Annotated in this window: 49 protein-coding genes; 24 read left to right on the top strand and 25 right to left on the bottom strand. The window is 65.0% G+C overall.

Annotated features, from left to right (window positions below; all coding sequences use genetic code 11):
* Positions 1 to 96 precede the first annotated feature (96 nt).
* Together ACTJKX_RS23080 and ACTJKX_RS23075 are read left to right on the top strand one after the other, a co-directional pair.
* Entirely contained in the window at positions 97 to 660 is a 564-nt protein-coding gene (locus tag ACTJKX_RS23080; RefSeq protein WP_394312366.1) for a hypothetical protein, read from the top strand.
* Between the two features lie 91 nt (positions 661 to 751).
* Positions 752 to 1,675 (top strand): MerR family transcriptional regulator, encoded by a 924-nt coding sequence (locus tag ACTJKX_RS23075; RefSeq protein WP_394312368.1) that lies wholly within the window; start codon positions 752 to 754, stop codon positions 1,673 to 1,675.
* A 129-nt stretch (positions 1,676 to 1,804) separates the two neighbouring features.
* Here the strand turns inward: ACTJKX_RS23075 and ACTJKX_RS23070 are convergent, their stop codons facing one another.
* Complete coding sequence (locus ACTJKX_RS23070) at positions 1,805 to 2,710, bottom strand: LysR substrate-binding domain-containing protein (protein WP_440726649.1); 906 nt, start codon at positions 2,708 to 2,710, stop codon at positions 1,805 to 1,807.
* 90 nt (positions 2,711 to 2,800) lie between these two features.
* Between ACTJKX_RS23070 and ACTJKX_RS23065 the strand changes: the two genes are divergently transcribed.
* Both ACTJKX_RS23065 and ACTJKX_RS23060 read left to right on the top strand, forming a co-directional pair.
* Positions 2,801 to 3,577, top strand: a complete 777-nt coding sequence (locus ACTJKX_RS23065; RefSeq protein WP_440726648.1) for an SDR family oxidoreductase — start codon at positions 2,801 to 2,803, stop codon at positions 3,575 to 3,577.
* On the top strand, positions 3,570 to 3,977 hold the full coding sequence (locus ACTJKX_RS23060) for a GlcG/HbpS family heme-binding protein (protein ID WP_440726647.1): 408 nt from the start codon (positions 3,570 to 3,572) through the stop codon (positions 3,975 to 3,977). Before ACTJKX_RS23065 ends, ACTJKX_RS23060 begins: the two co-directional genes overlap by 8 nt.
* Positions 3,978 to 4,080: 103 nt before the next feature.
* Here the strand turns inward: ACTJKX_RS23060 and ACTJKX_RS23055 are convergent, their stop codons facing one another.
* The gene (locus ACTJKX_RS23055) at positions 4,081 to 5,181 is read right to left on the bottom strand and encodes an FUSC family protein (RefSeq protein ID WP_440726646.1); all 1,101 of its coding nucleotides are present in this window, start codon (positions 5,179 to 5,181) and stop codon (positions 4,081 to 4,083) included.
* Positions 5,182 to 5,395: 214 nt separating this feature from the next.
* Here ACTJKX_RS23055 and ispG point away from each other — a divergent pair, with 214 nt between their 5' ends.
* A complete protein-coding gene (gene ispG, locus ACTJKX_RS23050) occupies positions 5,396 to 6,649 on the top strand; it encodes a flavodoxin-dependent (E)-4-hydroxy-3-methylbut-2-enyl-diphosphate synthase (protein WP_394312375.1) in 1,254 nt (417 codons plus the stop codon).
* 116 nt (positions 6,650 to 6,765) lie between these two features.
* Here ispG and ACTJKX_RS23045 read toward each other — a convergent pair whose 3' ends face one another.
* Positions 6,766 to 6,993 carry a hypothetical protein gene (locus ACTJKX_RS23045; RefSeq protein ID WP_440726645.1) on the bottom strand — a complete coding sequence of 76 codons (228 nt, stop codon included), beginning with the start codon at positions 6,991 to 6,993 and terminating at the stop codon, positions 6,766 to 6,768.
* A gap of 111 nt (positions 6,994 to 7,104) precedes the next feature.
* On the opposite strand from ACTJKX_RS23045, the gene ACTJKX_RS23040 reads away from it, so the two are divergent.
* Together ACTJKX_RS23040 and ACTJKX_RS23035 are read left to right on the top strand one after the other, a co-directional pair.
* Positions 7,105 to 8,103, top strand: coding sequence for a LysR substrate-binding domain-containing protein (locus ACTJKX_RS23040; RefSeq protein ID WP_440726644.1), 999 nt, complete (start codon positions 7,105 to 7,107; stop codon positions 8,101 to 8,103).
* Between the two features lie 376 nt (positions 8,104 to 8,479).
* The gene (locus ACTJKX_RS23035; protein ID WP_440726643.1) at positions 8,480 to 9,367 is read left to right on the top strand and encodes a LysR substrate-binding domain-containing protein; all 888 of its coding nucleotides are present in this window, start codon (positions 8,480 to 8,482) and stop codon (positions 9,365 to 9,367) included.
* A 167-nt stretch (positions 9,368 to 9,534) separates the two neighbouring features.
* On the opposite strand, the gene ACTJKX_RS23030 is transcribed toward ACTJKX_RS23035, so the two are convergent.
* Positions 9,535 to 10,290: an RluA family pseudouridine synthase gene (locus ACTJKX_RS23030; RefSeq protein WP_440726642.1), complete on the bottom strand. Its 756-nt coding sequence runs from the start codon at positions 10,288 to 10,290 to the stop codon at positions 9,535 to 9,537.
* Between the two features lie 203 nt (positions 10,291 to 10,493).
* On the opposite strand from ACTJKX_RS23030, the gene ftsY reads away from it, so the two are divergent.
* From ftsY to ACTJKX_RS23005, 5 genes are all read left to right on the top strand, one after another.
* The gene (gene ftsY / locus ACTJKX_RS23025) at positions 10,494 to 11,756 is read left to right on the top strand and encodes a signal recognition particle-docking protein FtsY (protein WP_440726641.1); all 1,263 of its coding nucleotides are present in this window, start codon (positions 10,494 to 10,496) and stop codon (positions 11,754 to 11,756) included.
* Between the two features lie 3 nt (positions 11,757 to 11,759).
* Positions 11,760 to 12,431: a septation protein A gene (locus ACTJKX_RS23020; RefSeq protein ID WP_440726640.1), complete on the top strand. Its 672-nt coding sequence runs from the start codon at positions 11,760 to 11,762 to the stop codon at positions 12,429 to 12,431.
* A gap of 7 nt (positions 12,432 to 12,438) precedes the next feature.
* Positions 12,439 to 13,125: a metallophosphoesterase gene (locus ACTJKX_RS23015; RefSeq protein ID WP_440726639.1), complete on the top strand. Its 687-nt coding sequence runs from the start codon at positions 12,439 to 12,441 to the stop codon at positions 13,123 to 13,125.
* A complete protein-coding gene (locus ACTJKX_RS23010) occupies positions 13,118 to 13,240 on the top strand; it encodes a hypothetical protein (RefSeq protein ID WP_440726638.1) in 123 nt (40 codons plus the stop codon). The genes ACTJKX_RS23015 and ACTJKX_RS23010 overlap by 8 nt, the downstream gene beginning before the upstream one ends.
* A gap of 198 nt (positions 13,241 to 13,438) precedes the next feature.
* Positions 13,439 to 14,191, top strand: a complete 753-nt coding sequence (locus ACTJKX_RS23005; RefSeq protein WP_394312383.1) for an arginase family protein — start codon at positions 13,439 to 13,441, stop codon at positions 14,189 to 14,191.
* A gap of 180 nt (positions 14,192 to 14,371) precedes the next feature.
* Here ACTJKX_RS23005 and ACTJKX_RS23000 read toward each other — a convergent pair whose 3' ends face one another.
* Positions 14,372 to 15,154 carry a transporter substrate-binding domain-containing protein gene (locus ACTJKX_RS23000; protein WP_311935825.1) on the bottom strand — a complete coding sequence of 261 codons (783 nt, stop codon included), beginning with the start codon at positions 15,152 to 15,154 and terminating at the stop codon, positions 14,372 to 14,374.
* 96 nt (positions 15,155 to 15,250) lie between these two features.
* A complete protein-coding gene (locus ACTJKX_RS22995; protein WP_440726637.1) occupies positions 15,251 to 16,330 on the bottom strand; it encodes a DUF2125 domain-containing protein in 1,080 nt (359 codons plus the stop codon).
* A 265-nt stretch (positions 16,331 to 16,595) separates the two neighbouring features.
* Here ACTJKX_RS22995 and ACTJKX_RS22990 point away from each other — a divergent pair, with 265 nt between their 5' ends.
* Positions 16,596 to 16,868 (top strand): BolA family protein, encoded by a 273-nt coding sequence (locus ACTJKX_RS22990; protein ID WP_311935940.1) that lies wholly within the window; start codon positions 16,596 to 16,598, stop codon positions 16,866 to 16,868.
* A gap of 10 nt (positions 16,869 to 16,878) precedes the next feature.
* Here the strand turns inward: ACTJKX_RS22990 and ACTJKX_RS22985 are convergent, their stop codons facing one another.
* From ACTJKX_RS22985 to ACTJKX_RS22975, 3 genes are all read right to left on the bottom strand, one after another.
* Positions 16,879 to 18,444, bottom strand: a complete 1,566-nt coding sequence (locus ACTJKX_RS22985; RefSeq protein WP_311935818.1) for a DUF882 domain-containing protein — start codon at positions 18,442 to 18,444, stop codon at positions 16,879 to 16,881.
* 345 nt (positions 18,445 to 18,789) lie between these two features.
* Complete coding sequence (locus tag ACTJKX_RS22980; protein ID WP_440726636.1) at positions 18,790 to 20,787, bottom strand: L,D-transpeptidase family protein; 1,998 nt, start codon at positions 20,785 to 20,787, stop codon at positions 18,790 to 18,792.
* A 165-nt stretch (positions 20,788 to 20,952) separates the two neighbouring features.
* Positions 20,953 to 22,470: a sigma-54-dependent transcriptional regulator gene (locus tag ACTJKX_RS22975; protein ID WP_394312390.1), complete on the bottom strand. Its 1,518-nt coding sequence runs from the start codon at positions 22,468 to 22,470 to the stop codon at positions 20,953 to 20,955.
* A 375-nt stretch (positions 22,471 to 22,845) separates the two neighbouring features.
* Here ACTJKX_RS22975 and ACTJKX_RS22970 point away from each other — a divergent pair, with 375 nt between their 5' ends.
* Positions 22,846 to 24,738, top strand: a complete 1,893-nt coding sequence (locus ACTJKX_RS22970; protein WP_394312392.1) for a M3 family oligoendopeptidase — start codon at positions 22,846 to 22,848, stop codon at positions 24,736 to 24,738.
* A gap of 167 nt (positions 24,739 to 24,905) precedes the next feature.
* Here the strand turns inward: ACTJKX_RS22970 and ACTJKX_RS22965 are convergent, their stop codons facing one another.
* The gene (locus tag ACTJKX_RS22965; RefSeq protein WP_311935805.1) at positions 24,906 to 25,292 is read right to left on the bottom strand and encodes a RidA family protein; all 387 of its coding nucleotides are present in this window, start codon (positions 25,290 to 25,292) and stop codon (positions 24,906 to 24,908) included.
* Between the two features lie 66 nt (positions 25,293 to 25,358).
* Here ACTJKX_RS22965 and ACTJKX_RS22960 point away from each other — a divergent pair, with 66 nt between their 5' ends.
* The 3 genes from ACTJKX_RS22960 (at position 25,359) to ACTJKX_RS22950 (ending at position 27,673) form a co-directional block, all read left to right on the top strand.
* Positions 25,359 to 25,889 (top strand): Lrp/AsnC family transcriptional regulator, encoded by a 531-nt coding sequence (locus ACTJKX_RS22960; RefSeq protein WP_394312394.1) that lies wholly within the window; start codon positions 25,359 to 25,361, stop codon positions 25,887 to 25,889.
* A 95-nt stretch (positions 25,890 to 25,984) separates the two neighbouring features.
* Positions 25,985 to 26,668 carry a lysophospholipid acyltransferase family protein gene (locus ACTJKX_RS22955; protein ID WP_440726635.1) on the top strand — a complete coding sequence of 228 codons (684 nt, stop codon included), beginning with the start codon at positions 25,985 to 25,987 and terminating at the stop codon, positions 26,666 to 26,668.
* Positions 26,669 to 26,797: 129 nt separating this feature from the next.
* The gene (locus tag ACTJKX_RS22950) at positions 26,798 to 27,673 is read left to right on the top strand and encodes an EamA family transporter (RefSeq protein ID WP_440726634.1); all 876 of its coding nucleotides are present in this window, start codon (positions 26,798 to 26,800) and stop codon (positions 27,671 to 27,673) included.
* On the opposite strand, the gene ACTJKX_RS22945 is transcribed toward ACTJKX_RS22950, so the two are convergent.
* Positions 27,657 to 28,565 (bottom strand): DMT family transporter, encoded by a 909-nt coding sequence (locus ACTJKX_RS22945; protein ID WP_440726633.1) that lies wholly within the window; start codon positions 28,563 to 28,565, stop codon positions 27,657 to 27,659. The genes ACTJKX_RS22950 and ACTJKX_RS22945 overlap by 17 nt on opposite strands.
* Positions 28,566 to 28,685: 120 nt before the next feature.
* Between ACTJKX_RS22945 and ACTJKX_RS22940 the strand changes: the two genes are divergently transcribed.
* Positions 28,686 to 29,120: an Lrp/AsnC family transcriptional regulator gene (locus ACTJKX_RS22940; RefSeq protein ID WP_068298273.1), complete on the top strand. Its 435-nt coding sequence runs from the start codon at positions 28,686 to 28,688 to the stop codon at positions 29,118 to 29,120.
* Positions 29,121 to 29,143: 23 nt separating this feature from the next.
* On the opposite strand, the gene ACTJKX_RS22935 is transcribed toward ACTJKX_RS22940, so the two are convergent.
* From ACTJKX_RS22935 to acnA, 3 genes are all read right to left on the bottom strand, one after another.
* Positions 29,144 to 29,416 carry a hypothetical protein gene (locus ACTJKX_RS22935; RefSeq protein ID WP_311935782.1) on the bottom strand — a complete coding sequence of 91 codons (273 nt, stop codon included), beginning with the start codon at positions 29,414 to 29,416 and terminating at the stop codon, positions 29,144 to 29,146.
* Between the two features lie 274 nt (positions 29,417 to 29,690).
* The gene (locus tag ACTJKX_RS22930) at positions 29,691 to 30,359 is read right to left on the bottom strand and encodes a carbonic anhydrase (protein ID WP_440726632.1); all 669 of its coding nucleotides are present in this window, start codon (positions 30,357 to 30,359) and stop codon (positions 29,691 to 29,693) included.
* A gap of 164 nt (positions 30,360 to 30,523) precedes the next feature.
* Complete coding sequence (acnA, locus tag ACTJKX_RS22925) at positions 30,524 to 33,205, bottom strand: aconitate hydratase AcnA (protein WP_440726631.1); 2,682 nt, start codon at positions 33,203 to 33,205, stop codon at positions 30,524 to 30,526.
* Between the two features lie 384 nt (positions 33,206 to 33,589).
* On the opposite strand from acnA, the gene ACTJKX_RS22920 reads away from it, so the two are divergent.
* Positions 33,590 to 33,877 (top strand): hypothetical protein, encoded by a 288-nt coding sequence (locus ACTJKX_RS22920; RefSeq protein ID WP_311935771.1) that lies wholly within the window; start codon positions 33,590 to 33,592, stop codon positions 33,875 to 33,877.
* A gap of 70 nt (positions 33,878 to 33,947) precedes the next feature.
* Here the strand turns inward: ACTJKX_RS22920 and ACTJKX_RS22915 are convergent, their stop codons facing one another.
* Positions 33,948 to 34,829: a LysR family transcriptional regulator gene (locus ACTJKX_RS22915; protein WP_394312405.1), complete on the bottom strand. Its 882-nt coding sequence runs from the start codon at positions 34,827 to 34,829 to the stop codon at positions 33,948 to 33,950.
* A gap of 123 nt (positions 34,830 to 34,952) precedes the next feature.
* On the opposite strand from ACTJKX_RS22915, the gene ACTJKX_RS22910 reads away from it, so the two are divergent.
* Complete coding sequence (locus tag ACTJKX_RS22910) at positions 34,953 to 36,182, top strand: YbfB/YjiJ family MFS transporter (RefSeq protein ID WP_440726630.1); 1,230 nt, start codon at positions 34,953 to 34,955, stop codon at positions 36,180 to 36,182.
* 119 nt (positions 36,183 to 36,301) lie between these two features.
* Entirely contained in the window at positions 36,302 to 37,969 is a 1,668-nt protein-coding gene (locus ACTJKX_RS22905; RefSeq protein WP_440726629.1) for an amidohydrolase, read from the top strand.
* Between the two features lie 53 nt (positions 37,970 to 38,022).
* Here ACTJKX_RS22905 and ACTJKX_RS22900 read toward each other — a convergent pair whose 3' ends face one another.
* The 7 genes from ACTJKX_RS22900 to ACTJKX_RS22870 form a co-directional block, all read right to left on the bottom strand.
* Positions 38,023 to 39,417, bottom strand: a complete 1,395-nt coding sequence (locus ACTJKX_RS22900; protein ID WP_440726628.1) for an amidohydrolase family protein — start codon at positions 39,415 to 39,417, stop codon at positions 38,023 to 38,025.
* Positions 39,418 to 39,591: 174 nt separating this feature from the next.
* Positions 39,592 to 40,449: a LysR family transcriptional regulator gene (locus tag ACTJKX_RS22895; protein WP_367625962.1), complete on the bottom strand. Its 858-nt coding sequence runs from the start codon at positions 40,447 to 40,449 to the stop codon at positions 39,592 to 39,594.
* Between the two features lie 136 nt (positions 40,450 to 40,585).
* Entirely contained in the window at positions 40,586 to 41,095 is a 510-nt protein-coding gene (gene irrA, locus ACTJKX_RS22890; protein WP_311935754.1) for an iron response transcriptional regulator IrrA, read from the bottom strand.
* A gap of 113 nt (positions 41,096 to 41,208) precedes the next feature.
* Positions 41,209 to 42,402, bottom strand: a complete 1,194-nt coding sequence (locus tag ACTJKX_RS22885; protein WP_376717661.1) for a lytic murein transglycosylase — start codon at positions 42,400 to 42,402, stop codon at positions 41,209 to 41,211.
* 138 nt (positions 42,403 to 42,540) lie between these two features.
* A complete protein-coding gene (locus tag ACTJKX_RS22880; RefSeq protein ID WP_311935749.1) occupies positions 42,541 to 43,125 on the bottom strand; it encodes a cob(I)yrinic acid a,c-diamide adenosyltransferase in 585 nt (194 codons plus the stop codon).
* A gap of 300 nt (positions 43,126 to 43,425) precedes the next feature.
* Entirely contained in the window at positions 43,426 to 43,755 is a 330-nt protein-coding gene (locus ACTJKX_RS22875; RefSeq protein WP_376717660.1) for a hypothetical protein, read from the bottom strand.
* 105 nt (positions 43,756 to 43,860) lie between these two features.
* Positions 43,861 to 44,052, bottom strand: coding sequence for a twin transmembrane helix small protein (locus ACTJKX_RS22870; RefSeq protein WP_068298234.1), 192 nt, complete (start codon positions 44,050 to 44,052; stop codon positions 43,861 to 43,863).
* 199 nt (positions 44,053 to 44,251) lie between these two features.
* Between ACTJKX_RS22870 and ACTJKX_RS22865 the strand changes: the two genes are divergently transcribed.
* Both ACTJKX_RS22865 and eda read left to right on the top strand, forming a co-directional pair.
* Positions 44,252 to 45,190: a PfkB family carbohydrate kinase gene (locus tag ACTJKX_RS22865; protein ID WP_440726627.1), complete on the top strand. Its 939-nt coding sequence runs from the start codon at positions 44,252 to 44,254 to the stop codon at positions 45,188 to 45,190.
* A 106-nt stretch (positions 45,191 to 45,296) separates the two neighbouring features.
* On the top strand, positions 45,297 to 45,926 hold the full coding sequence (gene eda / locus ACTJKX_RS22860; RefSeq protein WP_440726626.1) for a bifunctional 4-hydroxy-2-oxoglutarate aldolase/2-dehydro-3-deoxy-phosphogluconate aldolase: 630 nt from the start codon (positions 45,297 to 45,299) through the stop codon (positions 45,924 to 45,926).
* Positions 45,927 to 45,992: 66 nt separating this feature from the next.
* Here eda and ACTJKX_RS22855 read toward each other — a convergent pair whose 3' ends face one another.
* Complete coding sequence (locus ACTJKX_RS22855) at positions 45,993 to 46,766, bottom strand: transporter substrate-binding domain-containing protein (protein ID WP_440726625.1); 774 nt, start codon at positions 46,764 to 46,766, stop codon at positions 45,993 to 45,995.
* 240 nt (positions 46,767 to 47,006) lie between these two features.
* On the bottom strand, positions 47,007 to 50,057 hold the full coding sequence (locus ACTJKX_RS22850) for an aminotransferase class III-fold pyridoxal phosphate-dependent enzyme (RefSeq protein ID WP_440726624.1): 3,051 nt from the start codon (positions 50,055 to 50,057) through the stop codon (positions 47,007 to 47,009).
* 237 nt (positions 50,058 to 50,294) lie between these two features.
* Here ACTJKX_RS22850 and ACTJKX_RS22845 point away from each other — a divergent pair, with 237 nt between their 5' ends.
* Positions 50,295 to 50,732 (top strand): Lrp/AsnC family transcriptional regulator, encoded by a 438-nt coding sequence (locus ACTJKX_RS22845; protein ID WP_311935732.1) that lies wholly within the window; start codon positions 50,295 to 50,297, stop codon positions 50,730 to 50,732.
* A gap of 34 nt (positions 50,733 to 50,766) precedes the next feature.
* Here ACTJKX_RS22845 and ACTJKX_RS22840 read toward each other — a convergent pair whose 3' ends face one another.
* Positions 50,767 to 51,915, bottom strand: a complete 1,149-nt coding sequence (locus tag ACTJKX_RS22840; RefSeq protein ID WP_440726623.1) for a DUF4272 domain-containing protein — start codon at positions 51,913 to 51,915, stop codon at positions 50,767 to 50,769.
* Positions 51,916 to 52,094: the final 179 nt, after the last annotated feature.

Below are 52,094 nucleotides of genomic sequence, written 5' to 3'. Positions count from 1 at the left end.
CGCACCCGGGAATTTCAGTCGCTTGCTTCGCACCGCTCGCGATGACAATGTTCGCTTGCGATCGACGATCATACGACGACCTGATGGCTATCCCTGATGCGCTTTCTCTCAAGGTTGTTCATTCCAGCGGTACTTGTTTTCGCCACGCTGCCCGCTTTTGCCAAGGACAAAAACCCATCGTTCGGCAGCTTCGGCATTGTTGCCGATAATGCCTGGGGCAGATTTCGCCTCTGGCTGTCGGCGGATGGCGATAGCTATATTCAGAAGTATCTCCTCGGCTCTAAAGTTCCTGCCGGAAGTCCCAGCCCGCTCTACATTCGCTATCGTTTTCGCCTCTCTCCCGATGAAGTAGCGCATTTCACTGCTTTTCTACGGCAAAAATCCCCTTGGGGCGCGAATTGCCGTGAAAAAAGCATTGTATACGACGCCACCACCACGACGATCTGGCAGCAACAAGGTGGAAAACTACGCGCGGTCTGCCAACCTCCGGAGCCGCTGCATCGCAGTGTGGCCTTCTGGGCGGTGTACAAATTCGCCGACAAGCTCGACGGTACCGGCCCCTCCATCGAAATCTATCGGGGCGGATTCGATGAATGGTCTCCCCCCGGCTTCCCGACGGATGCCGAAATTAGCAAGGCCCTGCGGAATGCGGGCGGCTGAAGAGCCGCGTTGCAGCGGCTGACAAAGTGTCGGTCTCCCGCAAGTGCAGCCGCTTGACTCTCCACTTGGTGGAGCCCGTACAACGCGTCCCATGAGTGAGAAAACCTACACCATCGGCGAGCTTTCGAAGCTGAGCGGCATCGCCGTCAGGCGCATCCGCTTCTATTCCGACAAGGGCCTCCTGCCGCCAGCGGCGCGAGCCGAAAGCGGGTACCGCGTCTATTCGGAGGCGGACCGGGCCCGGCTCGATCTCATCCTCGCTCTGCGCGATGCCGGCGTGAAGCTCGGCGACATCGCGCGCCTGCTCGCCCGCCGCCTCGGCCTCACCGACGTCCTGGCCCTGCGTCTGGAAGCCATCGAGGCCGAGATATCAGCCAAGCGCCGCATCGCCGCCGCCTTGCGCGCCACGCTGAAACTCGCCGATCCCACCCCGCAAGATTTGAGGAGACTGTGGACCGTGACTGCCCTTTCCCAGAACCAGTTCCGCACCGCAATCGAGAATTTCTACGACGAGGTCGGCGCCGGCGCCAGAATGGACCCGGCCTGGCGCGCCAGGATGATCGAAGCCTCCACCCCGGACCTGCCCGACGATCCCAGCCCCGAACAGATCGACGCCTGGACCGAACTCACCGGTATTCTCACCAACAAGGCCTACATCACGGAGATGCGGGCCAGCATGCAGCAATTGTGGAACGATGGCTTCGACCCGGCCGCCTATCGCCAAGTCTCGGATGAGACTTTCGCCGAGGTGCGTGAGGCCATGGCCAGGGGCGTCGCGCCCAATTCGGACACCGGCAAGGCCATCGCGGAGACGTGGCTGCAAAAGTCGGCACAGGCGATGAAGAAGGAGCCGGACCGGGCTTTCCTCGACTGGCAGCTCGAACAATATCGCAAGCACCATGCCCGTTCCCGGCGCTATCTGGAGCTGATGGCGATCCTGCGCGGAGATCCCCCCGGCCAGCTCGCGGCCAGCGAATGGGGCTGGATCGTCGAGGCCCTGTCCAGCCGGCTGTGAGGCGGTTGGAGGAAGTGCGAACACTCCGAATCGCACTTCCTCTCTAACTTTTTGTTTTGACGTATTTTCTTAATCGAAAAGTCCATCGACCTTTCTGGAAAATACTTTGAAAACCGGCCGGACTCGCCGTCATCCCGCCCGGATGGCGGCGATCAGCGCGCGCAGCCCGGCTGAAACATGGCGGTGCCCGGGATAATAGAGGCAGAGGCCCGGAAAGGCCGGGCACCAGTCGTCGAGAATGCGTTCGAGGCGCCCGTCCGCCAGGGCGCCCACCACCAGATGATCGGGCACGAAGGCGATGCCGATGCCTTGGATCGCCGCCTCGACCATCAGGGGTTGGTCGGTCAGCGTGAGCGGCCCCGTGACGTTGATCGTCTCCGTCGTGCCGTGACGCTCGAATTCCCAGCGATAGATCGCGCCACTGTCGAAGCGAAAGCGGATGCAGGCGTGGCGATGCAGGTCCTGCGGCACCGCCGGCCGGCCATGGGCCGCGAAATAGCCCGGCGACGCTACCGCGGCAAAGCGTGCCGTCTCGGTGAGGCGGACCGTAATCATGTCCTGCGGCACCGCCTCGGCCAGCCTGATACCGGCATCGAAGCCATCGGCGACGACGTCGCTTAGCCGGCCGTCGCTGACGATATCGAGATGGACCTGCGGATAGTCCCTGGCAAAGCGTGCCAGCACCGGCAGCAGCACGAGGCGGATCGCGCCCTCGCTGGAATTGATCCGCACCGTCCCGCTGGGCGCCTCGCGGAAATCGTCGACCACCTGCAGCGCCTCGGCGATCGAGGACACCGCCGGCCTGAGCTTGGCGGCGAGACGTTCCCCCGCATCGGTGAGGGAGACGCTGCGGGTCGTGCGGTTGAACAGGCGAACGTCGAGGCGCTGTTCCAGGCTCTTGACCGAATGGCTGACCGCCGAAGGCGTGACGTCGAGCTCGATCGCCGCCGCTCGGAAACTGCGATGGGCGGCAACCGAGAGGAACACGGTGAGTGCGAAGAGATCGCCGCTCTTTAATTGATGAATATCTCTCATCTCAACATCAAGAATTGGCGAGATTGTTGCAGCAGTCAAGCTTCCTTAGGGTGATTCCCGGATCTCGATCATCGAGAACGGAGGAAGACCATGTCGAAGAAAATCCTGATCACCGGCGCCAGTTCCGGTTTCGGCCGCGGCGCTGCGATCGAGCTGGCCCGCCAGGGGCACCAAGTCGTCGCGACCGCCGAATCCTGGCCCCTGGTGCGCAGCCTGCGCGCCGACGCCGCGGCCGCGGGCGTCAAGCTCGAGGTCATCAAGCTCAACCTCCTCGACGACATCGATATCGCGCATGCCGCGGGTTATGATCCCGACATCCTCGTGCTCAATGCCGGCGTGATGGAAAGCGGCTCCGTCATCGACATCCCGATGCAACGCATGCGTGAATCGTTCGAAATCAATGTCTTCGGCCATATCAGGCTGGTTCAGGGCATCGTCCCGAAGATGGTGGCGCGCAAGGCCGGCAAGGTGGTGTGGACCTCCTCGATGGGCGGCATCCTCGTCATCCCCTTCGTCGGCGTCTATTGCGCCACCAAGCATGCCATCGAGGCCATCGCCGGCTCGATGAGGGCCGAGCTGGCGCCCTATGGCGTCAAGGTCGCGACCGTGAACCCGGGCGTGTTCGGCACCGGCTTCAACGACACCGGTGCGGAGAGCCATACCCAGTGGTATGACGCCGGCAGCGTGGTCGTGCCCATGCCGGACTTCGCCGGCGCCCTGGCGGACCAGAACGATCCGCAGGAGATGATCGATGCCATGGTCGAGATCATTCCGGCCGAGGAACATCTCTATCGCACCATGCGCCCCCTCGACACCATCAAGGCTGCCAGGCAATGGCAGGAAACCGAGTGGAGCCAGAATGCCTGAGATCACGCTCGAAGAAGCGCATGGCGTCGTCGCCAAGGCGCGCACCGCCGCGGAGAAGGCCGGCATGAAGGCGGTCTTCGCCGTGCTCGACAAGGGCGCCAACCTGGTGACCTTCTCCCGCATGGACGGCGCCTGGCTGGCATCGAACGAGCTTGCCATCGCCAAGGCCCGCACCTCCGTGATGTTCCAGGCCCCCACCGTCGCCCTGAGCGCACCGCTGAAGATCGGGGAACCGCTCCTGCATTTCGACCATATCCACCATGGCGGCCTGCTGCTGGTGGGGGGCGGCGAGCCCTTGTTCGACGTTGAGGGAGCCCTGATCGGCGGCCTGGGGGTTTCGGGCGGCAGCCCGGAGCAAGACGCGGCCATCGCCCGCTCGGCGATCGAGCAACAGAGCTGACGGCGCCTCCCGATCCGTCGGAAATCACGCTTCGGAGCGCGGACATCCTGTCCGCTCTTCTCACGCCCGGCATACGGCGGTTCCAAGAGCGNCCGCGCTCCAACTACTCCCGCGCCAAATCGGAGCTGCGCTCGACCAGGTCCTTGATGTCTTGGCCGAGCTGCTCGAAGCCGAAGCGCAGGGCGTAGAGGCGGCCGACCTCCTCGCTTTGCAGGTCCCGTAGCACGCCGGCGCCACGCAGCTTGTCCATGGCAGCGACATAGGCGGAAAGGCTGGTATCGAAACCCGCGGCATCCGGCCCGAGAAAGCCGCGCCGCAGGGCTTCGGCGATGCCGCGCAGCAAGCCGACGGTCGCGTCCCGCATCGCCTCCAGAGGCTCCGTGAGGGTCGGCGCCACCCGCTCCGGCAAAGCGCGCACGCAGACGCGGGCGATGATGACGAGATCGTGCCGGACACGGTAGAGCGTGCGGGCCATCGGCTCGGGATCGATGGCATGACTGAGATGGGCGCTGCGTTCGCGCACCGTCTCCTCGACAGCCGCATCGATCTGGCGCAGGCTCGCACGGATGCGCTTGTTGATGCCGGCAAGCTCCGGCCGGCCCTTGCCGTCGAGGAGGCTGCCGGTCAGGGCAAGCAGGAGCTCGGCATTGAGATCGGCCACGCGTGCGGCCGCGGCGGCAAGCGCGCCCTGCGCCCGCGCCGGCAGCACGAACAGGGCGACGCCGACACCGACGATGATGCCGAGCGCAATCTCCGCCACGCGCTCGGCGGCATAGGCATAGGGCGGCAGCAGCGTGCCGCCCGCCGGAATCAGCACGATCAGCGCCGTGATGGGTGCCACCCGGAAGCTCGGCCTGAGCGCCGAGGCCACCGCCATCGGCGCCACGGCGGTCAGTACCGCAAGGCCCAGCGCGACATTGCCCTCATGGTGCGGCAGCACCACCGACACCACCGCGCCCCACAGGGCCCCGAGCAGCGTGCCGGCCATCCGGTCCATCGCCGCCTTGACCGAGCCGCCAAGGCTTGCCTGCATGACGATGATGGAGGTGATCACCGCCCAGCTCGACTGGGAAAGGTCCACCAGCTTGACCGCAACGAAAGTCAGGCCTGCCGCCACCGTGACGCGTACGGCCAGGGCCAGTTCCATGCGCTTGGCCGCGAACCATTTGAACAGGCGAGCCGTGGCACCAGCGCCGATCATCATCAATCCATCACATCCTTTGCAAGATGCGATGGTAGAAAGGTTCAGGCGGAGCGCAAGGGCCGGCTCTCTGATCGTGGGGGGCGGGTCTTCAGACCCGCCGTCTCGGCTCTGCTGGCGGCGTGGTTCCAGGCCGGTCCGAAGACCGGCCCCCCAAGACCTTGACGTGCCAGCCGGTGAGGTCCATGTCATCCCCAAACGAAACCAGCGGTGCCCGATGATCCCGTCCTATGCGCGCTTTGGCCTGATGTCCCGTCGCCCTACCGTTCCCGTCGATGTCGGCGGCGTCCTGGTCGGCGGCGGCGCGCCCATCGTGGTGCAATCGATGACCAACACCGACACGGCCGATATCGACGGCACGGTACGGCAGGTCGCGGCATTGGCCCGTGCCGGCTCTGAAATGGTGCGCATCACGGTCGATCGCGACGAGGCCGCCGCTGCGGTGCCGCGCATCAAGGAAAGGCTGATGCGCATCGGCGTGACCACGCCGATCATCGGGGATTTCCACTATATCGGCCACAAGCTCCTGGCCGACCATCCCGCCTGTGCGCAGGCGCTCGACAAATACCGCATCAATCCTGGCAATGTCGGCTTCAAGGACAAGCGCGACCGCCAGTTCGGTGCCATCATCGAGATGGCGATGCGCCACGACAAGCCGGTGCGCATCGGCGCGAACTGGGGCTCACTCGACCAGGAGCTGCTCACCCATCTGATGGACGAGAACGCCAGAAGCGAGGCGCCCGTCGATGCCCGCACCGTGACCTGGGAGGCGCTGGTGCAGTCGGCCCTGCTCTCGGCCGATCGTGCGGTGGAGATGGGCCTGCCCAAGTCCCGCATCATCATCTCGGCCAAGGTCTCGGCGGTGCAGGATCTCATCGCGGTCTACAGCGAGATGGCCAGCCGTTCCGACTATGCCCTGCATCTCGGCCTCACCGAGGCCGGCATGGGCTCGAAAGGCATCGTCGCCTCGGCCGCCGCTCTCTCGCCGCTGCTGCAGGCCGGCATCGGCGACACCATCCGCGTCTCGCTCACGCCCGAGCCCGGCGGCGATCGCACCCAGGAAGTCAAGGTCTCCCAGGAGATCCTGCAGGTGATGGGCATCCGCACCTTCGTGCCGCTGGTGGCCGCCTGCCCCGGCTGCGGCCGCACCACCTCGACCGTGTTCCAGGAACTCGCCCAGAGCATCCAGGGCTTCATCGTCGAGTCCATGCCGGACTGGAAGACACGCTATCCGGGCGTCGAGACGCTGAAGGTCGCGGTGATGGGCTGCATCGTCAACGGCCCCGGCGAGAGCAAGCATGCCGATATCGGCATTTCCCTGCCCGGCACCGGCGAGACACCGACCGCACCGGTGTTCATCGACGGCCAGAAGGCCGCAACCCTGCGCGGCCCCGGCATCGCCGACGAATTCAAGCAGATGGTGATCGATTATATCGAGAACCGCTATAGCGTGAGGCCCGCCGCGGAATAGCCCCTGGGAGCGGTGATTTCTGGGTGCACGGGCATCTTGCCCGTCCTTGGAAATACTGCGCTTGCGGCAAGGAAGAACGGGCAAGATGCCCGTGCACCCTGAAGCTGTTTCCGCGCTTACCGATACCGGTCGATCAGGTCTCGCGCCGAGAAGGCGCCCTCATTTCCTTTGCTTCGCCCGGCATTGCCATCGAGCACGCCGATATCCCGCAGCAAATGATCCGAAAGATCATAGGGGCCGATGAAACGGGGCCGGATGAATGTCTCATTCGGCTTGACCACGCGTTCGCTGTCCGCGTGGCTGCAATAAGACTGCCCTATGCGATTGAATTGAACGGCCGTCATGACCAAATCTCCTGTGCGGCAATTAGCAATATCTGACAGGGATATTCACATTCCGCGCGGGATGTGGCTAATTGAAGCTCGATTTGGAGCCATAAAACAGGCTTATCACAAATGACCCTTCCGCTTCCTCCCCTCACCGCCATCCGGGTGTTCGAGGCCGTGGCACGGCACCAGAGCTTCACGCGCGCCGCCAACGAACTCGGCATGACCCAGGCCGCCGTGTCCTACCAGATCAAATTGCTCGAGGAACGTTTCGGAGGCCCGCTCTTCCTGCGCCGCCCCAAGCAGGTCGAGCTCACCGAGGCCGGCCAGCGCCTGGCGCCGGCGGTGAGCGAAGCCTTCTCCCTGCTCGCCCAGGCCTATGCCTCGGCGCGCGGTGATGCGGAGGGCGTGCTCACGGTCACGGCCTCGATCACCTTCGCCACGACCTGGCTGGCCCGCCATGTCGGCGCCTTCCAGATCCGCTACCCTTCCCTGGCCGTGCGGATCGACGCCATCAACCAAGCAGTCGACTTTGCACGCAGCGACATCGATCTCGCCATCCGCCATGGCGACGGCAACTGGCCGGGCCTGTGCAGCCATCGCCTGCTATCGGGTGAATACTCCCCCATGCTCAGCCCGAAGCTCGCCGCCACCATCGGCGGCGTGAAGCAGCCAGCCGATCTCCTGCGCCTGCCACTACTCGATCCCGGCGACACGTGGTGGGACGATTGGTTCGACCTCGTCAAAGTCGCCCGCCGCCCCAGGGGCCCTTCGCGCAGCGAAGTGCAGTCCGCACCGCCAATCACGCGCGGGCAGGATCGCTTCGGCGGTGTCCATCGCGGGCCCGTGGAGATTCCCTGCATCGGCTCACAGGCCTTCGTCGGAACCGCCGCACTCGACGGCCAGGGCGTCGCCATCCTCTCCTGCGCCCTCTGGGCCCAGGATCTGGCGGAAAGGCGGCTGATCCAGCCCTTTCATCAAGTCGCCGGCGAACATTCCTTCTACCTGGTCTATCCCGAAGCCCGCCGCAACCTGCCGAAGATTCGCGTCTTCCGCGACTGGATCCTGGAGGAGGTCGGCAGGACCGCCAGCCTCGGCAACCGGGGTGAAGAGGCCATGGCGTCTTAAGACGATCAAGAAGCCGCTTTCCTTCCGCCCCCCTCTCTATCGATAGCGATCGATCAGAGCGCGGGCGCTGGCGTCAGGCTCAGGCCGATCGTTCTTCGCGTGGCCATCGATAACACCGATGTCGCACAACAGGTGATCGGAGAGCTCACGCAGCGCCTCCCTCAATAAGGCTGGCCGACGGGCCGGCTGCGTTTCGCCATGCCCCGTATCGGCCCTATATGAATAAGCTTGCCCTATACGTTCTATCCGCGCCACTATCATGGCTAAATCTCCAGATCGGCCCTGCTTTTGGCCGTTTCATCCGGAGATTTTCCATGAATTTCGGGTTCTGACGAATTGAAGCTCAAGCAGTACCCATAAAGAGAGCTGATGCATCGTGAGCACTGTGCTGCCGCCGCTGGCCGCTATCCGAGTCTTCGAGGCCGTGGCGCGGCATCTGAGCTTCACCCGTGCGGCCGCCGAGCTCGGCATGACCCAGGCTGCCGTCTCCTACCAGATCAAGCTCTTGGAGGAACGTTTCGGCGGGCCGCTCTTCCTGCGCAAGCCGCGCCAGATCGAGCTCAGCGCAGCCGGCCAGCGCCTGGCGCCAGCGATCACCGACGCCTTCGCCCTGATGGCGGAGGCCTATGCGGCGGCCCGCGGCGGCGTCGAGGGTGTGCTGACCGTCTGCGCCAAGGTGAGTTTCGCCACCAGCTGGCTTGCCCGCCATATCGGCGCCTTCCAGCTCGCCCACCCCACTTTGGCAGTCCGTATCGAGGCGACCGACCGTGCTATCGACTTCACCCGTGAAGAAACCGATGTCGCCATCTTCTTTGGCACCGGGGACTGGCCCGGCCTGCAGGCCCACCGCCTGCTCCCGGGGGACTACACGCCCATGCTCAGCCGCAACCTCGTCGCTCGTCTCGGCCCGCATTACACGCCGGCCGATCTTTTGCGCATCCCCCTTCTCGATCCCGGCGATTACTGGTGGCGCGAATGGTTCGAAGCAGCCGGCGTCAGCTATGAAATGCCCAAGCTCGTCTACAATCTCAGCAGCCAGGCGGTGATCAACGCGGCGGCCAAGGCTGGACAGGGAGCTGCCATCCTCTCGACCGCCCTTTACGACGACGACCTCGCCGAGGGCCGGCTGATCCAGCCTTTCGAGCTGGTACTGCCGAGCGATCGGGCCTTCTACCTCGTCTATCCCGAAATGCGCCGCAACCAGCCCAAGATCCGCACTTTCCGCGACTGGATCCTGGCGGAGCTGGCTGATACAGCGGGGTAGAACGCTAGGCCTTCCCCCTTGCAGGCTATCGGCTGCACACATCTCAATATTGGCAGTATTGAGCGCGGGTAGTCCTTCCCCGAAGCCGGGGAAGGACTTCTTGCGCCTTTTCTTGCCACGTCGAGATGTGTGAATCCGGCGGCCCGCAAGGCGGAAGGTTCTCATGCCTATTTCGGCCTGAGCCCGCGGCGACGGACCGGCTCGGGCACCGGCTGCACCAGTTCCGGCGGCGTCGGGCTGAGAGGTCCCCGATAGCCGAGGGCCGCAAGGTGCTCGCCCATATGGTCCGGCGGCGCTGCTTCCGCCGTGACGGCCGGCTTCTTGGGCAGGATCGGCACGCTCACGCCTCGGGCATGCAGATGCAGCACCGGGCCGCCCTCGCGCGGCGCGCTGCCATAGATCGGATCGCCGACGATCGGAAAGCCGGAGGCGGCGCAATGCAGGCGCAGCTGATGGGTACGGCCGGTGCGCGGCTTCAGCTCCAGCCAGGTATGTTCCCCCGCCCGACCCAGCACACGGAAATCGGTCTGTGCCGGCAAGCCGTCCTCGGCCGGCTTCATCCACCAGCCGCGCTCGGGCGAGCGCCGGGCGATCGGCATGTCGATCAGGCCACTGTCCTCGGTCGGGCCGCCCTCGACCACCGCCCAATAGGTCTTCTCGACGCCGCCCTTGGCGAAGAGATCGTTGAGAGTGCGCAGGGGCCTGGCATGCCGCCCGAGCACCAGGCAGCCGGATGTATCCTTGTCGAGCCGATGCGCCAGCTCCGGATTGCGAGGCAGGCCGAAGCGCAGCTGCTCCAGCATGGCCGTGAGATTGGGCCCGCCTTTCGGCCCCGCATGCACGGGCAGGCCGGCAGGCTTGTCGAGGATCAGGATCAGGGCGTCGCGGTGAATGAGCCGCGTGGTCAAATCGAGCGATATCATCGCTTAGCGCTATCGTGATCGGGCATTGTCGGCTAGAGGTTCCTTCAACATGAGATCATTTTTCGGTGGCAGGTTGGCCACCCAAGAGCAAAACGCGTCGACGACCGAGCGCATTTTGCTCTAACTTCTTGTTTTGACGCGTCTTTGCGATTCTAGGCGATTCCGCCTGATCGCAAAACGCTTTTGGGATTCAGACCGTTTCGATGACTGAGAGCGACAAGCAAAAGCCCGGCTTCTTTTCACGGCTGTTCGGGCGAGGCGCCACGACGCCGGAAACCGAGACCAGGCCCGAGCCAGCCGCCGAGCAGGCGACGCCGGCTCCCGTCGAGGAATCCGGCACGGCGCCAGAACCGGCACAGGCGCCGCTCGAGGCCCTGATCGAACCCGTGCCCCTGGCCGCGGCCGAATTGATCGTTCCCCTAGAACCCGGGTCGCCTGCACCACCAACTCCTGCACCGCCAGCTCCTGCGCCGGCACCGCCTCCCGCACCGGAGCCGTCTCCAGCTCCGCGCGCCAGCGAGCCGGCCCCGCCGCCCGCGCCCGCCGAGAAGAAATCCTGGTGGCGCCGCCTGCGCGACGGCCTGTCGCGTTCGTCCAACGCCATCAGCCGCGGCATCACCGACATCGTGCTCAAGCGCAAGCTCGATGCCACCACGCTCGAGGAGCTGGAGGACGTCCTGATCCAGGCCGATCTCGGCGTCGACGTCTCCACCCGTATCGCCGCCGCGATCGGCAAGGGGCGCTTCGATCGCCAGATCTCGCCAGAGGAGGTTCACCAGGTCCTGGCCAGCGAGGTCGAGGCCATCCTCACCCCGGTGGCCAAGCCCCTGGAGATCGACCGGTCCCACAAGCCCTTCGTTCTCCTGATGGTCGGCGTCAACGGCTCGGGCAAGACCACCACCATCGGCAAGCTCGCCGCCAAGTTCAGCGCCGACGGCCTCAAGGTGACGCTGGCGGCCGGCGACACCTTCCGCGCCGCCGCCATCGAGCAGCTCAAGGTCTGGGCCGAGCGCACCCGCTCGCCCATCGTGGCTCGCGAGCAGGGTGCCGATTCCGCGGGTCTCGCCTTCGACGCCCTCAAGGCCGCGCAGGAAAACGGTTCCGACGTGCTGCTGATCGACACCGCCGGGCGGCTGCAGAACAAGGCGCAGTTGATGGACGAGCTCGCCAAGGTGGTGCGCGTGATCAGGAAGATCGACGCGAGCGCGCCCCATGCGGTGCTGCTGGTGCTCGACGCTACCGTCGGCCAGAACGCCATCTCGCAGACCGAGATCTTCGGCAAGACCGCTGGCGTCACCGGCCTGGTGATGACCAAGCTCGATGGCACGGCGCGCGGCGGCATCCTGGTGGCCTTGGCCGCCAAATTCGGCCTACCCGTGCATTACATCGGCGTCGGCGAGGGCATCGACGACCTCGAACCCTTCTCTGCCCGGGACTTCTCCCGCGCCATTGCCGGGATGGAGTGAGCCATGACCGCTGAAACCGCAGGCGCTCCGCGCCAGAAGGTCAATCCCGTCCTCAAGCTCGTGCTGGAAATGGGGCCGCTGGTCCTGTTCTTCCTCGCCAATTACAAGCCGGAATTGTTCAAGCCCCTGGTCGAGCGCTTCATGGCGCCGGCCCTGTTCGAGGGGCCGAGCGGCAACATCTTCACCGCCACCGCCGTGTTCATCCCGGCTACGGTGATCGCGCTCGTCGCCGGCCTCGTGCTCACCCGGCACATTCCGGTGATGCCGCTGGTCTCGGGTATCTTCGTGCTGGTCTTCGGCGTGCTGACGCTCTGGCTGCAGGACAAGACCTTCATCAAGCTCAAGCCGACCATCGTCAACACGCTGTTCGGCCTGATCCTGCTGGGAGGTCTCGCCTTCGGCAAGCCCCTGATCCGCATCGTCCTCGACGCCGCCTTCGACCTCAAGCCCGAGGGCTGGCGCAAGCTCACCCTGAACTGGGGCCTGTTCTTCCTGTTCCTGGCGGTGCTCAACGAGATCGTCTGGCGCAACTTCTCGGATGATTTCTGGACCAATTTCAAGGTCTTCGGCACCATGCCGATCACCCTGATCTTCGCCGCCACCCAGGTGCCGATCCTGATGAAATACGAGGTGAAGCCGGACAGCCCTGACGCTACCGAGCAAAGCAAGACCTAGGTCGATCATGCGTCTTTGGGTCTTGTCGGATCTCCACGTCGATAACAGCCCCTATACGCTTGCTCCAACACCTGCCGGGGCCGATGCCGTCGTCATTGCCGGCGATGTCTGCAACCGCCTGCATGACCGGGCTCTGCCTTGGCTCGCGCAGCATGTCCTGCCCCGCGGCCTGCCGCTGATCTATGTTCCCGGCAACCACGACTTCTATCGGGAGAACGTGGAAACGGAACTGCGCAAGGCCCGCGATCGGGCGCGGCTGGAAGGTATTCACCTGCTTGCCGAGGGAGAGACTCTCACCGCCAGCGGGGTGCGCTTCATCGGCGCCACGCTGTGGACCGACTACGCCGTGGCGGGCAGCCCCTTTCAGGGGCAGGTCGCCGCAGGCATGCAGATGAACGACCACAAGCTGATCCGGACCGGGCCCAACTATCGGCGCTGGCAAACCAGGGACGCTCTGCTCAGCCATGGCCGGCACCGGTCGGCAATCGCAAACACCCTTGCCCGGCCGTTCAACGGCCCCAGCGTGGTGATCAGCCATCACGCCCCGCACCCCCCATTCGCTCTGGCAGAATGCCGTCAGCGAGCCGATCGATGCGGCCTATGCCAGCGATCTGACCTCCCTGATTGCCGAATACCGGCCGCACCTTTGGATACATGGTCACATTCATGCCAGCCGCGACTATCGCGTGCATGACACCCGCATCGTCAGCAATCCGCGCGGCAACATCTATGCCTATCGAAGGGGCAAGCAATCCATCATCGAAGTGGAGAACCCGAACCACGATCCGAGCCTTGTCGTGGAGGTTTGAAGCCGGGCAAGGCGAGAAGCGGCCGGCAGGACGATCAACCTTGAAACCGGGCGAGTACTGCCGATACCATCAGGGGGTGCTATCGAGCCGTCTGTCGCCCCCGGGGTGACCGTGGCCAAATCTGAGGCGACAGCATTGACCAGGCAGTTTGCATATACGGTATTTCAGGGCCGGGCTGGCGATCACAACGATCTGGCCATGCCGGGAGCCCGGGCGATCGGCGAAGCCTTGGCACGGCGGACGGGCATCGCGCCTTTCGTGGTCGGCACGCCGGAACCTGCGCTGAATACCGGCTGGCGCGAGGAACTGGACGTCGCGCTGCCGGCGCTCAAACAGGTGCAGGCCCGCTTCGACGACGTGCTGGCGAAGGGAGACGTCTCCATTGCAGCCACCAGCCGCTGCGCGGTCTCGCTCGCGACACTGCCGGCCGTTGCCAGGCATCGTCCCGATGCCTGCATCGTCTGGTTCGACGCCCATGGCGATCTCAATACGCCGGAGGCCTCGGCTTCGGGCTTTCTTGGCGGTCTCGCCATTTCCGGTCCCGCCGGACTTTGGGACTCGGGTCTGGGAGCAGGCTTGGGCCTCGATCAGCTCGTTCTCGTGGGGCAGCGCGATCTCGACCCATTCGAGCAGGATTTGATCGACAGGCACGGCATTCCGCTGGTCGAGCCACGCGGCGACCTGGCCGCCGAATTGCGCAAGGCGATTGCCGGCCGTCCGGTCTATGTGCACCTGGATTGCGACGTGCTGAATCCGGGCGTCGTTCCGACCGACTATGCCTGCGAAGGCGGCCTGTCGCTCGCCGATCTCCGCGCTTGCTGCGAGGTGATCGCCGAGCAGGCCTTCGTGGGCATCGAGATCGCCGAGTTTCAATATGCCTGGGAACCGGGAGGGGAAGCCTTCTCCCCCGACCCGCTTCTCGATGCCCTGGCGCCGATCCTGGCGCCATAAGCACAATCGGTGCTATCGGTCTATATCAACTCGCCTTGGTGTCGGCTCTTCCTGGGATCGCAGGCGTCCTCGCCTGCTCTTGGAAGCGCTCCGACTGGTGGGTGGGCGGAAAGGCAGGCGAGGACGCCTGCGATCCCGGGAAGGCCATTCTCCGACAGATCCGTATTTCCGAGCTTGGTATCACTTGAACCACTTGTCGTAGATCTTCTGGTAGGCGCCCGTCTCGATCGACTGGTGCAGCCATTGATCGACGAACCCCTTCAGGCCGATGTCGCGCTGCAGCCAATAGGCTTTCTCGGCAAAATTGAAAGGCTTGTCGGGATGCACGGCGCACAGCACGCCCGGATGCAGCTTTTCCTGATAGAGGGTCTCGGAGGCGTCTGTCATCATCAGGTCGGCCCGCCCCGCCGCCACCTCGTCGAAGATCTTGGTGTTGTCGGGAAAGATCACGATCTTGGCCTGCTTCAGGCTGGCACGGGCGAATTTCTCGTTGGTGCCGCCCGGATTGGCAACGACCGTCACCCCTGGCTTGTCGATATCCTGAAGTGTCTCGAACTTGCCCTTGTCGGCGCAGCGGGCGATCGGCGTCTTGCCCTCGCGCATATAGGGGGTGGAGAACAGGCCCTTCTTCTGGCGATCGAAGGTCACCGACACGCCGCCCATGGCGACGTCGAATTTGCCGGCTTCGAAATCCGCCGACAGATTGGACCAGGTCGTCGGCACGATCTCGAGCTTCACGCCGAGTGTCTCGGCGAGGCTCTTGGCCTGATCGATGTCGAAACCGGAGAACTCGCCGCTCGCCGGATCCTTGTAGCTGAAGGGGCGGTAGTCGCCGGTGGATCCTACCTTGAGCACGCCGGATGCCAGCACGGCGTCGAGCCCCGGTGCCGACGGCGCCTCCCGTGCGATCGCGGCGGGCGCAAGGCAAAGCAGGCCGAGACAGACGACAAGCAAACGAAGCATGTGATTCCCCCAAATGGTTTGTTGCGGGCAGCATAAAGCTGCGAGCCCCTCGTTCAACCCATGAGAAGGATCCGTTGTCAGCGCGCGCCCTCGCCCCTATTCGGGCACGAACAGGCGCGGCAGCTTGAGGCCAGGCAGGAAGGCACCGGCGCGGATCTTGCCGTCGGCGATGGTCAGGGGCACTTCGACCGCTGCCTTGCCATCGATGTTGGTGGGCTTGCCCAGCACGGGCAGGCCGACGGTGAGGGTCGTCGCCACCATATCTGGCACCCGGCCCGATTGCTTGAGCGTCTGGGCGAGTTCCGGCACGCCGGCGAGGGCCACCGTCACGTCGCCGGAGGGAAAGCCGCTGGTTTCCAGCCCGACTGTGCCGGTTGCCTTGACGACGCTCGGGCCACGCTCGACCTGGGCCTGCGTGATGGTCAGCGTGCCACCGGCGGCGGCCCAATCGCGCAGGCGCTCGGGCATCGGCATGGGCCTGAGGTCGATCTTGGTGATCACCCCGCGGAAAGTCCCTTTCATCGGGGAAGGAGCGCCGAGGAAATCGTCGAGCGGCGCGATCGCCTTGGCGTCGACATCGGCGGCAAGATCATAGGCGCCCGGCGCGGCATTGGTGCCCTCGGCCAGGCGGATATGGACCTCGACATTGCCCTCCTCGACCAGATTGACGGCCTGGTCACCGCGCTTGACGGTACCGCTGAGGCCCTTGATCACCACCGCGGCATTCTGCGGCCCGGAAGTCCAGATCGACATGCTGGCCTCGGCGCTCTTCCAATCGGCGGTCAGCGTCGCGCCGGCATCGCTCTTGTCGACCAGCGTTACCGGTCCCTTGGCCTGGAGCAGCACCTTGTTGGGCTGGTAGACCTGGGCCACCGCATTCACCTCGGCGAGTGCGGCACTGAAGGGCCTATTGGCTCTGACGCTCTCCACCGTCGCCTGGCCGCAATGCATTTCCAAGCGGAAGGGATAGCCGCCGATGGTCTGCTCGCCGCATTTGATCTGGCGTCCGAGCTCGGCCTGCTTGGCCAGGAAGCGGCCCCATTCGGCCTCGAGCCGAGTGGAGGCGTACCACCAGAAGCCCGACCAGGCGATCGCGATCAGGGCGAACAGGATGGTCGGCAGATAGATGCGGCGGGAAGAACGGCGCGGCGCGGGATTGATCAGGTCAGTCGGCACGAAAGGGTCTCGCTAGAGCGTCTTGCGATTTGACGGGATCACCACGAATCGCAAAGACGCGTTGAAACAGGGAGTTAGAGAAAATAAGCGTTCGGTCACGAACGCGTTTTGCTCTAGGATTGGCCAGGTCGCGGATAGATATTTCGGCCTCTTGAATCAGCCTTGTTTTAGCGCAGGAATAACGTGATTCGAGACGAGGGCCCTCTATCGCGGAGAATTGGGCCAAAGTCAGGGCAATAGGAAACCTGCGAACGTGACGTCATCCATGCAAGATCTGATCGAAACCAGCCTGGAAGCGGCGCTTGCGCCCGAACGCCTGGTGGTACTGGACGAATCGGCTGCCCATGCCGGCCACGCCGGTCATCGCGAGGGCGGCGAAAGCCATTTCCGGGTGAGGATCGTCTCGCCGCATTTCAGCGGACGCAGCCGCGTCGAGCGCCATCGCCTGGTCAACGAAGCCCTGAAGCCTGCCTTTGCGCGCGGCGTTCATGCCCTGGCGATAGAAGCCAGCGCACCGGGCGAACCGGTGCGCTGGTAAAAACTCTGGCTTAGTTGGAGGCGATCGAGCCGGTGAAGATATCCGGCATCGGCGCGAAGCTGGCGACGCGCAGGGGCTTCACCGCGGCGCCGGTGAACTTGTCGGCCCGCAGGTCCTGATAGGCCGCCACGCCGAAGCGCACCACTACCGTCTTAGACGGCGCCGCGATCAGCGAAGCCGTGGTGCGCAGGTCCGGCTTGACCAGGGTCGCCTGCTGCTTGTTGCGGGCAGCGGAAACCGGTGCCGACAGCGAAGCGAAGTTCTGCTTCTCGAAGCGCGTCGCGATCAAAGCCGGCCGTGGCGGCCGGGCCGTGTTGGTCACGGGCGCCGGATCGGCGAAGCCGAGGGCGCGCTGCGACTGACGGTTGGCGCTACGCTTCATGAAGCCTTCGCTGCCCTGGGAAAGGTCTGCGAAGACCGGAGGCTTGGGATCGAGCACCGGCCGCGTCGCCGGCACCGCCGGCGGAGCATCCAGGGAAGCGAGCTGCACGGGGGCCGCCTGGCTCTCCTCGGCCGCCGTACCCGGACGCAGCGGCGGCAACGGCACATTGGCAGCCACCTCGCCACCTGCGCCATTCGCCCCGGTCTGCCAGATCATGCGCGGACCGGTATCGGCGGAGGCGAGCTGTGCTGTCGCAGCATCGGCAGCCTGTGCGGCGTCGATATCATTGGGACGGCGCTCGGGCAGCGGCACAGGCGCCATGCGACGCGGCGAGGTCGCCAATTCATCGGCCATCGCCATCTGCTGCATCGCCGGAGGAGCCACTTGAGCCGCCGGCTGCGGCGCCACGGCCGGTATGCGGGCACTGCTGCGCGTGGTCGGCGCATAGGCCTGGGCCACTTCGACCGGCGGGGCACTGGTGGTCGTATTGCTGCGCGAACCGAACAGGGCTGCGAAGAAGCCGCCGCCGCTGGTCTCGGCGACGTCATCCTCGCCGGCACCACCGCCAGCCGAGCCGCCATTGCGGCGAATTTCGTTCATCGCCAGCTGGTAGCCGGGCATCGGACGCCCGTCCGAAGGCACCAGCACCGTCTTGCCGTCGGGGAAGACGGAAGCGAGTTCGCTACGCGACATGCGCGGCCACATGCGTACGCCGCCGGAATCCATATGGACGAAGGGCGAGCCGGACGAAGGATAGTAACCCACGCCGCCACGCTGCAGGCGAAGACCGGCGACCCGCAGCTTCGACAGCGACACGCCGGGAATGAAATAATCGATCGCCTTGCCGAGCGTGTGCTGGCTGAATTTGGCGACGCCGCGCGAACGCCGGCGCAGCATGCCGTTGGTGCCGGGCGAGCGATAGCCGCAGACGATGTTGATCGGCTGGGAGGCGCCAACCTGGCGATAGACCAGCCACAGCGTATCGAGCGTGCGCGGATCCATGCGCACGGCCTGGTTCTGGCGCCAGTCGCGCATGAACCAGTCGATCTTCTTCAGCGCGGCGGAATCATAGGAGCCGTTGCGCTTGTAGGTGATGTTGATGGTCTCGCCCGTATGCAGGTGGCGCATATAGAGCGAGCGGGTATCGCCATTGGCAATCGCGTCCTGCGTCGGCCCGACCAGAACCGTCGTCATCACGGTGGATGCGAGGGAAATGGCCAGAATGCGACCGGTACGCGAAACTTTGATCCGGGGCAAAAGGCTGAGTGGGTTCTGCACGATTAGCACTCTCGGCAAATAGGCGAGGGAACCAGAGCCGAGCGTATTTCCACAAATGGGACGCTCGGCGCCAGGTCCGGATTGCCGGAGTCTTGCCGAGATTGGTTAAAGCACCGTTGATGCACCGTTCGACCCCTAATATCTAGCCGTTGAAACCGGCCTTGGGAGTGGCCTTTTGCTTGGGAAACGTGGCAAAAAGACGAACGCGGGTTGGCGAACGCCAACCCTTACCAAACATGGTAAATCGTTGCATAACAGATTTCAGCCGGGAAGGCCAAGCGCCGAAATCACCTTCCGGTCATATCCGTAGATGTCGTTGAGGCGCTGCAATTCGCCGTCACCGTCCACATAGGCGGTGAAATAAGCGATGTGGACCGGAATTTTCCTCTCCAAATCAATGCGCTGCTCTTCCCCGCCCTGCAGGCCGCGGACGCTGTCCTCGGTCCAGCCATTGCCCATCACGAGCTCGGCAAATTTATAGGGGTTATCCACACGCACGCAGCCATGGCTGAAGGCCCGTTCGTCACGCGAGAACAGGTTGCGCTGCGGCGTGTCGTGCAGATAGACCGAGAAATTGTTCGGGAACATGAACTTGATGAAGCCGAGCGCATTGCGCTCACCCGGCGGCTGGCGCACCTGCATCTGGCCGCCGACATAGCTCACTTCATAGCCCCGGCGCTCGAGATAGCCGGGATCCTGGGCGAGCTTGGGCATATATTCCTTCTTGATGATCGACTGCGGTACGTTCCAGGACGGATTGACCACCACGAAGCTCATCTGATCGGAGAAGATCGGCGTCGGCGTATTGGCCTTGCCGACCACCACCCGGGCCTCATAGCTCAGCACGCCGTCCTTGGTGAACCAGACCTTGTACTCGGGCACGTTCACGAAGACATTGGTCAGGCCCATGTCATGGGGCAACCAGCGCCAGCGCTCCATATTGGCGATGATCTCGCTCTCGGTATTGACGCGCGGCTGGCGCAGGGCCGCATTGAGGGCGACCACCGTGGCGGGACCCAGCGTGCCGCTGGCCTTGAGATTGCGGGTGGCCTGGAAGTCGCGCACCGCCGCCTGCAATGCCTCGTCATAGACATCGCTGTCGGCATCGCTGGCCGTCAGGCCGAGGCGCGTGCGCAGCACCGCAACCCGGGTGTCCGTCATGCCCACCTTCAGCGTGGGACCGGCAGGAACTTCCGGCAGAGTGGCTTCGGCGGCGGCGGCATTGGCGGCCCTGACGTCGGCCAGCTTCTGCTTCAGCGCCAGGTATTGCGGCGAGGCCGGATTGTAGCCGTCAAGCACCTTGACAGGATCGGAGGCGATCGCCACCGAAGCGAGCGCCGCCACCGGGTCGGGCATGTTGGGAGCCTTGGCGATGTCGCGGCTGATCTGCCGGGTGTCGACCCGGCCCGAGGAAGCCTGGCGGACATAGGTAAGGACAGCCGCGCTCAGCGCGATCTCGGCATCCGCCTGGGCATCGGCGCTCGCGCCGCTCAGGGCGTCGAGCCCGGCAACGCGGAAGGCCGAGGCGTCAAGGCCATCCTCGCCTGCGCGGTTCATGCGATCGACCAAGGCCTTGGCCGCGGGCGTGAGCGCACCATTGTCGATCCAGAGCGGCGTCGCGCCGCGCAGCGCGTAGAAATCGCTGATGGCCTGCGCGTCGGCGCCACGCTTGGCGACGTAATCGGCAAGCCTGGCGGCGAGATTCATGGTGACGGCGGCAGGAGCAACCGATGGCGCAGGAGCAGGCGTGCTGGCCTCAGCGGGCGGCACGGGCTCAGCCTTGGGCTCGACCTTGGGTGCCTGCGTCTCGGCCGGAACGGCAGCGGGGATTTCCGGGGTCGGTGCCATGCTGGGGGCGGGCTGCCCGGCCGGCGAAGCGGTAGCCACGGACTGGGAACCCGTCGGCGCGGCCTCGCCCTTGGGGGCCGTTGCGGAGATCGAGGACGGCGTGTCCGGGGCAACGGCCGTCTCGGCCGGCTTCGGTGCCATTTCGACGGGAGCCGGCACCGGAACGGGGCCGACCGGCGCGGGCGCAAGGGTCGCGGTCGAAGCCGGTGCGGCGTCCGGCTTGACATGCTGCACGCTCACCCGCTCCTGCGGCGAAGCGGCGGCCGGCGCGGTCTGCGGCACGGCCGGGGCGAAGGCGCTCTGCTTTTCGCCGGCACTCAGGCCGGGAACCGGCGGCGCGGCAGCATCGGGCTTATGGCTGGTGGGCGTACCGCTGTCTTGGGCATAGGCCGGGAGCAATGTGGCGCTCAAGCTCAAAGCCAGAGCGACCGAACTCAACAAATTAGCGCGGTAACTCATAAGATTCCTCAATCTCCGGCGCCCAATGTGCCAACGCCGCCTGCAATTGTGTCGATAGTGACAAGTACCATGCCAGATTCAAGACAAATTCTGGTGTGCAAACGATCACATAACCGTTCACGCCGCCTGGTGAGACTCGCCCGTTTCTCCGGCTCTCACGCCGATCGACGCTTCGTCAAGCCCAAGTTCCTTGAGCTTGCGATAAAGCGTGGATCGTCCGATGCCGAGCTTGCGCGCGACTTCGGTCATCTGCCCGCGATGATGGCGGATGGCAAATTTCAGCATGTCCGTTTCCAGCGATTCCAGCGTGCGGACGTCCCCTCGCGCATCGAGCATGGTCATGGTGTGGGGTTCGCGCACCGTGATGATCTCGCGCAGCGGTGTCCCGGTGATCATGGCCGGGCCGATGTGCACCGGCCTGGGCGGCAGCAGCGGCGCAGAAGGGATGCGCACGTCGAACCCATCCACGCGGGCGGCGATCTGCGGCAGGTCCGGCACTCCGATCTCGTCGCCTTCAGCGAGAATCACGGCGCGATACATCGCATTTTCGAGTTGGCGCACATTGCCGGGCCAGTCATAGGCCGTGAGCAGCGCCTGGGCCTCGGCGCTGATGCTGCGCACGGCCTTGCCCTCCTCGGCCCCGAAGCGTGCGAGAAAATGCCAGGCAAGGTCGGCGATATCCTCACGCCGCACCCGCAGCGCCGGCAGCATGATCGGGAAGACATGGAGGCGATAATAGAGGTCTTCGCGGAACAGCCCCGCCTTGACCAGATCGATAAGGTTGCGGCTGGTCGAGGAGATCAGGCGGAAATCCGTACGCACAGCCCGCCGAGCGCCGAGCGGTTCGATCTCGCCACTGCGCAGCGCGTCGAGCAGCTTGACCTGCAGGGCGGGCGACAATTCGCCGACATTGTCGAGAAAGAGCGTGCCGCCATGGGCCTCCGCCAGCTTGCCGGCCTGCTTGTCGACGGCACCGGCCGCGTTCTTGTCCTGGCCGAACAGGATGCGTTCGGCCTCGGCCTCCGGCAGGGTGCCGCAATTGACGGCCACGAACGGCCGGCCGCGGCGTTCGCCGCCGCCATGGATCGCCTGCGCCACCATCTGCTTGCCGGTGCCCGCTTCGCCCTCGATCAGCACGGGAATGGTCGACCCCGCCGCTTTCTCGGCCAGGCGCACCACCCGCTCCATCTCCGGACCGCGGGCAACCAGATCCTTGAGGCCGAGCTGACCCGTGACGCGCTTGGCGAGCACGGCCACTTCGCGTTCCAGCGCGCGGTGCTTGAGAGCATTGCGGATCGAGGCCTGCAGACGCTCCGCCCCCACGGGCTTGACCACGAAATCGGCCGCACCCGCCTTCATCGCCGAGATTACGGCATCGATCGAGCCGTGGGCCGTCTGCACGATCACCGGAACCTGCAGGCCGCGGGCCCGCATGCGGCCGAGCACGCCCATGCCGTCGAGGTCAGGCATCACCAGGTCCAGGACGAGAAGATCGATCTTGCCGCCTTCGAGTTCACGCAGCGCCGCTTCGCCACTGTCGACAAGGCAGGCATGATAGCCAAAACGCCTCACCATGGCCTCGAGAAGCCGGCATTGCACCGGATCGTCGTCGGCGATCAGAACAGTCGAGCCCATCAATCCCCCGTCCCATTTCATCCGGCGCAGCGATCGGATGCCGATCCCTGCGGAACCCGGCATCACCGCGCGCCAGCACGAGGCCACCCTCCGGAGAGGCGCCACGATTTCACCCGGGCGAAGCGCCCCGTGTGCCGTTTCGGATCATCTAGGAGGAGAAGCGTGAAGGACTGCTTAACGACGTTTCATCAAAGTCACATTCCGCTGAGATGGTTGAAACCGCGGCCGCGAACGGCGATATGTGGGATCATCACGGGGCCGTATCGCCGGCCCGGCTTTGTTGCAAACACGGAGTGTCAGCCTCCGGCTGGCATTCAGGAATGCCGTTCGAACGATAACCGCAATCGTAGTGCCAAGCGGTCTCAAGGAGTTTTCATGGCCGGCCAATCTTTTTCCGCATCCTCCGGTTCCTCTTCATCCGAGGCATCCAAGGCTGATTCGCCGGAGACCAGGGCCGACCGGAAGGGCAGCGAACTCGGCCGACTGCCTGAATGGAATCTCGCCGATCTCTACCCGGGCATCGATTCGCCCGAGATTGCCGCCGATCTCGACAGGGGCCTGGCCGACTGTCTTGCCTTCGAGGAGGCCCATAAGGGCAAGCTCGCCGAGATTCTGGCCGGCAAGGAGGGCGCCCGCCGTCTCGCCACCATCATCAAGACCTATGAGGGCCTCGAGGACAGGCTCGGGCGCATCGCCTCCTTCGCTGGCCTCGTCTATGCCGGCGACACCACCGATCCCGTCCGCGCCAAATTCTATGGCGACGTGCAGGACAAGCTGACCACCGCCTCCTCCCACCTCCTGTTCTTCACGCTGGAGCTCAACCGCATCGACGATGCGGCCTTGGCCGAGGCGGTCGAGCAGCAGACCGACGAAGACTTGGCGCTCGCCCATTGGAAGCCCTGGCTCGACGACATCCGCATCGAGAAGCCCTATCAGCTCGAGGATCGCGTCGAGCAACTGTTCCACGACAAGTCGGTCACCGGTCGCGGAGCCTGGAACCGCCTGTTCGACGAAACGATCTCGGGCCTGCGTTTCCGGGTGGAGGACAGTCAGGAACTGACGCTGGAGCCGACCCTGAACCTGCTGCAGGATCCCTCCCCGGCCAAGCGCGAGAAGGCGGCCCATGCCCTCGCCCGCACCTTCAAGGACAATCTCAGGCTGTTCACCCTGATCACCAACACGCTGGCCAAGGACAAGGAGATCTCCGACCGCTGGCGCGGCTTCGAGGATGTCGCCGATTCGCGCCATCTGTCGAACCGGGTCGAGCGCGAGGTGGTCGATGCGCTGGTCTCGGCGGTGCAGGAAGCCTATCCGCGCCTGTCGCATCGCTACTATCGCCTCAAGGCCAAGTGGTTCGGGCTCGACCAGCTCAACCACTGGGACCGCAATGCGCCGCTGCCCAAGGTCGAGAGCACGCCGATCAAGTGGGAAGATGCGCGCGGCACCGTGCTGGAGGCCTATGCCGGTTTCTCGCCGCGCATGGCCGGCATCGCCCAGCGCTTCTTCGACGAGAACTGGATCGATGCGCCCGTCCGCCCCGGCAAGGCGCCCGGCGCCTTCGCCCACCCGACCGTGCCTTCGGCCCATCCCTATGTGCTGCTCAACTACCAGGGCAAGACGCGCGACGTGATGACGCTGGCCCATGAGCTCGGCCACGGCGTCCACCAGGTACTGGCAGGCCACAACGGCGCGCTGATGGCGCCGACGCCGCTGACCTTGGCCGAGACCGCCTCGGTGTTCGGCGAGATGCTGACCTTCCGCGCCTTGCTGGCAGGGGCGGCCAGCCCGGCGCAGAAGAAGGCCATGCTCGCCGCCAAGGTGGAGGACATGATCAACACGGTGGTGCGCCAGATCGCCTTCTATTCCTTCGAGCGCAAGGTACATGTCGAGCGCCGCCAGGGCGAGTTGACCGCCGACCGCCTCGGCGAGATCTGGCTGTCCGTTCAAGAAGAAAGCCTCGGGCCGGCCATCAAGATCGGGCCGGGCTACGAGACCTTCTGGACCTATATCCCGCACTTCATCCACTCGCCCTTCTACGTCTATGCCTACGCCTTCGGCGACTGCCTGGTGAATTCGCTCTATGCCGTCTACGAAAAGGCGCATGACGGCTTTGCCGAACGCTATCTCGCCATGCTGGCGGCCGGCGGCACCAAACATCATTCCGAACTGCTCGCCCCCTTCGGCCTCGACGCGCGCGATCCTGCCTTCTGGCAGATCGGCCTCAACCTGATCGAGAGCATGATCATAGAGCTCGAAGGAATGGAGTGAGGCTGAAAGCGCTGCAGGCAGCGGCTTTACTGCCTCACCCTTCTCCTCTCCCCGCCGGGGGAGGCAATGACTGGTGCCGAGCGAGACGATGCCAGCCCCGACTTGATCGCAACACCGAAGTCTTCCTCTCCCGGGCCGGGAGAGGGTGTTGTGGACTGCGGCCATCCTCATCCCGCGGCAATCGCCTCCAGCTCCACCAGCCAGCCCGGTTCGAGCGTTTCAACCACGATGGCCGTGGTCGGGATGCGGCGGCGACCGAGAGCCTCGAGCCGCGCCGCCTGATTGGCTTCGACATAGGCGGCATCGCGCAAATAGCTGGTGACGCGCACCAGATTGTCCACGCCCATGCCGGCCTCGGCAAGGATGCGCCGGATATTGGACCATACGCAGTCGAGTTGCTCCGCCAAGCCGGCGGGCGCCCTCCCCGCCGGATCGAGGCCCATGGTACCGCTGAAGAAAAGCAGGCGCTGCGGCCTCACCACTTCCATGGCGTGGACGTAGTCCGGTGTCGCTTCATAGATGCCTTCAGCAGGATTTCGCACTATCATCTGCATGATCAGGGCTCCTTGGTTGGGTTATTCTGAGCAGAAAAATCTTCGATAAAAAGGGATTTTTGCCGAATGAAATCAAAAACGAAGGATCTTCAGCCGAATGAAAGGCCAGGCCGTATCCTCGACGATTTCGACCGAAAGATCTTAAGTGCGCTGAGCGCGGATGCGCGCCAGACCTATGCCGAGATCGGCCAGAATGTGGGACTTTCCGCTCCGGCCGTGCATGAACGCGTCAAGCGGCTGCGCGAATCCGGTGTGCTCAAGGGTACGACGGCCGTTCTCGACGCCCAGGCCATCGGCAAGCCCTTCCTCGCCTTCGTGCATGTCGACACCGAGGGCTGGGGCAAGAGCGAACGCATGATGACACTGCGCCGCTTTCCCGAGGTGGAGGAGATGCATTCGGTAGCCGGCGATACCGGCGTGGTCATGAAGGTCCGCACCCGACACGCGCGGGCCATGGAGCATTTCCTCTCCCAGCTCTATGTTCTGCCGGGCGTCAGGGGCACCAAGAGCTATGTGGTGCTCTCCACCTATCTGGAACGGGCAATCCAGCCCCTGGCCACCGAGGATTGGCCGGAAATCCCGCTGCCGCGGGATTAAGTTCAATATCCGGCTCTCCTGGGCGGCGTCCGCCTGCCCGCAATGCCCGTGCAATCCGCCCACCCTAGGTTGCGCCCGCATTCGGGAGCTGGACGATGATCCGCAGGAAGCAATGGGCCGCCAGGGCAGCCGGCTATGGGCTGCATGCCTATATCAGTGGCGTGATGCGCACCACGCGCTTCGCCCCTCTGCCGGGCGAGCAGCGGCCCTGGGAGAGGACGGACGGTTCCTTCATCGCACTGACCTGGCATGGCCAGCAGATGCTGAGCATCGCAGCCCTGCGCGGGGCGCCGCGCACCAGCGTGCTGGTCTCGCTGCATTTCGACGGCTCGGTGATTGCCACCGCACTGGCGTGGGCCGGCTACGGCACCATCCGCGGCTCGGGCACCCAGACCCGGGCCAAGATCCGGGGCAAATGCGGCATCCCCGCCTTCCTGGCGATGCGCCAGGCGCTGGAAACAGGCACCAATGTGCTGATGACGGCCGACGTGCCCAAGGTCGCGCGTGTCGCCGGCAAGGGCGCGGTGCAGCTCGCGCGGGCGACCGGACGGCCGATCTTCCTGTTCGCGGCGGTGACTAGCGCCCGCATCGACCTCGACAACTGGGACAAGGCCAGCCTGGTGCTGCCCTTCGGGCGCGGCTGCGTGCTGTGGTCGGAAGCCCTTACTGTGCCCGGTGATGCCGACGCAGCGGAGATCGACGCGATCAGCCATCGTATCACTACAGGGCTGGACAGCCTGCATGCCGAGGCCCATCGACGATTGCGTTCCCGGACCTGACGGCACTCCTTCCGCGTTTTGGCGAGATGTTGACGGGCTTTGGCGCGGCCATGCGTTCCGAGGAGACGGGGGACGAAGCTAAGAGGGGCGGAGCCTGGACGGAAGTACGCTCCCTCCCATGGCCGAACAGTGGACGCAAACATAGCAATTCTTCTCGGCCTGGCGGCAGCCCTGTGCTGGGGCGGCACGGATTTCCTCGGTGGCGCGGCGGCGCGGGCACTCGGCGTTCGCCGCGCTTTGTTCTTCAGCCAGGCGGTCGGCTTCATCACCCTGTCGTTGCTGCTCTTCTTCCTGCCGGCCGTGCGGGAACATATGGCGCGGGCTCCAATGTCGGCCTGGCTGTGGGGGATCGCCGCCGCCCTCGGCAATTTCCTGGCGATGCTCGCTTTGCTCTCGGCCCTGGCGCGCGGCAAGGCAGCCCTGATCGCACCGATCGCCGCCACCTACGGCGCGATCACCACTCTACTTTCCCTGGCCGCAGGCGAGGCCCTGGGCGGATGGGCGCTGGCAGGCCTCGGCCTGTGTTTCGTCGGCGTGCCCTGCACAGTCTACGCACCGGACGAGGCAAGCGCCTCCTCGGCATCGAAGGCCCCGCTCCGGCTGGCGATGGCTGCCGCCCTGTTCTTCGGTATCGGCTTCTGGCTGCAGGGGCATCTTGCCTTGCCCGGACTCGGGGCCACCGCGACGCTCTGGCTGCTCTACGCCACAAACCTGGCCTGCCTCGCCGGCCTGCTGGCGGCCAGGCCCACTGAATTCCGCCTGCCGCCCACCTCGCTCTGGCTCCTCATCACCGCGATCGGCCTGCTCAGCCTGTGCGGCTTCGGCACGCTGGCCCTCGGCGCGCTCACCGGGGCCGTCGCGGTGGTCACCGTGCTGAGCACGCTGTCCGGCGCCGTCACCGCCGCCCTCGGCGTGGTGCTGCGCGGCGAAAGGCTGTCGGCGTTGCAATGGTTCGGCATCGCCGCCGCCCTTCTTGGCGTCCTCCTGCTCAGGATCGGGGGCTAGCCGGCGTCCCCGGCACCGCTGCCTCGTTCCGGCGCAAGGGCGACCAGCCGAGCGTCATGCCGGCCGCCGCGACCAGGATGGCGCCGGCACCAACCATCTGCAGCCAGTCCAGACGGTGGCCGAAGGCGACAAGGTCGACCAGGATCGCCACCACCGGATAGATGAAGGAGAGCGCGCCGGTGAGGCTGGTCGGCAGCTTCTGGATGGCGCCGTAGAGCAGGATATACATCAGCCCGGTATGGACGATGCCGAGCGTGCCCAGGATGGCCCAGGTCTGTTCGCCGGCGGGTGGATGGGATAGGCTGGCGAGCGGGGCCAGCATCAGGGTGCCCACGATCACCTGGATCAACGCGATCAGGTGCGGCGGCACGCCCTTGAGCTTCTTGGCGACCAGAGCGGCGATGGCATAGAAGAAGGCGGCGCCGAGCGCCAGGCCGATGCCGACCAGATAATCGGTCCCCGCAGCCCCGCTTTTGGCCTGTACGATGCCGAGCATGCCGGCAAAGGCGAGGCCGAGCCAGAACAGCTTGGACGCCGTCAACTTCTCCGAAAAGAACAGCACGCCGAAACCCACCAGCATGAAGGGCTGGGTGTTGTAGACGGCGGTGGCGATCGAGATCGAGGCGCGCGGATAGGCGGCAAACAACATGAGCCAGTTCGCCACGATGGCGATGCCGCCGACCACGGCGAGGCCGATCTGACGCGCTGTGATAACGTCGCGCCTGAAAAGGCCGAGTCCCAGGCAGATCAGGGCGAGCGTGCCCGCCCCGAACAGGCAGCGCCAGAACACCACGTCGATGACCGGCTGGCCGGACAGGATGACGAACCAGCCGATCGTGCCGGATATGATCATGGCCGCCGTCATCTCGGCCGTTCCGCGGAGCTTGTCCATGGCATGCACCTCTCAAAGGAGGCTGAATTCTATTCGGGCACCGTGCAGTTTTATATGGATAGGATTAGGTACAATATGACATCCTCCTAAATCACGAAGGAAAAATCGTGGATTGGCATCATGCTTGATGAAGTGGACAAACGCATCGTCGACATTCTGGTCGAGAATGCCCGCATCTCGCTGAAGGAACTGGCGGGCCGGGTGAACCTGTCCTCCCCCTCGACCTCGGAACGTCTCAGACGCCTGGAGGAGCGCGGCGTGATCCGCGCCTTCACCGTGGACGTCGATCCGCAGGCCCTCGGCTATACGCTGCAGGCGATCGTGCGCATCCGCCCCCTGCCCGGCCAGTTGCCCCGGGTGCAGAGGCTGATCGAGGAAATCCCGGAATTCTCCGAATGCGACAAGGTCACCGGCGACGACTGCTTCGTCGCCCGGCTGCATCTGCGCTCGATCGAACAGCTCGACGAGATCCTCGACCGCCTCATCGACAAGGCCGAGACCAACACCGCCATCGTCAAGTCGCAGCCGGTGAAGCGCCGCCTGCCGCCGCTGTGAGGGCGCGCTTCGCCGAGACGAGATCAGCGCAGGAACAGCAGCGCCCCCGTCGCCACCAGCAGCAGCCAGGCGATGCCGTCCCATTCCGTCAGCGAGGAGGATGGTGCCCGGCGACGAGCCCCGAACGCCGCCATCGCCTGCAGCACGGCAAAGAGGGCGAGTAGCGCGGCGAAGGTCGCCGCAAAAGCCTTCGATCCACAGGCCGCCAGCAAGGCGGCGAAGAGGACTTCGGCAGCAAAGACGTGAATGGTTACCCTGGACACGATGTCCAGTTTTTTCGGGACTGAATGCGACATGGCGGAAGCGGTTCTGAAAATGCCTTGTTCTCACGCCGGCCCGCGAAAGCATTCGGTCGGACGAGGGAAAGATAAGGACGTTATCCTGCCCTGCCGCAATTGTTCGGCGGGCTGACATCGAAGGCATTTTACGAAATGGCAAATCCATTACACAAATAAATATTGTGTATTATTTTAAGCATGGTGCGTAAGCAAAATATAAGGACGCCGGCCCTGCTTTAGGCGGGCGGTGCAATATTCCGGGGTCGCAGGCGTCTCGCCTGCGACGTCCTCCTCAGTCGCAGCGCAGCAGGGAAGGCGGCGCGCCGATGTCGGCAACCACTGCCTCGAAGCGGCGGGTCTCGGGATCGCGCACCAAGAGATGGCCGGAAGCGATGCCGAAATAAGCGCCGTGGAGCTGCAATTCGCCGGCATCGACGCGGCGGCGCACGCTGCCGAAGGTCATCAAATTGGCGAGGCTCTGTTCCACGGCGGCCAAAGCAAGACGGGTGATATAGTCTTCCGACGGCGTCTCGCCGGGATCCTCGAGCGTATCAACCGCTGGGGCTATGATCGACATCCATTTGCCGATGAAGTCGCCGGAGGACAGCGGCGCCCGCTTCTCGGCGAAGGAGCGGATGCCGCCGCAGCTGGCATGGCCCATGATCACAATATGCTTGACCTTGAGCGCCTCGACCGCAAATTCCAGCGCGGCGCTGGTGCCGTGGAACTGGCCGCCCGCTTCATAGGGCGGCACGATATTGGCGACGTTGCGCACCACGAACAGCTCGCCGGGTCCGGCGTCGAAAATCACTTCGGGCGAGACCCGCGAATCACAACAGCCGATCACGAGCACTTCAGGGCTCTGCCCCGTGGTTCCCAACGTCTCGTAGCGCTGGCTTTCCCGGGAGAAGCGATCACCGAGGAAAGACTTGTAGCCGGCGATGAGACTGTCGGGGAACATGGGATCTCCTCGGAGCGCGGACATCCTGTCCGCTCTTGAAACGACAACGGTCGAGAAGAGAGCGAGGCGGTGATCTCAAGAGACACCGCCATGCATGGATACCGGAAGAGGGCGGATACCGCGACATGCAAACATGTCGTCGAGAGGCCCCCGCCCTCCCGGGATTATGCCGCCAGGTTGCGCAGCACGAACTGCAGGATACCGCCGTTCTTGAAGTAGTCGAGCTCATCCAGTGTGTCGATGCGGCAGAGCAGCGGCACCTTGACGACCTTGCCGTCGGCGAAGGTGATCTCGGCCTCGATGGTGGCGCGCGGCTTGATCGTCTCGATACCCTCGATCGTCACCGTCTCGTCGCCCTTCAGGCCCAGCGTCTGCCAGGAGGTGCCTTCGGCGAAGGTGAAGGGCACCACGCCCATGCCGACCAGGTTGGAGCGGTGGATACGCTCGAAGCTCTGGGCGATCACGGCGCGCACGCCGAGCAGCTTGGTGCCCTTGGCCGCCCAGTCACGCGAGGAACCGGTGCCGTATTCCTTGCCGGCGAACACGACCAGGGGCACGCCCTCGGCCTTGTAACGCATGGCCACGTCATAGATCGGGGCTTCCACGCCATCGGGATAATGGATGGACAGGCCGCCTTCGATGCCCGGCAGCATCTGGTTCTTGATGCGGATATTGGCGAAGGTACCGCGCATCATCACCTGATGGTTGCCGCGGCGGGTGCCGTACTGGTTGAAGTCCACCGGGCGGACCTGATGGTCGCGCAGATATTCGCCCGCCGGGCTCGCCGCCTTGATCGAACCGGCCGGGGAGATGTGGTCGGTGGTGATCGAGTCGAGGAAGAGGCCAAGGACACGGGCCTTGTGCACGTCGGTGGGCGGCACCGGCGTCTTGGTCATACCGTCGAAATAGGGTGGGTTCTGCACATAGGTCGAACGCTCGTCCCAGGCATAGGTCTGCCCGGCCGGGGCCGAGATCTTCTGCCAGTTCTCGTCGCCCTTGAAGACGTCCGCATATTTGGACTTGAACATCGCCTGGGTGACGAATTCGTCGATCACCGCCTGAATCTCGGCACCATCGGGCCAGATGTCGGCGAGGAAGACGGGCTTGCCGTCGCTGCCGATGCCGAGCGGCTCCAGCGTGAGATCGACCTGCAGGGAGCCGGCCAGCGCATAGGCGACCACCAGCGGGGGCGAGGCCAAATAGTTGGCCTTGACGTCCGGATTGACGCGGCCCTCGAAGTTGCGGTTGCCCGAGAGCACCGCGGCAGCGACGATGTCACCCTTGTTGACGGCCTCCGAGATCGGCTCGGGCAGCGGGCCCGAATTGCCGATGCAGGTGGTGCAGCCGAAGCCCACCAGGTTGAAGCCGAGGGCATCGAGGTCCTTCTGCAGGCCGGACTGGCTGAGATAGGCTTCCACCACCTGCGATCCCGGGGCGAGCGAGGTCTTGACCCAGGGCTTGGACTTCAGGCCCTTGGCCGCCGCCTTGCGGGCGAGCAGGCCGGCCGCGACCAGCACGGAGGGATTGGAGGTGTTGGTGCAGGAGGTGATGGCAGCGATCGTCACCGCGCCGTGGCCGATGCCATAGTCGGTGCCGGCGACGGCCTGGGTCTTGCCGGCCTCGCCTGGCTTCTTGAACTCGCCTTCCAGCGCGGCGAGGAAGCCGGCCTTGGCATCGGAGAGCAGCACGCGGTCCTGCGGGCGCTTGGGACCGGCCAGCGAAGGCAGCACGGTGGCGAGGTCGAGCTCGAGGATGTCGGTGAACACCGGATCGAAGCTCGCCGCGGTGCGGAACATACCCTGTTCCTTGGAATAGGCCTCGACCAGCGCGATGCGGTCGGCGTCGCGGCCCGATTTGTCGAGATAGCGCAGCGTCTCGGCATCGACAGGGAAGAAGCCGCAGGTCGCGCCATATTCCGGCGCCATGTTGGCGATGGTGGCCTTGTCCTCCAGCGTCATGGCGTCGAGGCCCTGGCCGAAGAACTCCACAAACTTGCCGACCACGCCCTTCTTGCGCAGCATCTGGGTGACGGTGAGCACGAGGTCGGTGGCGGTGACGCCGGCCGGCAGCTTGCCGGTGAGGCGGAAGCCGATGACTTCGGGGATCAGCATCGAATTGGGCTGGCCGAGCATGGAGGCCTCGGCCTCGATGCCGCCGACGCCCCAGCCGAGCACGCCCAGGCCGTTGACCATGGTGGTGTGGCTGTCGGTGCCCACCAGCGTGTCGGGATAGGCGACGGTGACACCGTCCTCTTCCTTGGTCCACACCGTCTGGGCCAGATATTCGAGATTGACCTGGTGGCAGATGCCGGTGCCCGGCGGCACCACGCGGAAATTGTCGAAGGCCGACTGGCCCCATTTCAGGAAGCGGTAGCGCTCCTGGTTCTGTTCATATTCGCGGGCGACATTGTTCTTGAAGGCGTCGTTGTTGCCGAAATAGTCGACGACGACGGAGTGGTCGATGACCAGGTCCACCGGCACCAGCGGGTTGATGCGGGTGGGATCGCCGCCCAGCGCCTTCATGGCGTCACGCATGGCGGCAAGGTCGACCACGGCCGGCACGCCGGTGAAGTCCTGCATCAGCACGCGGGCGGGGCGGAAGGCGATCTCGCGCTCGGCCTTGCCGCGATTGGTGAGGAAGGCGGCGATGGCTTCGATGTCGCCCTTGGAAACGCTGCGGCCATCCTCGAAGCGCAGGAGGTTCTCGAGCAGGACCTTCATGGAGACCGGCAAGGCAGAAATGCCGGGAAGACCGTTCGCTTCCGCTGCCTTCAAGGAATAATAGGTATAGGTCTTCGAGCCCACCTGAAGTGTCTTGCGGGCTTTGAAGCTGTCGAGAGAGGCCATGGCAGGTTCCCTGAAAAAGGCCGGGGAGCGTCCCCAAGCCTATGATAGGTCAGCGGAATTCGCGCTCGCGAGGCGATTTGTGCGGCGCGGGATGGTGCGTTTATAGAAGGATTCCAGTCAGGCCGCTACTGCCTATTTGGCGACGTCTGCCATGCCCGGATCGCGGGGTCTGCCACCGGACGGGTAGGAGGCGGGAGCGGCAGAAAAATCGATAGGATTTTTACGCTTTGTTAAGGCTGCCGGCCGATTCCGGGGCAGAACACCGCGTTTCCTCTCTATTTCCGCGGTGTGACCATCGACACGGCACGCTCGCGCCGCAATCGGCATCTACTCCGCCAGCTTCAGCTTTCAGAACGCGGCCGAACGTTTGCTCTTGAGGATATCATGCAGCCCTTTGCCCCCTTGCTCGCCAAGCTTCGCACCGAGTTCCGGCATGCCTGGTTCCCGACCCTGCTGATCTGCTCGATGGTGATCCTGCATGACCTGGCCACCGGCATCCAGCATGGCGGCCTGGTGGTGGCGTTGCTGATCGCCGCCTTCATTCTCGCGCGCCCCGCCTTGCTGCGCCAGCGCTCGCCGCTGCAGAGCTGGCGCCACAGCCTGATCTATGCCGGCACCATCCTGGTTGCTACCCTGGTCTCCCTGGGCACGCTCGACTGGCTGAAGCTCTAGGAACGGAGGACGACGGTCGAAGCGTTGCCGTATTCACGGTCGTTACGACATTGTCCATGGCTCGGCGCCTTCAGGTGCCGCTCGCGCCGAAGCTCGCTTGCGCCATGTCGAGAAAGGCCGACAGGGCGCTCGAAACATAGCCATCCGCCCGGCGCACGAACAGCGTATCGACCTCGGATCGCCCGGGCGGGAGGTCATGGATGGCGATCCTGCCCTCCTGCCAGGTGCCAGCCACGACGCTTCTCGGCAACAAGGTGACGCCGACGCCCGCCGAGACACAGCTGATGATCGCTTCCAGTGAGCCGAATTCCAGCGGCCTTGCGGTCACGATTCCTCTCTCGGCCAGCAAGGCTTCGAGCCGCTGGCGATAGGAGCAACCGATCTGGAACACGATCGTCTTCAGATCCGCGACCGCAGCCAGTTCGTCGATGCTGCGATGGTTGCGCGCGGTGACGAGGACGAGCTCTTCCCGGAAGACCACCTGCCAGCTCAGTTCCGGATGGCTGATGGGGCCGGCAACGAAGGCACCTTCGAGGCGGCATGCCAGCACCTCGTCCACGAGCTTGCGCGTAGTGCCGGTGGCGAGGATGAGCCGGACGGCGGGGTAGGCCTTGGCAAACCGGCTGAGCAGGCCGGACAGCCGCAGGGCCGCCGTCGTTTCCAGGCTGCCGAGCGACAGGGCGCCACTCGGCACGCCCTCGTCCTGCGCGGCCATTCGCGCATCCGCGAGCAGCCTGGCGATGCGGCTGACAAAGGGCAGCACCCGCTGCCCCGCCGGCGTGGTGGAGACACCGCGCGCATGGCGCTGGAACAGGCTGACGCCAAGGTCCTGTTCGAGTGTACGGATGCGAGCCGTCACATTGGATTGGACGGTGTTCAGCTCCTGGGCGGCCCGGTTCATGCTGCCGAGCCGGGATACGGCCTCGAAAACCTTCAGATCGGATATGTCCATGCCGGTCGCATCCGCCACCAATTGGCTAATCTCAAAAAGAGATAATTCATATCTTTTATATTCGTTTTTATAGATTGATACAGGCTCGTATGGTCGTCAAGCGTGACAATCGAGGGTCGACGAATGGCCGGCACCACCATCTTGGACCGTGGCGGGAATTCCCGGGAGGGCAGCCTCAATCTGTGGAGGGCCATTCTGTCCGCCTTCTGTGCCAGCCTGATCGGCATCGGCCTTGCCCGCTTCGCCTACACGCCGCTGCTGCCCGCGATCGTCGATGCACGCTGGTTCGAGGCCTCGACGGCCGCCTATCTCGGCGCCGCCAACCTGGCTGGCTATCTTGCCGGCGCCCTCATGGGCCGGCCGATGGCCGGGCGTTTCTCGACAGTGGCCACTCTCAGGGCCATGATGGCCCTGGCCACGCTCACCTTTTTCGCCTGCTCTTATCCGTTCGGCTTTGCCTGGTTCTTCGCCTGGCGCTTTGCCGCCGGGCTGGCGGGTGGCGTGCTGATGGTCCTGGCAGCTCCAACCGTCCTCACCCATATCGCACCGGCAAGACGGGGGCTTGCCGGCGGCGCCATCTTCATGGGGATCGGGGCGGGCATTGCCGCATCCGGCACGCTGGTGCCATTGCTCCTGCAGCAGGGACTGCGGCAGGCCTGGCTTGGCCTCGGTGCACTCTCGCTGCTGCTGATGGCCGCCGCCTGGAGCGGTTGGCCGCGCGGCGAGAATGCCACGGCCCGGCCCGCCGCGTCCGGCCATGCCCCGCGAACGGCAAGCCTGCGTGCCCTTTATGCCGAATACGCCCTCAATGCCGCCGGCTGGGTGCCGCACATGATCTTCCTGGTCGATTTCGTCGCGCGGGGATTGGGTGAAGGCGTCGAGGTCGGCGCTCTCTATTGGACCATCTTCGGCATCGGCGCCACCATCGGCCCTCTGCTGGCCGGTCACCTTGCCGATCGCATCGGCTTCGGCGCGGCCTTGCGCATGGCCTTCCTGCTCGAGGCCGTCGCGGTAGCGCTGCCTGCCGGTATGGCCGGGCAGGCATGGCTGATCGGCTCGAGCTTGATCGTGGGTGCCTTCGTCACCGGCACGGTGCCGCTGGTCATCGGCCGCATCCATGAACTCCTGCCGCACCACCCTGCCCAGCAAAAACGGGCCTGGAGCCTGGCGACGGTTTGGTTCGCCCTGTTCCAGGCCGGTGCCGCCTATGCCCTGTCCTTCCTCTTCGCCCAGAGCGGCGGCAATTACCGCCTGCTCTTCGTGATCGGCGCGGCCGCGATGATCCTCGCTTTGGCGATCGATCTCGTCGCCAACGGCATTGGCCGTCCTGGCAACGAAGGCAGGCAAGGCTGAGCGCCGTGGCATCGGGAACCGGCCGGGCACCGCCATATCCTTTCCCATCCGGAGCTTTACCTCCCACCGCTGCATGCCGATGATGCCCGCGAGGGGAATCGTACAGGGGGGAACTGGGTATGAGGAAGGTCGGATTCGCGACCCTCGTTGCGGCCGCCACCATGGTGGCCACGCCCGTGCTGGCTGAGCCGGTCCTGATCGAGAACGTCAAGGGCTATACCGTCCGCAACGGCGAGCTCGTCCGCTTCGACGCTCTGGTCTTCGGCGAAGACGGCAAAGTCATCGCCACCGGCACGAACAAGGAACTGGTCAAGGCCCATGCAGGTGCCGTCAAACGCGACGGCCGTGGCAAGGTGATGCTGCCAGGCCTGATCGATGCGCATGGCCATGTCGGCGGCCTCGGCGAAACGCTGACGACGATCGATCTGTCTTCGACCGCCAGTCTCAAGGCCGCCCTCAAGCAAGTGAGTACCTATGCCGCGGCCAATCCCAAGGCGGCCTGGATTCGCGGCAGCGGCTGGAACCAGGTGATCTGGAAGCTCGGGCGCTTTCCGAACGCCGCCGAGCTCGACGCCGTGGTGAAGGACAGGCCGGTCTGGCTCGAGCGGGTCGACGGCCATGCCGGCTGGGCCAACTCGAAGGCGCTCGCCTTGGCCGGTATCACCAGGGACACCAAGGATCCCGATGGCGGACGCCTCGAACGCGATCCGCAGGGCAATCCCACCGGGGTACTGGTCGACAAGGCCATGGACCTCGTCGTCAAGATGCTGCCGGCCAAGACCGAGGCCGATCGCTCCGCCAATCTCACCGCCGCCCTCGCTCATATGGCCAGGCTTGGCCTGACAGGGGCGCATGACGCCGGCGTCGAGGCCGCCGACATCGATGTCTACAGAAAGTTCGCCGACGAGGGCCGCCTCACCGCTCGGATCTACGCCATGGTTGGCGGCGTCGGCGAGGATTTCAAGAAAGTCTCGGCTGGAGGCCCGCTGCTCGGCTATGGCCAGGACCGGTTGACGGTACGCAGTGTCAAGCTCTATGCCGACGGCGCGCTGGGCAGCCGCGGCGCTGCGCTGATCGAGCCCTATAGCGACGATCCCGGCAATCGCGGCCTGCTTTTCAAGAAACCCGAGGCGATGCAGGCCGATATCGAGACGGCACTGAAGGCCGGCTTCCAGGTCAATGTTCACGCCATCGGCGATGCCGGCAATCGCGAAGTGCTCGACGCCTTCGAGGGCGCCTTCGCCAAAGTGGGCGGGCGCGATCTGCGCAACCGCATCGAGCACGCCCAGGTGCTGGCGCTCACCGACCTGCCCCGCCTCGAGAGCCTCGGCCTCGTCGCCTCGATGCAACCCACCCACGCCACTTCCGACATGAACATGGCGGAAGACAGGGTCGGCCATGAGCGCATCCGCGGCGCCTATGCCTGGCGAACCGTGCTCAACCAGGGCACGGTGATTGCCGGCGGTTCGGACTTTCCGGTGGAATCGGCCGATCCGTTCTTCGGCCTGCACGCGGCTATCAACCGCACCGATCACGAAGGCAAGCCCGTCGCCGGCTGGCACGCCGAGCAGGCGATGACGCGGGTTGAAGCGTTCTGCGCCTTCACCCTGGATGCCGCCTACGCCGCACACCAGGAGAAGAGCCTCGGCAGCCTCGAACCGGGCAAATGGGCCGATTTCATCCTGGTCGACCAGGACATCTTTGCCGTCGATCCCCAGTTGATCTGGAAGACCAAAGTCGCGGAGACCTGGGTCGGCGGCAGGCGTGTGTTTCCTGCCGGAAGATGAGGGACGAAATCGGGGCCCCGTCGGGCAGGAACGCTGCTTTCGGCTCAGGCCCTTCAGGCCTGGCCGACGCTGCCATAGACCATGCGGCCCTGCTGGAAGGTGGCCGTACGCGCAGGCATGCGGGCCACCGCCTCGGCCGAGCAACTGGCGGGAACCAGGGTGAAACCCGCCTCGTCGCCGGCCTTCGGCCAGGCGCGCTTGCCGCTGTCGTCCAGCGGCAGCACGCCGCCGGTAGCGATCGACAAGGCGCGCGAGAGGTGGAACTCGTCCGAGCCGTCATAGAGCTGGGCGTAGAGATTGGCCTTTTCCAGCATGTCGCCGCTGCCGAAGGGCGACCAATGATCGATCACGCTGTCCGTGCCGGTCATCACGAAGACGCCCTTCTCGCTGAGTTGCGGCAGCGGCATCACAAAGCTGCCGATCGGCACCGTCGAGGCGATGGCGATACCCTGCGCGGCAAAGCGGGTGGCGAGTTCGGACAATGCCTGTGGCGAGAGCGTGCTAAGCGCGAAGGCATGGCTGATGGTAACCTTGCCCTTGAGCGCTGCGTTCTTCTCCACCGTATCGACCATGTAGTTGATCGCCGCCACGCCGGCCGGGCTGGTCTCATGCAGGTGAATGTCCACACCCTTGCCGGCATCGAGGGCGATCTGGAACATGGCGTCGAGGGATTTTTCCATGGCGCCATCGACATTGGTCGGGTCGAGCCCACCGACATAGGCGGCACCCATTGTCATCGCCTCGCGCAACAGCCCCTCGACCCCGGAGTGCAACAGGCCGTGCTGGGGGAAGGCGACGATCTCGCAGGAGAAATCTCCTTGGTGGTTCTCCAGCGCCCGCTGCACATGCTCCAGGGCCTTCAAGCCGCTGATCGGGTCGATGTTGCAATGGCCACGCGCCACCGTGCTGCCCTTGGACTGCAACAGGGCGATCAGCCCCTCGGCACGCTGCTGCGCGACAGGCAACAGCGTGGGCAGTAATTTCTGCTCCCGCGCGATCATGTCCATGATGGTCTTGCCTTGGCGCGGGCGCGGCGCCTGCCAGGGGCCGCCATAGAAAGTCTTGTCGAGATGGATGTGCATGTCGCGCATCGCCGGCAGCAGGAGCTGGCCATGTGCCCCGTAACGGGGCAGGCCGTCGGCCAGCCCGGCGTTGGCCGCATGCAGGGCTGCGATCTTGCCGTCCTTGATCTCCAGCGTGTAGAGCGCGGTGCGGGTGCCGATCACCGTCTCGCCGTCATACTCGAAGCCTTCTTCGAGCCGCACGTCGCGGAGATAATAATGACGATCTCGCAGCGTGGTGGCACCGGATTCGCCGCCTGGGCGGCCGGTGTCGGCCATCGCAGCCACGGCGCTGCCACCGGCCATGCCCATGACTGCCGAGGCGGCGCTGCGGTTTTCGCTGTGGCTGAGAACCGCCCTGAGGCTTGGCTGCTGGTGGTTTTCCAAGGTGTTTTCCTGCCTTCGATCGGTTGTCTGGGCTCCCAATTTACGGGAGAGCCAATTTCGATGGCAGCGAGATTTGCCAATGCTGACCATTCGATTCGACAATGATGGAGGCTCTCCACGAAGCGCAAATGAATAGCCAATCTTCATGCAGAAGGGAGCGGCGATTTCCGCACCCTAGGCCTCCAGCCCGCAGAAGGTGATCAGCCGCTCTGCCAGGGTGACGACGGCATCGACAGCACCATCGCGGAAATACAGCGCCAGCTCGAAATCGGTCACCGGCTGCAATCCCTCGGCCTCCCCCAATATGCGATGGCTGGGCAGCCGGCAGCCGGCAGGCAGCAGGGTGATGCCGAGGCCGGCGGCCGACGCCGCCATGAGCGCTCCGAGGCTGGCACTGCTGTAGCCGACCCGCCAGCGTCGGCCGAGATCATCGAGGGCCTGGCATAGTTCCTCGCGATAGAGCCCATTGGGCGGGAACACCGCCAGCGGCACCGGCGCCTGCTCGATGGCCGGATGGGCCAGGCTGTCCAGCCATAGCAGCGGTTCGGGCCGGGCAGCGCGTGGCGGCTGGCTGCGGCGCTGCTTGACCAGGATGAGGTCGAGTTCCTCGCGGCCATAGGCGGCATGCAGATCCGCGCTCAGGCCGCTGGTGACATCGAGCCGCAGATGCGGGTGCTCCCGGCTGAAGACAGCGAGCAGGTCGGCGGTGGGCACGGTATAATCCTCGGGCATGCCCAGCCGCAGTACGCCGTCGCGCCACAGGCCCGTCAGGGCATCATGCGCCTCCTCGTTGAGGGCGATGATGCGCCGGGCATAGCCCAGCAGCTTCACCCCCTCCTCGGTGAGCTGCACCTGATGCGAGGAACGTTCGAACAGCGGTTTGCCGAGCATCTCCTCCAGCCGACGGATCTGCTGGCTGACGGTGGACTGCGACAGGGATACGCGCTCCGCCGCACGGGTAAAGCTCATGGTGTCGCATACCGACACGAAGCTGTTCAGCAGCTGCGGATTGAACATCGGATAGCGATTCATGCGCCCACCGCCGGCACCCCTCGGTTCGATCGCCCGACAATAGACCACAGTGGGCTCGATTGCTTGGAACGAAGATGTGCAAAAGAAAACGGCGCGGTCGAGCCGCGCCGTTTCATCAAACTCGATGGAGGGTGCCTCAGTCCTTGCGGCGCAGACGCACGATCACGTCGACGCGCGCAACTTCATAGCCTGCCGGCACCTGCGGCATCTCGGCCATGTTGACCTCGCCGGGGATGTCGAGCACCTCATTGTCGCCTTCGACGAAATAATGATGGTGCTCGTGCACATTGGTGTCGAAATAGGTCTTCGACCCGTCCACGGCGAATTCGCGCAGCAGGCCGACTTCGGTGAACTGGTGCAGCGTGTTGTAGACGGTGGCGAGCGAGACCGGCACACGGGCCTTGGAGGCCTCGTCATGCAGCATCTCGGCGGTGATGTGCCGATCGCCCTTCTGGAACAGCAGCCAGCCCAGCGCCAGGCGCTGGCGGGTGGGCCTCAAGCCGACGTCGCGCAGCATCGAACGCACGTCATGGAACGGGCAGCCCGTGCGCTGGTGGTCGCGGGAGGGAAGCTCGCGCGAGGGCGATGCATCCGGCGTGGCCGCCTTGGCGGAACGATCGAAGTGAATGACTGTGGTCGCTGACATGATGCGGTTCTACAACTTTTCTCGGCGACATTCTAGGGCAAGTGATGCCGCAGAAGCAATCATCATAATGGCTGATGCCAACTAGCCCCTGGAAAAATGGCGCTTTTTGGCGATCATCCGCGCTTCAGGGCGGTCAGCACCTTCAACCCAGGGTGGCCGGTGACCGGCAGGCCGAGCCGGCGCTGCACGTCGCGGATGGCCTGGATGGTCTTGTTGCCGATCGAGCCGTCGGGCGTGCCGATATCATAGCCCTTGCGGGCCAGCAGGGCCTGCAATTCCTTGCGCTGCGCCCGCGACAGGCCAGGGTCGTCGGTCGGCCAGGGCGTCGCGAAGGGGCTGCCGCCCCGGATGCGGTCCGACAGATGGGCGATCGCCAGGGCATAGGACTCGGCAGCATTGTAAGAATAGATCGCATCGAAATTGCGGAAGACCACGAAGGCCGGCCCCTGCGGCCCGGCCGGCAACAGGATCGCAGCCCGGGCATTGCCGCCCTGCAGCGGCGCGCCATCGATGCGTGTCACGCCCATCGCGGCCCAGGAACCGAGCGGGCGCTTCTTGGTGCGGCCGGCTAGCCCCGCCTTGAAGCCGGGCGGCAGGCGCACCTCATAGCCCCAGCGCGTGCCGGAGGTCCAGCCGGAACGGGCCAGGTAGTTGGCGGTGGAGGCGAGCGCATCAGGCACGGAATCGACCACGTCGCGGCGACCATCGCCGTCACCATCCACGGCCAGGCGCAGGAAGGTCGAGGGCATGAACTGGGTGTTGCCGAAGGCGCCGGCCCAGGAACCGACGAGATGATCGGGATTGACGTCGCCGCGCTGGATGATCTTCAGCGTGGCGATGAGCTCACCCTGGAAATAGCCCTGCCGGCGGCCCGCATAGCAGGAAAGCGTGGCCAGCGACTGCACCAGCGGGCGCGTGCCCTTGCTCTCGCCATAATTGGACTCGACGCCCCAGACCGCGACCACTACCGCCGGGTCGACGCCGTAGCGCCGCTGCACGCCCGAGAGCACCGAGCCATATCTGGACAGCATCTGCTTGCCGTCGGCCACGCGTTGCGCGTCGACCAGCGAGGCCATGTAGTCCCAGATCGGTGTCTTGAACTCGGGCTGCTTGTTCATCGCGTCGATCACGGTCATGTCCGGCTGCAGGCCGCTGAACTGCCGGTTGATCACCGATGACGACACTCCCGCCGCGCCGGCGCGCGCGCCGATGGCGGAAAGGCACTGTTGGAAGGAGGCGGCCGACGCCGGCAAAGCGGAGAGGGCGAGCAGCGCAAGGGCGGACAGGACTGTCTTTTTCATGGCCATGATCATGATTCATCAAGGTAAATGAAAGATGGCCAAACCGGCCGAAATGGGGTGGGTCCGGATTAATTACGCGCAATGATTGCGTGGACGTGACGGGAGATCACGCAAAGGCCTTCTCCCCTCTCGGGGGCGGGGAGCTCACCTGTTCGCACCAGGCACCCAGAGCACGTCGCCGCTGGCCTTGTGGTTGAGGTAGCGGCTGGCCACGAACAAATGGTCGGAGAGGCGGTTGACATAGGCCAGCGCCTCGGCGGAGACCAGTTCGCCCACCGATTGCGACAGCGCCACCATCACGCGTTCCGCTCGCCTGCTGACGGTACGCGCCATGTGCAGATGGCTGGCGCAGGGCGTGCCGCCCGGCAGCACGAAACTCTTCAGCGGCGCGAGGTCGGCATTCATGGCGTCTATTTCCTGCTCCAGCCGGTCGACCTGGGCCTGAACGATGCGCAACGGCGTCCAGGTGATTTCCTTCTCGCCGCCCTCGGGCGTGCACAGATCGGCGCCGAGATCGAACAGATCGTTCTGGATGCGGGCGAGCATGGCGTCGACATCGGCGTCCTCGCGGGCGCTGTGCTGGCGGGCGAGGCCGATCACGGCATTAGCCTCGTCGACCGTGCCATAGGCCTCGACCCTCAGATCGGCCTTGGAACGGCGCTCGCCGGTGCCGAGCCCGGTGGAACCGTCGTCGCCGGTACGGGTGTAGATCTTGTTGAGACGAACCATTGCGCTTGCCCGAGTTTGTTTGGCTTTCAGGGATCATTGTCATTGCCGGAGCAGCGACGCAATCCAGGGGCCGGCAAGCGGAGAGGCTGAAATGCCTCTAGTGGCCCGGCCAGGAGAGCATCCGGCCGGGCCTTGTGCCGGCACCACGTTATCCCCAACAGGCACCGGACGGGCGGACCCTAGGGGTCGGATGTAACTCAAAGGTAAACGCAGGAAGGTTAATGGCAGCCATGGCGCGATGCCATTGACCGGGACAGGCCATGCGGCGGCTCACCAAGCCGCCGCTAGCCCCTCATGGGATCACTGGCTCAGGGCACCGCCGAGAAGGGCACCAAGCGCAAACGCTGCCACGGGGTACCACATGCCGTCACGGTGGCGACGATAGCCCGGCCGGTAATCGCGATAGCCGCGATAGCCGTGGTAATAGCCGGCACCATCCGGCCGGCGATTTGGTCCCCATCCCCTGGGATAGCGGTCGGGTCCGCGGTGCTGTCCACCCCAGGTGCCGGGGCGATGTTCTCTCCAGTCTCGCTGGTGTTGTTGGCGCGGAAAGAAATTTTGCGCTTGAGCGCTCGCCAATGGAGCAGCAATCACCAATGAAGCTAAGGCAATCTTGAAAAAATTCGACATGAATCGTTCCTCGGTTAATAAGAGAACCAAGGTTACGTTGCGAAATGTGAATGCAAGATGAAGCCTATATTCAAGATATCGTGGGTCTTGAAAAACGTTCTTCACTTATTTGTGAGCGAAATAGATCGCCGCCATGATGATGATGATCGCCACGGCTTGCAGCAGGACGCGCATCTGCATCAGCCGCTGGGAGCGCCAGCCATCGCCACCCTTGAGCATGTTGTGCAGGCCCATGCCGAGCACGATGGCAACCGCCAGGATGGCGAAGGGCACGAGAATATAGAAGAACTTGGCCATTCGCCGGTTCTATGCCTTCGCTTAGCCGGCGTCGAGGCCGATATGGCATCCGGTCGAAAAAGTCGCGGCCACCGGCGGCGATGTCGCCCTTCCACCGCTGGCCCGGGCAATGCTATGACAAATGCGATCATCCGCTCGAATACCGCGCCGCGGCCCCCTTCGTTCGATGACGTCGTTTTCATCGCACAGGGAGAGAGCGGTGCCCGAATCGGCCGGCAAGATCGTGCATGTGGTGTGCTGCGGCGCCTCTTCCTTCGATTCGATCTTCCAGCTCGATAGCCTGCCGAGCGGCCCTGGCAAGGTCCTGCCCAGCCGGGTAACCGAGGTGGCCCATGGCATGGCCGCCAGCGCCGCCGCCGCGATCGCCAAGCTGGGCGGGCGCAGCGCCCTGCTCTCGCGCGTCGGCGACGATGCCATCGGTGAGCGTATCGTCGCCGACCTGACGGCAGCCGGCATCGACTGTCGCTTCATCCGCAGGGCCCAGGGCGCACGCTCGCCAATCTCGACCGTGCTGGTCGACCGCCATGGCGAGCGGCTGGTGGTGCCCTATTACGATCCGGCGCTCGGCCAGGATCCGTCCTGGCTGCCGCTCGAACTGGTCGCCCGTGCCGACGCCGCGCTGGTCGACATACGCTGGCCCGAGGGCGCTGCCGCCGTGCTCAAGGCCGCGCGCGCTGCCGGCCGCCCCGCCGTGCTCGATGCCGACACCGGACCCGCCGGCGTAACGGCGGAACTTGCGGCGCTGGCAACCCACATCGTCTTCTCAGAACCGGCCGCGCTGGCGCTGAGCGGCGCATCGAGCCCCAGCGCGGCCCTGCATGCGCTGGCCGGACGTTTCACCGGCTTTCTCGCCGTCACCGCCGGACCGGAAGGCTGCTTTTGGCTCGACCGTAACAAGAACCAGGTCGAGCAGTTGCGCCCGCCGGCAGTCGAGGCGGTCGATACGCTGGCGGCGGGCGACGTCTTCCACGGCGCCTTCACCCTCGCCATCGCCGAAGGGGCGCCCATCCCGCAGGCCATCGCCTTCGCCAATGTCGCTGCCGCCCTGAAATGCCGCAGCTTCGGCGGGCGGCTGGGCACGCCCGACCGGACCGAGGTGGAGGCGATGCTGTCTAGAGCAAAACGCGTTCAGGCGTGAACGCCTATTTGCTCTAACTCTTTGTTCCGACGCGTCTTTGCGATTCGAGGTGACTTCGTCAAATCGCAAAACGCTATAGTTTGGAAAGTACAGGTCTGGAGGAAAGATGACGACCATTGCCGAATTGCGGGCCTGTCTCGCCGAAACCCCGATCCTGCCGGTCATGGCGATCAAGGATCTGGATGAGAGCCTCGCCGACATCGATGGCCTGGTAGCGGCGGGTGCGCCGGTGATCGAAATCCTTTTTCGCACGCCTGAGGCACCGGCAGCGCTCAAGGCGGCCAAGGCGCGCCATCCTCATTGCCTGTTCGGTGCCGGCACCATGCTGCTGGCAAACCATGTGCGTCTGGCCCTCGACGCCGGTGCGGACTTCACCGTCAGCCCCGGCCTCACGCCAGCCCTGCAGGCGCTGGTCGCCGCCAGCGGCCTGCCGCATATCCCCGGGGTGCAGACGGCCTCGGAGACCATGCAGGCCTGTGAATATGGCTATACGCTGATGAAATACTATCCCTCGGAGGCCTCCAACGGCCCCGCAGTGCTGGCGGACTACGCCAACATCTTCGAGGGCGTGGGCTTCGTCACCACCGGCGGCATCGAGACAGCACTGCTGCCGGCCTATGGCGCGGTGCGCAACATCGTTGCCGTCGGCGGCTCCTGGATGCTGCCCTCGCGCCATACGCCCGGCTCACCCTGCCTGCGGCAGCAGGCCGCCATCTTCAAGGCGGCGCGGGGATGAGGGCAAGCAGATTCCCGTGTGCGCGGATGTCTCGTCCGTGCACACGGGAAGGCCACTCTGCCTATCTCACTTCGGCGGCGTGCCGACCTCGAACTTGAAGTATTTCTTGGCCATCGGCTCGAACTCGCCGCTCTTGTAGATGGTGCGGATGGCGTCGTCGAAAGCGGCCTTCAGCTTGGTGTCGTCGTTGCGCATGCCGCCGCCGATGCCGGTGTCGAAGCTCGGATCCTTGGGGAAATCCTTGACCTCGCAGCAGGCCCCGTCCGAGCTGGTCAGAAAGCCCTGCATGCCCACGGCATCGCCGATGATCAGGTCGATGCGCCCGGCCGCCAGGTCCGAATTGGCGGTATCCTGCTGGCTGTAAACCTTCAGCGTCGCCTCCGGATGAGCCTTCTCGATATAGGCGGCGTGGATGGTGCTCACCTGCGCGCCGATGCTCTTGCCGGCGAGGCCACCGGAGCCGAAGTCGAACTTGTCGTCCTTGTTGCCGATGAATACGGACGGCGTGTTGTAGATCGGAAGGGTGAAAGCGATCTGCTTCTGACGCTCCGGCGTGATCGACATCGAGCCCCAGATCACGTCGATCTTGCCCGATTTCAGCGCCGGCATCATGCCATCCCAGGCCATCGGCGTGATCACGCAATCAAGCTTGGCGGTCTTGCACACGGCCTTGGCGTAGTCGAGCGCGAAGCCTTCCCACTCGCCCGAGGCATTCTTGTAGGCGATCGGCGGATAGGGTTCGGCGGCGATGCCGACCTTCACCTGATCGGCCTGGGCCGCAGCGGTGGCGGCGATCATGGCCGCGCCGGCGAGCAGCATCATCAGTTTCTTGGTCTTCATGGCAGGTTCCTCTCTGGTTTTTGCCGAATGCATTCGAGGCATCCGGGTGGTTGTGGTGGCGGATGGCGATGACAAAAGCCTTCTCCCCTTGAGGGAGAAGGTGGCATTGCAAAGCAATGACGGATGAGGGGTGTCGGCGCTGCTTGGAAAAGATTGCGGTTCTCCCCTCATCCGCCCCTTCGGGGCACCTTCTCCCTCAAGGGGAGAAGGCAGTCGCGTTCTTCCCGGCCTCCTCACAGCCTATTGCCGCGCCGCCACCTCATCGAAGGTCTCTTCCAGGACTTCCATGAGGAGATCGGCGTCGGCCTTGGCGAAGATCATCGGCGGGCGCAGCTTGAGGACATTGTCATGCGGCCCCTCGGTGCCCATCAGCACACCACGCCGGCGCGCGCCGTTGTTGACGGCCCGGGCGAATTCGGTGGCCGGCGCCTTGGTCTTGCGGTCGGTGACGAGCTCGATGCCGAGGAAGAGCCCCTGCCCGCGCACGTCGCCGATGATCTCGTGCCGCTCCTGCAGCTTGCGGAAGCGCGCCAGGAGATAGTCGCCCATGGCGAGGGCATTGGCGCGCAGGCCGTCACGCTCGATCACGTCGAGCACGGCAAGGCCGACGGCGCAGGAGACCGGATTGCCGCCGAACGTGTTGAAATATTCCATGCCGTTGTTGAAGGAAGCGGCAACCTCCTTGGTGGTCACCACCGCGGCCATCGGATGGCCGTTGCCGATCGGCTTGCCCATGGTGACGATGTCGGGCACCACGTCCTGCAGCTCGAAGGCCCACCAATGGCTGCCGACGCGCCCGAAGCCGACCTGCACCTCGTCGGCGACGCACAGACCCCCGGCCGCACGCACCATGGCGTAGACTTCCTTCAGATAGCCTTCGGGCAGGAAGACCTGGCCGGCGACGCTGGGGATGGATTCGGCCATGAACAAGCCGGGCGCCCGGCCCTGCCGTTTCATTTCGGCGATCTCGTCGGCCACCCTCTCAGCATAGCGGCTGGCGATCTCCGCCACCGGCCAATCCACCGGGGCGCGATAGCTGTCGGGGATGGCGGCCTCGAAGACATGCGCCTTGCGACCCTCGCCGCCCTTGCGCTTGTACTTGTAGGGGCTGAGGTCGATCAGGGCCTGTGTCGTGCCGTGATAGGCCCAGTCCAGCACGATCGCCTCGTCCCGGCCGGTGTGGGTGCGGGCCATGCGCAGCATCAGGCTGTTGGCCTCGCTGCCGGTGCAGGCAAAACTTGCCACCGTCAGATCGTCGGGCAGCGTGGCAGTGAGCCTTTCGGCATACTCGACGATATTGTCGTGCAGATAGCGCGTATTGGTATTGAGGATGCCCGCCTGGCGCGCCAGCGCCTCCACGACATCAGGATGGGCGTGGCCGAGATGGCAGACATTGTTGAAGCAGTCGAGATAGGCCCGGCCGCGATCATCGATCAGCCAGACGCCGTCGCCGCGCACGAACTTGATCGGCTCCTCGTAGGAGATCGAGAGGTTGGGCAAGAGGCCACGCTTGCGCTCGGCCACGATCGCCTCGCGGCTGCGGCCGGTCTGGTGGAAGGTCTCGGGCGGCACGCCGGCGAAATCGGCCGGATCGGGGAAGAGTTCGGCCCAAACGGGCAGATAGGGGGCTTCGCCGACACCGAGTATCTCCGTGGCCGTAAGGCCGGTCGCGGTTGACAGCTGCAGGTGCAGATGCGGCGCCCAGCCGCCATTCTCGGCCGGCGCACCCATTTCGCCGACGAGATCGCCGGCCTCCAGGCGGTCGCCTGGCTTGAGGCGCCCGACCGCCTCATGCGCCAGATGCCCCCACAGGCTGACGAAGGGCGGGCAGCCCTCCGGGGCGTGTTCGAGCTTGATCAGGCAGCCATAGCCGAGCGCCTCGGTCTCGATCACCACTTCCTTCACGCTCGCCGCCAAAGGCGTGAACAATTTGGTGCCGGCCGGCAGGAACAGGTCGAGGCCGAGATGGCGCGTGCGCCGCGTGCCCGCCACCAGGCGGGATTCGAACATCGGGCTGGTATAGACGGTGCGCTCCTCGCCCCAGGGGCCGATGCCGAGATCGATGCCCTCCCGCGCGCAATGTTCATCCCACCAGGCCGTCGCCTTTTCCGGCTCCTCGGTGGCGGAGGCCACGGTCATCGGATTGGCCGGATCGCCATAGGGCACCAGCCCCTTGCGCATGCGAGCCGGATGCTGCGACAGCACGGAGTGCAAGCCCTTGGCCTCCGCCCGGATCCAGCCGATCGCAGCCCGGGAACCGGGCGCGGCGTCGAAACCGCAGGCCTGGCGCAGGATCGCGGTGGCGAAGACGGGATTGATGGCATCGAGCCGCTGCAGCAACGCCCAGGCCGGCGCTTCGCTGACGGAGAGATAGGGATTGTCTGCGATCTTGTCGTGACGCTGGGCTGACATCGTCACGCTGATCACCAGGCGCATGGCGATCAGGTCGAAGAGAACGTCGATCTCCTGTTCCTGCAGCGGATAGGCGCCATGGAAGCCGGCGACGATGGCGGCGGCGGCCCCGATCGGATCGTCGAGATCGAGGATCGAATAGGCACAGGCGACGGCGACTTCCGCGATCAGCAACGAATGCAGGGCATCGCCGAAATCGATCAGCCCGGCGACGCGGCCCGAGCCGTCGGCATCGACGAGCACGTTCCAGTCATTGGCGTCGTTGTGGATGACGGCAGCGCGCAGCCCGGGCAGGCGCGGCGCCACCTTCGCATCGAAACGGTCGAGGAAGCGGGTCAGCAGGGCTCGCTTTTCCGGATCGGTGACGAAGCCGAGGCGCTGGCGCGCCTCTCCGGCTGTGCGGATATCCCATTCGAAGCTGCGGAGCGCACCAGGATGGATGAAACCCTGCATGGCGCGGTCGAGGTCGCCGAGCACGCGACCGAGATCGCCGAGGGTTTCGAGCGTGCGCTCGGCCTTGGCCAGCGGCTCGCCGAGCTGCCATTCGACCATGCGCGCCCGGAAAGGCCCACCTTGCGCCTCGACCACGGCGAGCGCCTGGCCGTCCCTGGCGCGCCTGAGCCGCGGTACGGAAAGACCGGGCGCATGCTGGGCGAGATGGTCGAGCAGGGCGGTCTGGAAGTCGCTCTGCTCCTGCGGCTCGCTGGCATTGACGATCTTGAGCACGAAGCCCGATTCGCCGTGCACGATGATGCGGAAATTCTGGTCGCGCTCGCTGGCGAGGGGGCTGATGCCGCCTTCGACGCCAAAGAAATCCCGCGCAATCGCTTGCGCCTCGGCGAGCGACAGGGAGGGCGCGGGATGAGTGAGATCGGTCATGGAAAAGCTTTTCGGCAAAGCGTTTTGCGATTTCTTGGAATCACCAAGAATCGCAAAGACGCGTCGGAACAATGAGTCAGAGCAAAGCAGCGATTACGTGTAACCGCGCTTTGCTCTAGGCTACGATGGTGCCGAGCTTCACCCGGACCGCGCGCCGGGGCATCCGTTTATCGGCCGGTTCGGCCGGACGTTTGCCGGCTTTGACCGGCAATCGGTCGGCGGCTAAGAAGGGCGGCGATGAAGGATCTCGACGACAAAGACCGCGCCATTCTCAGCATCCTGACGCGCGATGCCAAGATACCGCTGAAAACTCTGGCGGGCCGCATCGGATTGTCGCGCAGCGCCACCAGCGAGCGCGTGCTGATGCTGGAAAAAGCCGGCATCATCCGCGGCTACCGCGCCGATGTCGGCACGCTCGAAGACGGCGCGGTCGGCGCCTTCCTGATGATCAATCTGGTGCGCACGCCCGCGCCCCGCGTGCTGGACCAGCTTGCCGCCTATCCCGAAGTGCGGCGGGTCTCCTCGATCGGCGGCCAGCTCGACCTCGTGGTCGAGGTCGAGGCCCCCTCGATCGGCCGCCTCAACACCATCCGCGACAGCGTCGCCCTGCTCGAGGATGTCGACGACCTCACCACCGCCATCGTGCTGCGGCGGGATATCGACAGGATGGGGTGACGGCGTTTTCGAGAAGGCACGGGCATCATCACTTTCAGCTCGGCGTATCCGTATCGTCCCAAAGCGTGCCGGGCGGGTTGTGGAAGCCGGTCAGCCAGTTGAGGGCGAAATGGCGCTCCATCACCACGCCGCCGTCGAGGCCCACCGGCTCGGTGCCATTCTGCCGAGCCTGCCTGACAATCCAGTGCTGGCGCCAGGCAAGATCGAGGGCATCGAGAATCTCGGCAGCCGGCCGCAGGCTGACACGTGCGGGCAGGTCCTTGTCCTGGGCGCTCTTCAGCATGGCCAAAGTAAGGGTTCCGGCGTCAACGATCCTGTCCGCCGGCCCGGGTTCGATGCCGTCGATCGAAAGCGCCCAAGCCAGAATATTGACTGCCTCGTAACGCCAGCCCATGGCAACGGTGGTCTGGTTGTCCGGCGCTTCGGCCAGCATGAAAGCCTGCTCTCTGGGGGTCAGCGCGGCAATGCCGGCCGGATTGCGCTCGCGCAATTTCGTCAGGAGGCTGCCGTCTCCCTTGCCCATCGACTCGCCCTGAGTCGCCACGCAGATCAGGCCGAGCGCCCGAGCCAGCACCTCGCCCGCCGGCCGCAGCTCGACTTCCCCGATGCCGAGCGACGGGGGCATGCTGGCCGGCGGCTTCGGAGTGAAACCTTCCAGCGCTGCAAGCGTGCGCGTCCGCCGCTCCAAGGCGTCCGGCGGATAGGGCAAGGCGGCGGCGGTATCCGTGCTGCCGTCCGCGGTGATCAAGGCATTCATGTCGGCATCGCGCACCGAACCGTCCGGAAAGAACAGCACGGCATTGGCCCGGCGTGCCCAGGCCCCCATCGCCGGCAAATCCTCGTCGGCGACGGTAAAGCTCGCCTGGTTGCGCACGCGCTGGATGTGGCGCCACAGATGATAACGCTGCGCGGTCATCCGGCCATCACCCCGGCCCATGACATAGCCGGCAAAGCCTTCGAGATGCCCCGCCATCTCGGGATCCGACAGATCGCGCCGGTTGATCAGCCGGTGCGGGAAGTCGAGCGGCGGCACTTCCCGCAAGGTGGCATAGGCGTTGACGAGCCAGGATTCATCGTCCCCCTCCACCTCGTCCCTTTGCGCCTCGACGGCAGGCTTTGCCGCGCCCCGCCCGAAAATCCGCGAAAGAATGCCCAATGCCGCCTCCCCTGCACAGGCCGCCATGGCCCGCCTCATACCGTTACGGCAGCAGGACTATGGGCCGAGGTCAAGCTGGATCAGGCGGCTGTACTGTGTGGAGGTTTCCGGGGATACAGGCGCGCATGGATTATCCGGGGCAGGCTTGTCGCCATCAAGAGCCGAGCTGGCGGCGGCGCCGGGCGCACGGGCATCCTGCCCGTTCT

Origin of the sequence: Labrys sp. 22185 (genome assembly GCF_052045555.1) — a bacterium.
GTDB lineage: Bacteria > Pseudomonadota > Alphaproteobacteria > Rhizobiales > Labraceae > Labrys > Labrys neptuniae.
The sequence above is the reverse complement of the archived record's forward strand: the minus strand, read 5'-3'. Positions and strand labels throughout refer to the sequence as shown.

What these genes read in the sequence shown, in the direction of transcription:
- ACTJKX_RS23080 (WP_394312366.1), top strand. Translation starts at nt 97, where the DNA reads ATGCGCTTTCTCTCAAGGTTGTTCATTCCAGCGGTACTTGTTTTCGCC.
- ACTJKX_RS23075 (WP_394312368.1), top strand. Translation starts at nt 752, where the DNA reads ATGAGTGAGAAAACCTACACCATCGGCGAGCTTTCGAAGCTGAGCGGC.
- ACTJKX_RS23070 (WP_440726649.1), bottom strand. Translation starts at nt 2,710, where the DNA reads ATGAGAGATATTCATCAATTAAAGAGCGGCGATCTCTTCGCACTCACC.
- ACTJKX_RS23065 (WP_440726648.1), top strand. Translation starts at nt 2,801, where the DNA reads ATGTCGAAGAAAATCCTGATCACCGGCGCCAGTTCCGGTTTCGGCCGC.
- ACTJKX_RS23060 (WP_440726647.1), top strand. Translation starts at nt 3,570, where the DNA reads ATGCCTGAGATCACGCTCGAAGAAGCGCATGGCGTCGTCGCCAAGGCG.
- ACTJKX_RS23055 (WP_440726646.1), bottom strand. Translation starts at nt 5,181, where the DNA reads ATGATGATCGGCGCTGGTGCCACGGCTCGCCTGTTCAAATGGTTCGCG.
- ispG (WP_394312375.1), top strand. Translation starts at nt 5,396, where the DNA reads ATGATCCCGTCCTATGCGCGCTTTGGCCTGATGTCCCGTCGCCCTACC.
- ACTJKX_RS23045 (WP_440726645.1), bottom strand. Translation starts at nt 6,993, where the DNA reads ATGACGGCCGTTCAATTCAATCGCATAGGGCAGTCTTATTGCAGCCAC.
- ACTJKX_RS23040 (WP_440726644.1), top strand. Translation starts at nt 7,105, where the DNA reads ATGACCCTTCCGCTTCCTCCCCTCACCGCCATCCGGGTGTTCGAGGCC.
- ACTJKX_RS23030 (WP_440726642.1), bottom strand. Translation starts at nt 10,290, where the DNA reads ATGATATCGCTCGATTTGACCACGCGGCTCATTCACCGCGACGCCCTG.
- ftsY (WP_440726641.1), top strand. Translation starts at nt 10,494, where the DNA reads ATGACTGAGAGCGACAAGCAAAAGCCCGGCTTCTTTTCACGGCTGTTC.
- ACTJKX_RS23020 (WP_440726640.1), top strand. Translation starts at nt 11,760, where the DNA reads ATGACCGCTGAAACCGCAGGCGCTCCGCGCCAGAAGGTCAATCCCGTC.
- ACTJKX_RS23015 (WP_440726639.1), top strand. Translation starts at nt 12,439, where the DNA reads ATGCGTCTTTGGGTCTTGTCGGATCTCCACGTCGATAACAGCCCCTAT.
- ACTJKX_RS23005 (WP_394312383.1), top strand. Translation starts at nt 13,439, where the DNA reads ATGCCGGGAGCCCGGGCGATCGGCGAAGCCTTGGCACGGCGGACGGGC.
- ACTJKX_RS23000 (WP_311935825.1), bottom strand. Translation starts at nt 15,154, where the DNA reads ATGCTTCGTTTGCTTGTCGTCTGTCTCGGCCTGCTTTGCCTTGCGCCC.
- ACTJKX_RS22990 (WP_311935940.1), top strand. Translation starts at nt 16,596, where the DNA reads ATGCAAGATCTGATCGAAACCAGCCTGGAAGCGGCGCTTGCGCCCGAA.
- ACTJKX_RS22985 (WP_311935818.1), bottom strand. Translation starts at nt 18,444, where the DNA reads ATGACGACGGTTCTGGTCGGGCCGACGCAGGACGCGATTGCCAATGGC.
- ACTJKX_RS22975 (WP_394312390.1), bottom strand. Translation starts at nt 22,470, where the DNA reads ATGGGCTCGACTGTTCTGATCGCCGACGACGATCCGGTGCAATGCCGG.
- ACTJKX_RS22970 (WP_394312392.1), top strand. Translation starts at nt 22,846, where the DNA reads ATGGCCGGCCAATCTTTTTCCGCATCCTCCGGTTCCTCTTCATCCGAG.
- ACTJKX_RS22965 (WP_311935805.1), bottom strand. Translation starts at nt 25,292, where the DNA reads ATGCAGATGATAGTGCGAAATCCTGCTGAAGGCATCTATGAAGCGACA.
- ACTJKX_RS22960 (WP_394312394.1), top strand. Translation starts at nt 25,359, where the DNA reads ATGAAATCAAAAACGAAGGATCTTCAGCCGAATGAAAGGCCAGGCCGT.
- ACTJKX_RS22955 (WP_440726635.1), top strand. Translation starts at nt 25,985, where the DNA reads ATGATCCGCAGGAAGCAATGGGCCGCCAGGGCAGCCGGCTATGGGCTG.
- ACTJKX_RS22945 (WP_440726633.1), bottom strand. Translation starts at nt 28,565, where the DNA reads ATGGACAAGCTCCGCGGAACGGCCGAGATGACGGCGGCCATGATCATA.
- ACTJKX_RS22940 (WP_068298273.1), top strand. Translation starts at nt 28,686, where the DNA reads ATGCTTGATGAAGTGGACAAACGCATCGTCGACATTCTGGTCGAGAAT.
- ACTJKX_RS22935 (WP_311935782.1), bottom strand. Translation starts at nt 29,416, where the DNA reads ATGTCGCATTCAGTCCCGAAAAAACTGGACATCGTGTCCAGGGTAACC.
- ACTJKX_RS22930 (WP_440726632.1), bottom strand. Translation starts at nt 30,359, where the DNA reads ATGTTCCCCGACAGTCTCATCGCCGGCTACAAGTCTTTCCTCGGTGAT.
- acnA (WP_440726631.1), bottom strand. Translation starts at nt 33,205, where the DNA reads ATGGCCTCTCTCGACAGCTTCAAAGCCCGCAAGACACTTCAGGTGGGC.
- ACTJKX_RS22920 (WP_311935771.1), top strand. Translation starts at nt 33,590, where the DNA reads ATGCAGCCCTTTGCCCCCTTGCTCGCCAAGCTTCGCACCGAGTTCCGG.
- ACTJKX_RS22915 (WP_394312405.1), bottom strand. Translation starts at nt 34,829, where the DNA reads ATGGACATATCCGATCTGAAGGTTTTCGAGGCCGTATCCCGGCTCGGC.
- ACTJKX_RS22910 (WP_440726630.1), top strand. Translation starts at nt 34,953, where the DNA reads ATGGCCGGCACCACCATCTTGGACCGTGGCGGGAATTCCCGGGAGGGC.
- ACTJKX_RS22905 (WP_440726629.1), top strand. Translation starts at nt 36,302, where the DNA reads ATGAGGAAGGTCGGATTCGCGACCCTCGTTGCGGCCGCCACCATGGTG.
- ACTJKX_RS22895 (WP_367625962.1), bottom strand. Translation starts at nt 40,449, where the DNA reads ATGAATCGCTATCCGATGTTCAATCCGCAGCTGCTGAACAGCTTCGTG.
- irrA (WP_311935754.1), bottom strand. Translation starts at nt 41,095, where the DNA reads ATGTCAGCGACCACAGTCATTCACTTCGATCGTTCCGCCAAGGCGGCC.
- ACTJKX_RS22885 (WP_376717661.1), bottom strand. Translation starts at nt 42,402, where the DNA reads ATGGCCATGAAAAAGACAGTCCTGTCCGCCCTTGCGCTGCTCGCCCTC.
- ACTJKX_RS22880 (WP_311935749.1), bottom strand. Translation starts at nt 43,125, where the DNA reads ATGGTTCGTCTCAACAAGATCTACACCCGTACCGGCGACGACGGTTCC.
- ACTJKX_RS22875 (WP_376717660.1), bottom strand. Translation starts at nt 43,755, where the DNA reads ATGTCGAATTTTTTCAAGATTGCCTTAGCTTCATTGGTGATTGCTGCT.
- ACTJKX_RS22870 (WP_068298234.1), bottom strand. Translation starts at nt 44,052, where the DNA reads ATGGCCAAGTTCTTCTATATTCTCGTGCCCTTCGCCATCCTGGCGGTT.
- eda (WP_440726626.1), top strand. Translation starts at nt 45,297, where the DNA reads ATGACGACCATTGCCGAATTGCGGGCCTGTCTCGCCGAAACCCCGATC.
- ACTJKX_RS22855 (WP_440726625.1), bottom strand. Translation starts at nt 46,766, where the DNA reads ATGAAGACCAAGAAACTGATGATGCTGCTCGCCGGCGCGGCCATGATC.
- ACTJKX_RS22850 (WP_440726624.1), bottom strand. Translation starts at nt 50,057, where the DNA reads ATGACCGATCTCACTCATCCCGCGCCCTCCCTGTCGCTCGCCGAGGCG.
- ACTJKX_RS22845 (WP_311935732.1), top strand. Translation starts at nt 50,295, where the DNA reads ATGAAGGATCTCGACGACAAAGACCGCGCCATTCTCAGCATCCTGACG.
- ACTJKX_RS22840 (WP_440726623.1), bottom strand. Translation starts at nt 51,915, where the DNA reads ATGGCGGCCTGTGCAGGGGAGGCGGCATTGGGCATTCTTTCGCGGATT.